Annotated in this window: 35 protein-coding genes (1 of these 35 only partly in view); 7 read left to right on the forward strand and 28 right to left on the reverse strand. The window is 35.2% G+C overall.

Translation table 11 applies throughout. The features are described 5' to 3' along the window. The 9 genes from OLM51_RS17965 to OLM51_RS18005 all read right to left on the reverse strand — a co-directional run. Positions 1-2,303, reverse strand: partial view of a glycosyl hydrolase family 95 catalytic domain-containing protein gene (locus tag OLM51_RS17965; protein WP_264551972.1) — the 5' portion only. 10 nt of this gene lie to the left of the window's left edge; 2,303 of the gene's 2,313 nt are visible here — the first part of the coding sequence; the start codon lies at positions 2,301-2,303; its stop codon lies off the left edge, out of view. 66 nt (positions 2,304-2,369) lie between these two features. Further along, positions 2,370-5,039, reverse strand: coding sequence for a glycoside hydrolase family 3 protein (locus tag OLM51_RS17970; protein ID WP_264551973.1), 2,670 nt, complete (start codon positions 5,037-5,039; stop codon positions 2,370-2,372). A gap of 91 nt (positions 5,040-5,130) precedes the next feature. After that, entirely contained in the window at positions 5,131-6,468 is a 1,338-nt protein-coding gene (locus tag OLM51_RS17975) for an alpha-L-fucosidase (protein WP_264551974.1), read from the reverse strand. A 23-nt stretch (positions 6,469-6,491) separates the two neighbouring features. Continuing rightward, positions 6,492-9,047 carry a beta-galactosidase GalB gene (gene galB, locus OLM51_RS17980; RefSeq protein ID WP_264551975.1) on the reverse strand — a complete coding sequence of 852 codons (2,556 nt, stop codon included), beginning with the start codon at positions 9,045-9,047 and terminating at the stop codon, positions 6,492-6,494. Between the two features lie 57 nt (positions 9,048-9,104). Beyond that, positions 9,105-10,922 (reverse strand): right-handed parallel beta-helix repeat-containing protein, encoded by a 1,818-nt coding sequence (locus OLM51_RS17985; protein WP_264551976.1) that lies wholly within the window; start codon positions 10,920-10,922, stop codon positions 9,105-9,107. 33 nt (positions 10,923-10,955) lie between these two features. Continuing rightward, positions 10,956-11,735: an SDR family oxidoreductase gene (locus tag OLM51_RS17990; RefSeq protein ID WP_264551977.1), complete on the reverse strand. Its 780-nt coding sequence runs from the start codon at positions 11,733-11,735 to the stop codon at positions 10,956-10,958. A gap of 64 nt (positions 11,736-11,799) precedes the next feature. Beyond that, the gene (locus tag OLM51_RS17995) at positions 11,800-12,633 is read right to left on the reverse strand and encodes an amidohydrolase family protein (protein ID WP_264551978.1); all 834 of its coding nucleotides are present in this window, start codon (positions 12,631-12,633) and stop codon (positions 11,800-11,802) included. Beyond that, the gene (locus tag OLM51_RS18000) at positions 12,620-12,967 is read right to left on the reverse strand and encodes an L-rhamnose mutarotase (protein WP_264551979.1); all 348 of its coding nucleotides are present in this window, start codon (positions 12,965-12,967) and stop codon (positions 12,620-12,622) included. The genes OLM51_RS17995 and OLM51_RS18000 overlap by 14 nt, the downstream gene beginning before the upstream one ends. Before the next feature lie 508 nt (positions 12,968-13,475). Then, positions 13,476-14,342, reverse strand: coding sequence for an AraC family transcriptional regulator (locus tag OLM51_RS18005; protein ID WP_264551980.1), 867 nt, complete (start codon positions 14,340-14,342; stop codon positions 13,476-13,478). Between the two features lie 456 nt (positions 14,343-14,798). Here OLM51_RS18005 and OLM51_RS18010 point away from each other — a divergent pair, with 456 nt between their 5' ends. From OLM51_RS18010 to OLM51_RS18025, 4 genes are all read left to right on the forward strand, one after another. Continuing rightward, positions 14,799-17,291, forward strand: a complete 2,493-nt coding sequence (locus tag OLM51_RS18010) for a prolyl oligopeptidase family serine peptidase (RefSeq protein WP_264551981.1) — start codon at positions 14,799-14,801, stop codon at positions 17,289-17,291. A gap of 214 nt (positions 17,292-17,505) precedes the next feature. Then, positions 17,506-18,513 carry an isoaspartyl peptidase/L-asparaginase family protein gene (locus tag OLM51_RS18015; protein WP_264551982.1) on the forward strand — a complete coding sequence of 336 codons (1,008 nt, stop codon included), beginning with the start codon at positions 17,506-17,508 and terminating at the stop codon, positions 18,511-18,513. Positions 18,514-18,547: 34 nt separating this feature from the next. Further along, positions 18,548-19,996, forward strand: a complete 1,449-nt coding sequence (locus OLM51_RS18020; protein WP_264551983.1) for an alpha-L-fucosidase — start codon at positions 18,548-18,550, stop codon at positions 19,994-19,996. Between the two features lie 81 nt (positions 19,997-20,077). After that, the gene (locus OLM51_RS18025) at positions 20,078-22,204 is read left to right on the forward strand and encodes an alpha-L-fucosidase (protein WP_264551984.1); all 2,127 of its coding nucleotides are present in this window, start codon (positions 20,078-20,080) and stop codon (positions 22,202-22,204) included. Positions 22,205-22,292: 88 nt separating this feature from the next. Here OLM51_RS18025 and OLM51_RS18030 read toward each other — a convergent pair whose 3' ends face one another. The 7 genes from OLM51_RS18030 to OLM51_RS18060 form a co-directional block, all read right to left on the reverse strand. Then, the gene (locus tag OLM51_RS18030) at positions 22,293-24,536 is read right to left on the reverse strand and encodes a GH92 family glycosyl hydrolase (RefSeq protein WP_264551985.1); all 2,244 of its coding nucleotides are present in this window, start codon (positions 24,534-24,536) and stop codon (positions 22,293-22,295) included. A 6-nt stretch (positions 24,537-24,542) separates the two neighbouring features. Further along, on the reverse strand, positions 24,543-26,027 hold the full coding sequence (locus OLM51_RS18035) for an alpha-L-fucosidase (protein ID WP_264551986.1): 1,485 nt from the start codon (positions 26,025-26,027) through the stop codon (positions 24,543-24,545). A gap of 15 nt (positions 26,028-26,042) precedes the next feature. Further along, on the reverse strand, positions 26,043-28,364 hold the full coding sequence (locus tag OLM51_RS18040) for a glycoside hydrolase family 20 protein (RefSeq protein WP_264551987.1): 2,322 nt from the start codon (positions 28,362-28,364) through the stop codon (positions 26,043-26,045). Between the two features lie 305 nt (positions 28,365-28,669). Then, positions 28,670-29,749 carry a putative glycoside hydrolase gene (locus OLM51_RS18045; RefSeq protein WP_264551988.1) on the reverse strand — a complete coding sequence of 360 codons (1,080 nt, stop codon included), beginning with the start codon at positions 29,747-29,749 and terminating at the stop codon, positions 28,670-28,672. Positions 29,750-29,756: 7 nt separating this feature from the next. Beyond that, the gene (locus tag OLM51_RS18050; protein WP_264551989.1) at positions 29,757-30,824 is read right to left on the reverse strand and encodes a carbohydrate-binding family 9-like protein; all 1,068 of its coding nucleotides are present in this window, start codon (positions 30,822-30,824) and stop codon (positions 29,757-29,759) included. 7 nt (positions 30,825-30,831) lie between these two features. Next, positions 30,832-31,797, reverse strand: coding sequence for a glycoside hydrolase family 130 protein (locus tag OLM51_RS18055; protein ID WP_264551990.1), 966 nt, complete (start codon positions 31,795-31,797; stop codon positions 30,832-30,834). Positions 31,798-31,980: 183 nt separating this feature from the next. Then, complete coding sequence (locus OLM51_RS18060; RefSeq protein WP_264551991.1) at positions 31,981-33,858, reverse strand: sodium:solute symporter family protein; 1,878 nt, start codon at positions 33,856-33,858, stop codon at positions 31,981-31,983. 442 nt (positions 33,859-34,300) lie between these two features. On the opposite strand from OLM51_RS18060, the gene OLM51_RS18065 reads away from it, so the two are divergent. Then, a complete protein-coding gene (locus OLM51_RS18065) occupies positions 34,301-35,359 on the forward strand; it encodes a sensor histidine kinase (protein ID WP_264551992.1) in 1,059 nt (352 codons plus the stop codon). A gap of 64 nt (positions 35,360-35,423) precedes the next feature. Beyond that, complete coding sequence (locus tag OLM51_RS18070; protein WP_264551993.1) at positions 35,424-36,137, forward strand: LytR/AlgR family response regulator transcription factor; 714 nt, start codon at positions 35,424-35,426, stop codon at positions 36,135-36,137. Positions 36,138-36,180: 43 nt separating this feature from the next. On the opposite strand, the gene OLM51_RS18075 is transcribed toward OLM51_RS18070, so the two are convergent. The 12 genes from OLM51_RS18075 to OLM51_RS18130 form a co-directional block, all read right to left on the reverse strand. Then, the gene (locus OLM51_RS18075; RefSeq protein WP_264551994.1) at positions 36,181-36,534 is read right to left on the reverse strand and encodes a DUF488 domain-containing protein; all 354 of its coding nucleotides are present in this window, start codon (positions 36,532-36,534) and stop codon (positions 36,181-36,183) included. 176 nt (positions 36,535-36,710) lie between these two features. Further along, complete coding sequence (locus OLM51_RS18080; RefSeq protein ID WP_264551995.1) at positions 36,711-37,613, reverse strand: ROK family protein; 903 nt, start codon at positions 37,611-37,613, stop codon at positions 36,711-36,713. A 143-nt stretch (positions 37,614-37,756) separates the two neighbouring features. Continuing rightward, positions 37,757-39,217: a glycoside hydrolase family 125 protein gene (locus tag OLM51_RS18085; protein ID WP_264551996.1), complete on the reverse strand. Its 1,461-nt coding sequence runs from the start codon at positions 39,215-39,217 to the stop codon at positions 37,757-37,759. A gap of 4 nt (positions 39,218-39,221) precedes the next feature. Next, positions 39,222-41,504, reverse strand: a complete 2,283-nt coding sequence (locus OLM51_RS18090) for a GH92 family glycosyl hydrolase (RefSeq protein WP_264551997.1) — start codon at positions 41,502-41,504, stop codon at positions 39,222-39,224. 142 nt (positions 41,505-41,646) lie between these two features. Further along, complete coding sequence (locus OLM51_RS18095; protein ID WP_264551998.1) at positions 41,647-43,977, reverse strand: GH92 family glycosyl hydrolase; 2,331 nt, start codon at positions 43,975-43,977, stop codon at positions 41,647-41,649. Positions 43,978-44,147: 170 nt separating this feature from the next. Then, on the reverse strand, positions 44,148-46,136 hold the full coding sequence (locus OLM51_RS18100) for a beta-mannosidase (protein ID WP_264551999.1): 1,989 nt from the start codon (positions 46,134-46,136) through the stop codon (positions 44,148-44,150). A 449-nt stretch (positions 46,137-46,585) separates the two neighbouring features. Then, positions 46,586-48,100 carry a SusD/RagB family nutrient-binding outer membrane lipoprotein gene (locus tag OLM51_RS18105; protein WP_264552000.1) on the reverse strand — a complete coding sequence of 505 codons (1,515 nt, stop codon included), beginning with the start codon at positions 48,098-48,100 and terminating at the stop codon, positions 46,586-46,588. Between the two features lie 12 nt (positions 48,101-48,112). Next, on the reverse strand, positions 48,113-48,790 hold the full coding sequence (locus OLM51_RS18110; protein ID WP_264552001.1) for a hypothetical protein: 678 nt from the start codon (positions 48,788-48,790) through the stop codon (positions 48,113-48,115). Positions 48,791-48,921: 131 nt separating this feature from the next. Continuing rightward, positions 48,922-51,201 carry a SusC/RagA family TonB-linked outer membrane protein gene (locus tag OLM51_RS18115; RefSeq protein WP_264552002.1) on the reverse strand — a complete coding sequence of 760 codons (2,280 nt, stop codon included), beginning with the start codon at positions 51,199-51,201 and terminating at the stop codon, positions 48,922-48,924. A 315-nt stretch (positions 51,202-51,516) separates the two neighbouring features. Continuing rightward, a complete protein-coding gene (locus tag OLM51_RS18120) occupies positions 51,517-52,527 on the reverse strand; it encodes a LacI family DNA-binding transcriptional regulator (RefSeq protein WP_264552003.1) in 1,011 nt (336 codons plus the stop codon). 212 nt (positions 52,528-52,739) lie between these two features. After that, positions 52,740-53,708 (reverse strand): type I phosphomannose isomerase catalytic subunit, encoded by a 969-nt coding sequence (locus tag OLM51_RS18125; protein ID WP_264552004.1) that lies wholly within the window; start codon positions 53,706-53,708, stop codon positions 52,740-52,742. Positions 53,709-53,812: 104 nt separating this feature from the next. Beyond that, positions 53,813-55,915: a glycoside hydrolase family 97 protein gene (locus OLM51_RS18130; protein ID WP_264552005.1), complete on the reverse strand. Its 2,103-nt coding sequence runs from the start codon at positions 55,913-55,915 to the stop codon at positions 53,813-53,815. A 285-nt stretch (positions 55,916-56,200) separates the two neighbouring features. On the opposite strand from OLM51_RS18130, the gene OLM51_RS18135 reads away from it, so the two are divergent. Beyond that, entirely contained in the window at positions 56,201-57,220 is a 1,020-nt protein-coding gene (locus OLM51_RS18135) for a proline-specific peptidase family protein (RefSeq protein WP_264552006.1), read from the forward strand. Positions 57,221-57,671: the final 451 nt, after the last annotated feature.

The raw sequence follows: 57,671 nt of genomic DNA on the forward strand, positions 1-57,671 counted from the left end.
CCTTCAATTATCTGCCCCTTTTTAACAGCAATTTCATAGATTCCATTTTGAAATTTTACCTCTTTTGAATTCCATTTTGGAACTTGTTCTTCAAAATTATCCTTGATTCTCAGAGTCCCCGCTTTCTTTGTCGTAATACTGAACCATGATATTTTTCCGTTTTTTCGCGTAGCAGAAACTTTATACCCTCCTTCTGCTCTCAAATCTGTAAAGGAAAGATTGCCCCATTCTTTTGGCGCAGCAGGAAAAATTCTAATTAAACCGGAGTTTACTTTCCCAGGCGTAGCACTCCAGCTTTGTAATAACATTTCCTGAATTGCCTGCATGGCTATAAAATTTCCTTCAAGTGTAAAAGGTTTTCCTCCGCCCCAACCGTATTTAGTATCGGGAGTCTGATCCTGATTGACATGAAAACCATTTCTCAGGATATAGGCTTTTTCAAAAACATCCAGATGATGGTACGCGCTTTCCGCATTTCCGGTACGAGCCTGCATGCACGACATCCATGCCCAGGAATAACCACACCATTCATTATGTTTTTCAGCATTCCATTCCGGACGTTTTAGTGTCGTATTAATTCTTCTTTGTTCTTCTGCATTGCCTTCGGTTGTGATCAGATTGAAAGGATAAATTCCGATGATATTAGATAGATGTCGATGGCTTTCTCTCAATAATAATTTGGAATCAAGCATTAATTCTCCATCTGGTGCCACATGAAAATCTCCTAATTTTTGAGCTAATTCGTTCCATGATTTTGCTTCATCCGTTAAATCTAAAGCCTCTGCCATTTCGGCTACGGCCAAAAAGTGCATTTTCATACTCATTAAATCATAATTGGTATTAGGCTCTAACCATTTATTATCGAATATCTCAGGAGAAGAAGATCTTAATAATTTCAAGTTACCGTCTTTGTCCGGTTTCAAAAGTCCTCGTAAACATTCTGCCGCTTCTTTACACCAAGGATAGGCGCGATCTTTTAGAAAAGTATCATCAGCAGTATACAACCAATGCAGATAAAATAAATGTGCATTCCAGGAAGTCATAGTTGGTGACAAACTAAAAGCAGCCCAGCCTCCCAAAGGTTGCCCGTCCAAAGTCATTACTCCCGGTACTGCCAATCCGGGTGTTTCATAAAAATCTTTAGCAAAAGCACGCCATTTGTCACGTTTGTTCCAAAGGAAATTGATATAACTGCTTCCTTCGTCAAAATTTCCAGCTTCCTGATACGCGATATAAGTCATTTGGGTATTCAAATCACTGTGATAATCGCCTTTCCATGGCGGAAGACTTCCTGTTGCTGAGGTCCAGACTCCCTGCAAAGGCATTGGAGGTGTATTGGCCCTGGAACCCGATCCGTACAAATAGCGGGCAAAGGTGTAGTAATCCTGCATTCTTTTTTCAGGCAAATTGATTTGTGATTGTGCCCAAAAATTACTCCACCATAACTTGTGTTCTGATAAACTTTTAGTAATTCCGAGATTCAAAATCTCATTACAGCGGGATTTTGCCAGTTCCAGTAAATCACTGCCTTCACGACTTGTGGTTACCGCTATTGCAGTTACGATTTCGTTGTTTATTTTTCGTGTTTCTGTGTAAACGCAATAAGACAATCCTTCTGAAGCTTCCTGAATGTACCATTTTGCATTTCCTGTCGCTTCATTTTTTGCAGCGGGATAACCTAATGATTTTATTGTATGACTATCGGGTCCGGCAGATGCTCCGCGATATTTATCTGAAACCTGCATCGAACTCATTACCTCTAGCGAACTGTATTGGGAAACCGGAATGCGCATTATTGCAACAGGCTTTACAGCGCTAAAAAAAACAGTAGCCTGCTGTCCGTTTTCAAAATGTACAATTCCTTCTGCCGTACTTTTATTAAGTTCAAATGATTGTATTGCTGTTCCATTTGTTAAAGTAAACTCTACTGCACCAGCCGGTAATTTTGTAGGTGTCGAACCATAATAAGCATCTTCCCACATATTTCCGCCTTTGGCCCAAGTTTGAGTTTTCCACCATTCTTTTGGTCCATTAGTGCGTTCGTCCCACAAATCGCCCCGATCAAGCGAAAGTCTGATGAGGTTTTTTTCTCCCCATAAAAGTCCACCTGTTAAACCATTACCAAGAGGTATAGCTTCGTCCCAGGAATTAACAGGTGCCTGCAACACTAAATTATTTTCAGCTTTTGGAAAACTTTCCGGTTTTTTTTTCTTCTGCGAAAAAGCCATCATACTGCAACAAAACACCAACAGGATGATTTTGAATTTAAAGTTTGCATTTGAAAAATCTTTTTTTGAAATCATTTTATTCTGGTGTTGGTTATTTATTTACTTCGAATCGTTTTCAGTTTTATAAATCTTAACGTACAACTACTCCGTAACGGTAATAATTTCTCGCAGTCTGATATCTCTTGAAGATGCGCCAATCATAATTCTGAAATCGCCTGGCTCTACCACCCATTTCATATCTTCATTTAACATTTGTAAAACTTCTTTATTAATTTCAAATGAAACTTCTTTTGATTCTCCCGCTTTAAGTGAAATTCTTTCAAAACCTTTCATTTGTTTAATTGGTTGTGCAATAGATGACAAAAGATCTCTTACATACAACTGAACAACCTCATCACCATCAACAGCACTTGTATTTTTAATCGTGCAATACACTTTGGTTGTTTCTGATTTTCCGATTTTCTTTTTGTCAAATCGTAAATTGCTATATTCAAAAGTCGAATAACTTAATCCAAAACCAAACGGGAATAAAGGAGCTCCGTTTAAATTGGTATAATCATCAGAACGACCTGTTGGTTTGTGATTGTAGACCAATGGCAATTGTCCTTCAAAAACCGGGAAAGTAATTGGTAAACGTCCTGCCGGATTTTTATCTCCAAATAAAATATTTGCAATAGCATGACCGCCATCTTCTCCCGGATACCAAACATCCAGAATCGAAGGCACATTATTAATCCATTTATCCATTGTAATGGCGCTTCCTCCTACCAGAACCACAACAACTGGTTTTCCTGTTGCTGCAACCGCATTGATTAATTCTTCCTGATGTCCTAATAAACCTAAATAAGCTCTGTCATTAAATTCTCCTTCTTCAATTCCTGCAGCAATTACAGCAACATCTGATTTCTTAGCCGCCGCAACAGCTTCTTCAATTTTCTTCTGCCAATCATTATTAACTCCAACGTTCCAAACTAATTTGAATTTAGCATAACCCTGCGATTCAAAAAACTCGATTTTAATATCATATTCTTTGTCTTTTTCAAAATTGAAATCAACCAATTTGGCCGAGTACGTTTGGCTTTTCCAATTGTCAATAATTAGTTTCCCGTTCAGATACAAACGATAACCATCATTGCCCTCAAAACCAATTTTATAAATTCCTGATACTGGTGATTTGATTTTTCCTGTCCATTTTGCCGAATAAAAATCATAGTTAATTTTTTCCTGATCCGGAGAGTATAATGTCCAGTCAAAACTAATTGCATTATCTAATCTTGTCAAAGCAGGAGTTCCGCTTAATTGTACATTATTGAAATATTCGCCCGATAATCCGTTTACAGTTTTCCCCTTTTCAATGCTGAATAAATTAGCAGACGGAACAACGGTATATTCTTTATTTCTTCTCGCACAGCCTTCAGCCAGATTAATCACAGCCGACGTACCTAACTTTGCTTTTATACCGTCAAGCATATTTACTTTTCCGTTTCCTGGGCCGCTGTAACCGCCTAAACGAGCTTCGGTAATATCGTTTCCTATTAAAGTAATTGATTGTATAGATTTTTTAAGAGGCAGAATATTGTTGTCATTTTTCAATAAAACCATTCCCTTTTCTGCCGCTTCTCTTGCTAATAATTTATGAGCCGGATTTCCGTTCCATTTATTCGTTTCTTTTTCGTCAGCATATGGATTTTCGAACAATCCCAGTTCAAATTTCAATCTCAGAACTCTCGTTACGGCTTTATCAATATTTTTCATATCAATTCTTCCATCTAAGAAAGGAGGCTGAAACAATTTGTAATGATCATAAGCCGTTTGAAAAATAACATCTAACCCATTATTGATCGCATTTGCACTTGATTCTGGATAGTCTTTTGCCGTATAATGCAGTACATTTCCTCCACCAACAGCATTTGCATCTGAAATAATGAATCCCTTAAAATTCATTTCGCCTTTCAGCTTTTTATTCAACAGCCAATTATTTGCTGTACACGGACTTCCGTTTATAGTATTGTATGAAGTCATCACACTTCGGCTTCCGCCTTCATTAAAGCAGGCGCGAAATGGAGGAAACTGATATTCTTCTAAATAACGTTCATTGTAATCAATTGGATAACTGTCACGACCGCCGTCTCCGCTGTTTGCAAGGAAATGTTTTGGAGTTGTGATTACTCCTCTTTCTTCAAAAGACGACACATAAGCGACTCCCATTTTTGAAGAAAGAAAAGGATCTTCACCATACGTTTCCTCTACTCGCCCCCAGCGAACATCTGAAGCAAGATTTACAACAGGTGATAAAATCTGACGGATTCCACGGCTTTTTGATTCTAATGCAATCGCTGTTGAAACTCTTTTCATTAACCCCGGATCAAACGTTGCCGCCAATGAAATAGACTGCGGAAATGCTGTTGCTCCGTCTCTGACTAATCCGTGCAATGCTTCATCAAAAGCAATTATAGGAATTCCTAAACGTGTTTTTTCGACAAAATATTTCTGTATTTTATTAATTAGTTTTACTGTTTCTTTTGCATTACTTGCTGCGCTGTAATCTAAAATTTGATTACTTGCATCAGTACTTCCTTTCGCACTTACCTGAAAACCAAATATTCCGTTTTTATAATTTTCTGCTCCATCAGACAAATCACCGGGAATCATGAACATCTGCCAAAATTTTTCCTCAACCGTCATTCGGGATAATAGATCCTGAACGCGCTCGTCAACGGGAAGTTTTGGATTTTTATACTTTGGAGTGTTTTGTGAAAATATACTTTGCGCTCCAAGAAATAAAACGATTAAAAGTGCTTTTTTGTTCATGATAATACTACTATTGTGCTGAATGGATTGAGTAACTTTTTATAAAAAATGCCATCCTCAAAAGTTGAAGATGACATTTTCTATACTTTTATTAATTCGTCAGGAAACCACCCTGACCTCTGTATAATTTAATTGGCGCATCTAATGTTACTTTAATACAAGTCACATATTTATCTGCTGTATTCTCTGGCAAATCGATATAAACCAATCCCGGAACAGCGCTCCAGGAAATTTTCCCTACTACTTTGTGCGTTAATTTTACATTTGAACCCAAAACCGTAATATCCTGAATTTTATTATCAAGACCTTTTAACATCAATTGTCCTGAAGTTTTTCCGTGTACAAATAAGTAAAGCGTTTTTGAATCTTTAGAAAGTGTGGTTGGTCCATAAAAATGTCCTAACGGAATTCCCGGAACTGTTCCAAAAATACCTTCACCATTTCTTCTGTTCCAATCTCCCAGTTCTTTCAATGTTGAAACCACTGTGTCTGGATATGTTCCGTCAGGTTTTGGCCCTATGTCAAGCAATAAATTTCCTCCGTTTGAAACTGCATCTACAAAAATAGTAATGATCTCGTAAGGCGTTTTCCAATTGTTATCGCTCACACGGTATCCCCAGTTTTCATTCATAGTCATGCATAATTCCCACCATTTGAATGCCGGACGCACCACTGGAAAGTTTTGTTCTGGTGTATCATAATCACCATAACCCTGTAAACGTCCGTTAATGATGGTGTTAGGATTTCTGTCTAACATCATTTTACGCGTTTTCTCAGCCTGCCATTCATCTGCACTATGCTCCCAATCGCCATCAAACCACCATAAATCCGGATTGTACCAATCTGAAATTTCTTTGATTTGTCCTTGGAAAAATTTCTGAAAACGTTCCCAGCGAGCTGGTTCTTTTTTAATATCATAACGCGCTTTATCTTTCAAGAAGCCCGGATAATCGTTATGTGTCCAATCGATTAATGAAAAATAAGCACCGCATTTTACATCTCTTTTGCGCAATTCCTCAAAGAATGGTTTAATCATATCTTTTTTGGCAGGAGTAGTTTTTACTGAACTCAACTTACCTAATTTGGTATCGTACATTGCCACACCATCGTGGTGTTTTGTTGTAATTACTGCATATTTAGCTCCTGAATCTTTGATCATATCTGCCCAGGCAGCAGGATCATATTTACTCAAAGTGTAGCTTTTTTGCTGTTTCATATAATCTTCTACAGAAATTTTTCCATTGTGAAAACTCCAGGATTCAGAAACATCAGCAACGGAATAAATTCCCGCATGAATAAAAATCCCCAGCTTAGCATCTTCAAACCATTTCATTTTTTCGGCAATATCTTTTGCAGCAATTTTGTTCTGCGCACTGCCCGCAATAGATGTTCCTACGAACAAAGCGGTTAAGATTATCTTTTTAATCATTTTTAATTTATTTTGTTTGTTTATTATTTAATTCTAATTGTTGTTGAAGCGCCCTGTAATCCTGCACTTTCTGCTTTTACAGTAAATTGACCTTTCTGCTCTTTTTTAGCTTTAACTATCACTAAAACTTTTCCGTTAAAAGCGGGTCTTTCTGTACTTTGAAAAGGCACAAAACTGGTTGCATCACCATTATCTGTAGCCACAATTTCTCCTGCTCCTTCAATTGAAAATTTCATTAATGGATTTGTACGCGGAACTACTAAACCATTATTATCTGTAATATCAACCGTTACAAAAACCAGATCAACATCGTCTGCAAGAACTTCTGCTCTATCTGCTGTCATTTTCAATTTTGTTTCGGTTCCTGTAGTTTTAACGATATCTGTTGCCCATATTTTACCATTCTTATAGCAAACTACTTTCAGTTCCCCTGGTGTATAAACTACATCATCCCACGTTAAACGAAAGTCTTTTCCAGCTTCCATTTTCTTTCTTCCCAGACTTTTTCCGTTTAAGAACAATTCACCTTCGTTTCCAGAAGTGTAAACATGTACAGGAACTACTTTCCCTATGCGTTCACTCCAGTTCCAATGCGGCAAAATATGTGCTGTAGGAACATCTGGTCTCCAATGTGATTTGTAGCTGTAATAACGGTCTTTTGGAAATCCGGCCAAATCGATAATTCCAAAATAACTGCTTCTTGACGGTGGATTACTTTTTTGCAATTCTGCCAATTTTGCTTCTAATTCTTTTTGTTTAGAAGGATCCGTTCTAAAATTCAACAAATTTGTTTCATCTGAGTTGTATGGTGTTGGTTCACCCAAATAATCAAAACCTGTCCAAACGTATTCCCCTAATAAATGCGGGTATTTTGCATTGGTACGAAATTGTGTGTCTGGCGAACAGCCCCAGTCTGGAAATGCATCATCATAAGACGAAATCTGCCAGGAAGTTTTGTTGTACTTATCATCAAAGAAATATTCTCCGCGTGAACTTACAGTAGAGGATGTTTCACTGCCCAGCGTTGGTTTATTTGCATATCTTGGATCAACATCCCATTTTGGCTGCTGGTCAAAAAAGTAATTTACTCCCATAATATCTAATGCCATAACAGCTCCAGAACCTCTTCCTCCATCAGGATCATTATATCCGTTAGAAACCGGGCGTGTCGGATCTTCTCTGCGCATAATATCAGCCAGTTCTTTGGTCAATTTTACATTTTGCTGATCTGGAACTTCGTTTCCAATTGACCAGATAAATACCGAAGGATTGTTTCTGTCTCTGCGAACCAAAGCCATTAAATCTTTTTCATGCCATTCGTCAAAAATCAAATTATAATCCAGTTTCTTTTTACCAATTTTCCACGCATCAAAAGCTTCATCCCAAACTAAGAATCCCATTTTGTCTGCCAATTCCAACAATTCCGGAGCAGGCGGATTATGAGAAGTTCTTAACGAATTACAGCCCATTTCTTTCAGCATTACCAATTGTCTTTTTAATGCCGATGTATTGATTGCAGCACCCAGCGCCCCTAAATCATGGTGATTACAGGTTCCGAATATTTCTACTCTTTTTCCATTTAAAAGGAATCCGTTTCTTGGCGTAAATTCAATCGTTCTGATTCCGAAAGGAGTATTATAAGTATCCACCACCTTTCCGTCAACGCTTATTTTGGTTTGTGCTACATAACGATTTGGTGTTTTTAAATCCCATAATTTAGGGTTGTTCAAAACCGAATGTGTTTCAGCCTCTTCACTTCCGTTTGCTTTAATGTCAAGTGTTGAAGTAATTAATGAACCTACTTTTGCTTTAAGATTGTCATTTATATCTATTTCATATAAATCCGTTGTAACAACTGCTTTTACTGATTTACTTGAAGCGTTATCTACTTTTACCATTACTTTGATATCAGCTGCTTCTTTGGTAATATTTGGAGTTGTAACGTATGTTCCCCAATGTGCCACATGAACCGGGCTCGTTTTTACCAGCCAAACATGGCGATAGATTCCTGCTCCCGGATACCAGCGAGAATCCCAGTTTTCAGTATCTAAACGAACGGCTAAAATATTTTCCTTACCAAATTTTAAAAACGGAGTCAGATTCATACGGAAGGAATTATAGCCAAACGGCCATGTTCCCACATAGTTTCCATTTAAATAAATTTTAGCATTAGCCATAGCACCGTCAAAATCAACAAAAATTTGTTTTCCTGAATCTGAAGCCGGTACGGTAAAATGTTTGCGATACCATCCAATTCCTTTCCAAGGCAATTTTCCCGTTTCGCCTCGTAGTTCAATTCTAAATGGTCCTTTGATAGCCCAATCGTGTGGCAGATTTAATTTTTCCCAAGCAGTTTCGTTTACTGAAACGGCTTCTAAATTCTTAGGTTCTTCTTTCACTAATCCGTTAGCTTGAGATCCGTATCTTGAAAAAAGCCAATTGTCGTCAAATGACTGTGTATCTACAGAACCCATTCTCTTTATTACGGTATTCTGGGAAAATCCGGACAAACTGATCATCGAACATAGTAGCATTGCAAGGCAACTCTTAAGCGGAAATATATTTTTGGTTATAATCATTCTGGTTGGTTATTTTGGTTTTGTTCATAAAATGAACGCGTTATAGTCCATTCTTATTTATTCAATATTCAAATTTTTTATATCTGTTTTTATTTGCCGCTTCGTCATTTTGAAGGCAGTGATTTTTGGTTTCCAGGTTGTATTAAACGTATTATGCCTAATTACAACATTCTTGCAGGCAGTAAGGGTAAAGAAATTTTCATTTGATCCCGATGCAAGCAAATTGGACTGATTAATTGTATTATTCAAAAAAGACAATCCGTCTGTAGAACGTGCTGACAAAATATGTTTATCAAAAACTTTGAATGTATTATTCTCAATTCTGATGTTGCGATGCACATAATAACCCGAAACCAACTCGTGATTTTCTGGCGCAATGTTGATTATCGTTTCAGAATTATACGCACATTCTTCAAAAGTGTTGTTTCGGATTGTTACATCTGAAACTGCACCCGACTCAAACCAGCTCGATGCATCGTTTGCAATCAAAATAGCATGCATTCCTGTACGGTAAAATGTATTATTTTCTATTATTATTTTTCTGCGTGTCGTCAATAACAACCCTCTTGTATTTGTACGCTCAAATCTTGAATTTCGAATAGTAACTTCGGGTGTCCAGGTTATATTTTCGATCACGTCTCCTACTTTAACTTTATCTGATATTTCGTCATCTAAAAACAGCTCCATTTCTTTTTGTCCAATCAATTTTGCTGATTTTAATTTGCTGTAATTAATTGGTTGCAACGTTTGCGGATTTACAAAACTGATACTGTCTCCTGCAAAAAAAGCTTCAAATCCGTAGGTTTGATGGTGCATGAATTGTACTTTTATTTTATTGCGTTCTGAAATTTCAGTTACTTTTAAATGAGTTCCATGTACATTTACAGGATCGTCATGAGAACCTGATGTTTTACACTGATCAACCAAAATTTTTCCTTTACAACCAGAAAAATGAAAACAATCTGCAAACGAAGCAATCGCACGTCCTGAATCTTCACGAGGTGCGACTACCACCTTTGTAAATGTTATATTTTCGGCAAATTGAGAAACGATTCCCAATCCGTGCATGTAATGCATTTTTACATTAGACAGAACAATATCTTTACTTAAGGTGATAAAACCTCCGCAATTGTCTCTGTATGTGTCACGAATAGAAAGCACATCTCCTGCTTTATAATTTTCTTTTGTAAAATTGCCTTCAAACAAAACGGTTCTATTCTCTTCCTGAGTCGCTTTTGAATTCAAAAATGGCTCAAATGAGGAATAGCGCATTAGATTTTTCTCTTTATCCAATAAAATTGTGTGATGAGAATTACTTCTCCAGCCTTCCCCGTAAAATCCAATTTTTCCGTTTTCGATACCATATCCGGAATCTGGATGAACTTTAATTTTGACCGCCGACGGTGAAACTGACATAATTGTTACTTCAGACATTGTTGGGCGTTCATAATCAAACTGAACGTTTTTAATCTCAACATTTTGACAGTTAAACAAAGCAAACGAAATCATTTTTCCATGCAAAACGACCAAAGTGTTTTTGCCATCCAAAGTGACATTTTTCAAATGATCGAAGAAAAATCCAATATTTTTTGTTTTCGATAAAGTATCGCTTTCTGTCGCATTCGAAATATAAATTTCCTTTTTGACTGCCTCTTCCGGCCATAAATCAATTCTTCCACCAGGTAACTGAATCACAACATTCTGTCTTCCCTGGCACTTTCTTAATGCTGTTGCAATTCCTTTACTTGCATTCAGATAACTATTCGATTTTACCCCAAACTGAGTGACTTTTATAGTATCAGCAACCTGACCCAAAACACCGAATGTCGTCAGGAAAACTAAAAAAAGTAATACTGTTTTTTTGAATAAAATCATTTTAAGTTTAGCAATTAAAACTTTAATTATAAATTATAAAGAACGATCCAGGTGCGTATATCCTCCATCTACATAAATCAATTGACCTGTTGTATGACTTGATTTGTCAGATAATAAGAATACAGCCATATTAGCAATTTCTTCAGCAGTCGTCATTCTATTTCCGAATGGAATTTTAGCCGTGATTTCTTTTAATTTTTGCTCTGGATTTTCCAATGTATTAATCCACGTTTCATACAATGGTGTGTAACATTCTGCAACAATCACTGCATTTACCCGTATTCCGTATTTTAATAATTCAACAGCCCATTCGCGGGTCAGAGCATTACGTCCACCGTTTGAAGCAGCATAAGCAGAAGTATTTCCCTGTCCAGTATCGGCCGTTTTTGAACCTATGTTTACAATTGATCCTTTTGTTTTTTTCAACTCAGGTAAAGCATATTGTGCCATCAAGTAATAGTGTACCAGATTTTTATGAATCGATGCCATAAATTTTTCATAATCTCCATTTTCGAGACCTACTCCGTCATTTACGCCGGCATTATTAACCAATCCATCAATACAGCCACACAATTCAATCACCTTATCTACTGCATTTTTACACGCTTCCGGATCCGTCAGTTCGGCTACCACAGCAAGTGCTTTTCCTCCTTCAGCTTCAATTTCTTTAATCGCAATTTGATTGTCGGTATCATGTCTTCCTATTATTACAGGAATTGCACCTTCGGCAGCCAGGACTTTACAAATCCCAAGCCCGATACCTTTTGCTCCGCCGGTTACAATGATTATTTTGTTATTAAGATTAAGATTCATTTTTGGTTGGTTTAAGTTAGATAGTTGTATTGCTTTTGAATTTTACATTCAAATTGAGAGGCGTTTATTCCTCCAATTGATAAAAATCGATTGTATTCCTGCTCCAGAATTTATCCTGATCTGCTTTAGAAAATTTAGAAAAATAATCCTCTACAATTTCGCAGGATTCTGCATAAGATGCTGCCAGTAAACTTACCGGCCAGTCACTGCCAAACATTAGACGATCAATTCCGAATACTTCGGTAACAATGTCCAGACAGTACGTAAAATCTTCAGCAGTCCAATTATTCCAGTCAGCTTCGGTTACTAAACCAGAAACTTTGCACATCACGTTCGGAAACTGTGCTATCGTTCTGATTCCCGTTTCCCATTCCTCAAATTTCTTATTTTTAAAATCCGGTTTTGCCAAATGATCAATTACAAATTTTTGCTTTGGAAATTTTGCTACCAATTTTGCAGCATTTTCCAGATGCTTTGGAAAAATCAAAATATCATACGTATAATTATATTCTTCTAATTTTGAAATTCCGTTTTGAAATTTTTCCTGTAACATAAAATCAATATCAGCTTCTGCCTGAATAATATGTCTGAACCCTTTTAGTTTTTCATATTTGGTATAATACTGCAAATGCTCCCCGATCGTTTCTGCACTTAAATCTATCCAGCCTACTACTCCTTTTATAAAAGGATTATTTTTTGCCAGATCCAGTAAAAAAAGAGTTTCATCTTCACTTTGATCTGCCTGTACGGCCACACAGCCTCCAAACTGATTTTCTACTAATAAAGGTTCCAGATCAGCTGGTAAAAAATCCCTTCTGATCACTTTCATCTGATCATCGATCCAGGCATCTTTTACAGGATTGTACTTCCAAAAATGTTGGTGGCTATCTATTTTCATGCAAATCAAATATTTTATCCATCATCATCCATTTTTCGCCTTCTTTTGCCCAGGGTAATGCTTTTTGATATTTCCACATAAGTTCTTCCCATTTCTGAACCACAGGATTATTAGCATCCATTGCTCCTTTTCTTTCAAAAGTAAAAGTTTCATTGGCCTCAATTATCATAAACATTCTGTTCCCTACACAATAAATATCTAAATTTTCAATTCCTGAATCTGTTATACTTTGGGTAATCTCTGGCCAGATTTTCTCATGATACTTTTTATATTCGGTCATTAATGCCGGATCTTCGACTAAATCTAATGCGAGACAATATTTCTGAGTTACCATATTTATTATGTTTTAAAATTTAAGTTTAAAACCTAAATTATTGATTATCATTTAAAAATTCGATTTGCGTTTTGGCTCTTCATTAGTATGCAATTCTGCATCTGTTATCGTTCTAAACGATACTCTATTTTAGCCCTTAAAATACTAAATCGTTTTAATATTTTTGAAATGTATAATAACGCAATCTCAAAAAAATAAAATTATTGCATTATAATCTTTTAAATTACCTCAAAATTATCATTAATTAAGCATTTATTATCTTTACAATTAATTTCACAAAAAGCAACCAAATAAGTAGCCTTTTTAGTGATAAATTACAGATTGATAAATTTTATACTATTTCGAAAAATAAAAAAGAAAAAGAAGCGTGAGGTTTTTCAGTAAAATAAAACAGCTATTACTTACAATCTGTTGGGTGTAATTATTTTTAACACATGAAAACATAGGTTTAACACTCTCAAAAAAGGCGTTTCACGTATTTATAACAACCTTATTAGTTTATACAGTACTAAACCAAAGTATTTTTTCGGTATTCTTTTGGAGTTGTTCCAATTAATTTCTTAAACAGTTTATTGAAGTTTGAGGCTGTTTTATAACCGCATTCATAGGCAATTTCAGAAATACCCAAATCGGTTTCAATTAAATATTTACAAGCATTTGAAACTCTGATCTCATTTAAATATTCTACAAAAGGTTTTTTGGTTTTGGCTTTAAACATTCTGCAAAAAGATGTTGGCGTAAGATTGGCAATTTTAGCGATTTCATCCAGCGAAATCTCTTCTTTGTAATTGGACTTCACATATTTAAAAACCTCTGCAAGCCTGTCGCTTTTATTATCTTCATTGACGGATACATAAGAGTTATCGTTAATATATCGAAGGTCTTTACTTTTAGACAAAAGAAATATAATTTCAAGTAGTCCCATTACCACTTCAAAACCTTTCTTATGAAGCAATTTGCCCATTTTTTTAGCAATCAGAGTATTGGTTTCTCCCGAAATAGAAACTCCTTTCATAGCCTGAGAAAAAAACTTTTTTACCTCCTGGGCTTCCGGTAACTCATAAAAAGAATTACCAAAAAGATCTTTGCTAAAATAAATTACAATGGCTTTTGCTTTCAGACTATTTATTCCTTTATAAAAAATTTCATCATTAAGCCATACATGCGGGATATCATCTCCAAGAAAAACCATATCACCGGGTTCAAAAGATTCTACAGAATTGCCTATAATTCTCTTGCCATGACTTTCTAAAATATACACCAGTTCAAATTCAGGATGCGAATGAAAAGGCGACTGAAAAAACGACTCCTCACGAGAAAATACAGACAGTGATGTATTGGTATAGGAAGCTATGGTAGTCTTAACAATTTTCATTTTCAGAATAGCAATGATAATTAATAATTAAATAATGATAAAATTGAATTAATTACTAAATTAATTTAGATATAATTTTATTTTTTCACAAAAAACAAAAATAACAAAAAATACATATCATATTACTAAATCGATTTACTTAGCAAAAAATAGATGCGCTAAATCTAAAAAATGGCGGTAATTTTGGTTTCTAAATTGTTAACAGTACGTTTAAAAATTCCTGTTTAAGCCTTATAAATAGGCCAAACACAAAATTTAATGAGCTTAAAAGCAACGTGTTTTTATAAAACAGTAAGGTTAAATGAATTAGCAAGTGATTTCTTTAAAAAAAAATTCACCTCTGTTATAAACAAGAAAAAAGCTCCAAATAGGCAATCGCTTCATGTACAGAAAAAAGATATAAATCAGATTTTTTTTAATCTGAAAACATAAAACAAAACATCTAAAATTAAAAAAATGAACAAAGGACTCTTAATTTTCCTGCTCGCTTTAGGTACAAATTGTATCTCACAGACAAAAGCTACAGGAAATGTAGTTGAATATTTCGGAAAGGAAAAAATTGTAACCACGGCCGAGGGAAGTGTTTTATATCATTTCAGCGAAGGCTACACACTTCCTGCCGATAAAAAAAGCGGAACCCTTTTTAATGGGCAAGATCCTGTTGCCTGGCAATATGCCGTGGGAAAATTTACAAACCCAAGTAAACAAAAAGGAGACTGGCTTCCTCTAAAAGTAGATACTGCGGGAGTATTTAGCGGGAAAGAAATGAAATCGGCTTTTCTTTTTACGGAATACAATTCGCCAAAAGAACAAATCGTAATTCTGGAAACTACCGGCGGAACCCGCACTTATATAAACGGTTTTCCTCATGAAGGTGATCATTATGATTTTGGCTATACTTTAATCCCGTTCAGACTCAAAAAAGGTTCGAATGAATTTGTTTATACCAAAGGACGTTTTGGTCGTGTAAAATCAAAAATTATTGTGCCTTCAAAAAGCATTCAGTTTACCAAACGTGATTTGACACTTCCCGATGTTATCAATGGCGAAAAGGACGAGAAATGGGCTTCTGTTCGCATCATAAATGCTACTGAAAAAGAACTAAAAAACCTTGTGATCACGGCAAAATTATCAAGCGGAGAAACGGCTATTTATGCAACAGATAATATTATACCATTGTTTGTTCGCAAAGTAAAATTTAAAGTTCCGGCTGCAAAAGACAATTTTACAGGTGAATTAAAAATAGAACTAACCCTTACAGATAAAAACGGGAAAGTACTGGATAAAACCGAATTTCCTATTCAGCAACGCTCAGCAACAGTACACCATGAACGCACTTTTTTAAGTAAGGTCGATAATAGTGTACAATATTACAGTATTGCTCCTGCATTGGGAGAGGGACAAAAAGCATTGATTTTATCGGTTCATGGTGCTTCGGTCGAAGCGCGAAATCAGGCAAGAGCTTACAAACAAAAAGACTGGGCACATATTGTAGCCGCCACCAATCGTCGTCCGTTTGGTTTTAACTGGGAAGACTGGGGAAGAATCGATGCGCTGGAAGTTCTGGAAGAAGCTAAAAAGGTTTTTAAAACGATTCCGGCTCAAACCTATCTGACAGGACATTCTATGGGCGGACACGGAACCTGGTTTCTTGGAACTACTTATCCGGGTAAATTTGCAGCAATTGCTCCGTGTGCCTCTTATCCTGACATTTCGATGTACGGATTTGATAAAGGTGATGAAATGCACGATCAATACAAAGCTTATGAATCCATTAAACGTTCTGCTAATTCCGGTCGTGTAAAAAGCCTTGTACAAAACCTAAAACAAGCAGGTGTTTATATTCTTCATGGCGATGCCGATTCTACTGTTCCGATTTCACAAGTACGGGAAATGCGCCAGATTTTAGGAACTTTCCATCCTAATTTCTGTTATTATGAGTATCCGGGCGGCGAACACTGGTATGGTGATCATTCAGTAGATTGGTTTCCTATTTTTGAATTCTTTAAGCGCCAAACGATTCCGGCAAACAAAGAGGTTAAAGAAATTGATTTTAATACCGCTACTCCACAAGTTTCATCTACAGATTATTGGGTAAAATTGCAACAGCAAATTCGTCCGTTTGATTTTTCAAATATTACCGCTAAAATTGACAAACAGCAAATTAACATTAAAACTAAAAATGTTTCGATAATGGAAGTTGATCTGGCTTCATTGGATTTAAAAGATGAAATCACTATCAATATTGATGATCAGATCCTAAAAGCACCATCTGATAAAAAAGTAATTCTGGCTCTGCAAAGTGAAAAATGGGCATTCGTAAACGAAATCGATACGTCTAAAAAATATGCAGAACGTCAAGGCGGATTCAAGTTTGCATTCAATAACAATGTTGTTTTTGTTTATGCAACCGACGGTTCTGCCACCGATCGCGAATGGTATTTAAACAGAGCACGTTTTGATGCTGAGACTTTCTATTACAGAGGAAACGGAAGCATTGATGTGATTGCTGATAAAGAATTTTCTTTGGAAAAATATAAAGATCGAAATGTAATTATCTACGGAAATGCATCGAATAATAGTGCCTGGAAATTGGTTTTGAAGAATTCACCAATACAGATTGACAATCAACAAGTAAAAATTGGCAGCAAACTATTAAAAGAAGATGATTTGGCCGCCTATTTTGTTGTTCCAAGAAACGACAGCAAAACTGCAATGGTTGGTGTTGTTGCCGGAACTTCTGAAAAAGGAATGAAAGCCACGTGGGCAAACAATTATATTTCGGGAATTACTGGTTTTCCTGATGTAATGATTTTTAAAGCTGATTTACTTTTAAACGGTTTACCTGATATGAAAGTAAGTGGTTTCTTTGATAACGACTGGACAACTAAAACTTTAGAATTCTTCGACACTACAGATCAAAATATAACGGCAAAAGCAGCAAATTAAAAATTTAAGATTCGAAATCGAGGTCCAAAAAATATTTTACTAATACGATTTAGTAATTCAAATAAAACGCTTATTTTTAGCAAAAAAAGACATCGAATCAAATGAATATCATTGATTTAACAAAAGCATAAACAATCATTTTAAAAAAACAGTGTTTGCTTACAAAAAGAATCCATTTTCTATTTTTTTAAGTATTCAGATTAAATAAAAAAACATGACAAATCGCAGAAATTTTCTAAAAACAACTGCAATAGCATCAGCTGCTGTAGTATTAAACCCTTTTGCGGGAAATGCGAAAGAGACTAAAGAGGAATGTAATGATTTTGCTGATGGAAAAGTGAGAAAACCAATTGTACTTTCTACCTGGCGTTTTGGTTTACAGGCTAATGAAGCAGCATGGGAAGTATTAAAAAAAGGTGGACGTGCCTTAGACGCGGTAGAAGCCGGAGTTAAAGTTCCTGAAGCTGACCCAAAAGAAAGAAGTGTGGGATACGGAGGAAGACCTGATCGTGACGGACGTGTAACACTTGATGCCTGTATTATGGATGAGCTATCTAATATTGGTTCTGTAGGATGTCTGGAACATATTAAACACCCTATTTCTGTTGCTCGTGCCGTAATGGAAAAAACACCTCACGTTATGCTGGTTGGCGATGGGGCACTTCAGTTTGCCTTATCACAAGGGTTTCAAAAAGAAAACTTATTAGTTCCGGATTCCGAAAAAGAATGGAAAGAGTGGTTAAAAACTTCCGAATACAAACCAATTGCCAATATCGAAAATCATGATACGATCGGAATGATTGCTCTTGATGCTGCCGGAAATCTTTCAGGCGCCTGTACCACAAGCGGAATGGCTTTCAAAATGCACGGTCGCTTGGGCGATTCCCCTATTATCGGGGCAGGATTGTATGTAGATAACGAAATTGGAGCTGCAACTGCAACAGGACATGGCGAGGAAGTAATTAGAATTGCGGGCTGTCATCTTGTAGTTGAATTAATGCGTCAGGGAAGATCTCCGCAAAAAGCCTGTGAAGAAGCAGTTCTAAGAGTTGTTAAACTGATGAAAAACAGAAATAAGGATTTAAAAGATATTCAGGTTGGATTTATTGCTTTGAATAAAAAAGGAGATTATGGCTCTTATTGCGTTCAAAGCGGTTTTAACTATGCTGTTTATGATCAAACCGGAAATAGATTAATTGATCCGGAATTTTATTTAAAATAGCGAATAACCAAAAAACCGAAATAAGAAAACCAAAATGAAAAACAAATTCAAGTTACTATTTACAGCCTTAATCTGTGCCAGTGGATTTTCGCTTCAGGCTCAGGGTGATTTCAGTATGAAAGCAGACCAATCTGAAGAGGCCGGCTATATCTGGACAAAAGATTCACAGGTAAAAGCCAATCTTGACAAATGGCAGGGTTATAAATTTGGAGTATTAATCCATATGGGACTTTATTCTCAATTGGGTACTGTAGAATCCTGGGGACTGGCTCCGGAAGACTGGGTAACCAGAGATGGTTATGATGATTACTATAAATATGCCACCGATTACAGAAATACAAAATACAAACTAAACCCTACGAATTTGAATTCTGAAAAGTGGGCGAAAATGTTCAAAGGTGCGGGAGCTAAATATATGATTTTTACCTCCAAACACCATGATGGTTTCTGTATGTATGATTCAAAATTTACCGATTTTAAAATCACCAATCCGGAATTGCCTTATGCTAAAAATCCAAAAGCCGATGTATTAAAAGATGTATTGGATGCTTCAAGAAAAGAAGGTTTAGCTGTTGGAGTTTATTACTCCAAACCAGACTGGACAACTGAAAATTTCTGGTGGTCGTATTATCCCCCAAAAGACAGAAATCCTACTTATGATATTAAAAAATTTCCGGATCGCTGGAAAAGTTATGTGCAATACACACAAAATCAGCTGAACGAACTGACTACAAATTACGGAAAAGTAGATATTCTCTGGCTGGACGGATGCTGGGTTCGACCGCTATCCACTATCAACAAAAAAGTAGAAGAGTTTTGCAAGTATCCTTATGATATGGATATTGACATGAAATTGATTTCTGAAACTGCCCGTAAAAAACAACCAGGAATGTTGGTTGTAGATCGTTGGGTTCCGAGTGAATACGAAAATTATTTAACTCCAGAACAAAAAACACCCGAAAAACCTTTGACTGTACCATGGGAAAGCTGTATTACCTTAGGCGGAGCATGGGGATGGGTGCCAAATGATCATTACAAATCATCTAAAGAAGTGATACAATTAATGACCAATATTGTAGTAAAAGGCGGAAACTTATTACTGGGTGTTGGTCCGGATGCTAAAGGAGAATTTGATCCTAAGATTGAAAATACATTGGCTAACGTTGGAAAATGGCTGGCAGTAAACGGTGAAGCTATCTACGATACCAAACCTGTTGCACCCTATCTGGACGGAAAAGTGGGTTATACTCAAAAAGGAAATGCAATTTACGGAATTTACATGCCTGCAAAAGACGAGAAAGAATTGCCCGCAGAAATCACAATTAAGACGGGAATGAAAGGTAGTTTAAAAGCTGCTTTATTGTTTTCTAAGCAAAAATTGAAAAGTAAAAAAACTGAAGACGGAATTACTGTTACTATTCCAAATGAGTTGAGAACATCTTTAGCAACTCAGGAAGCGGTGGTTATTAAAGTCACTCCATAATTCAAAATTATTTAGAAATAATCAGTCAGCAGTTTTCAATCTCCTGACTGATTTTTTCTTAAAACTATTCACAAATAAAAGATGAAAAAACTATTATTAACAATCTTGGGATGTTTTGCCTTTTTGTCCATGACGGCTCAAAAATTAAACGCTCCAGCACCATATGGAGCTTTGCCAACCGAATCTCAATTGCGCTGGCAGGAACTGGAACAATATGTTTTAGTACACTTTACTCCTACCACTTTTCAGAATAAAGAATGGGGATATGGAGATGCTGATCCTAAAATTTTCAATCCGGTAAAATTTGATGCAAATCAAATTGTGAATGCTGCCAAAGACGGGGGTTTTAAAGGCGTTATTTTTGTTGCCAAACATCACGACGGGTTTTGTTTGTGGCCAACCAAAACAACAACATACAATATTAGCGCAAGTCCTTTTCGCAACGGAAAAGGTGATATGGTAAAAGAATTTGAACTGGCGGCACATAAAGCAGGAATGAAATTCGGACTTTATTGCTCTCCATGGGACAGAAATAATGAAGAATACGGAAGACCGGAATATGTAGAAACATACCGAAATCAATTAAGAGAATTATATTCAAATTATGGTGATTTATTTATTACCTGGTTTGATGGTGCCAATGGTGGAGATGGTTATTATGGTGGTAAAAAAGAAAAACGAAATATTGATCGCTCTACCTATTATGGTTGGGACACGACTTGGGGAATTTCTAAAAAGCTGCAGCCGGGAGCTGTTATTTTTGCAGATAATGGCGATGTACGCTGGGTAGGAAATGAACAGGGTTTTGCAGCAGAAACTTCCTGGGCTACTTTTACACCAGAACCAACTGCCGGAAAATTAGTTGCTGCTCCGGGTGAAACCAATTCGGAGAAAGCACCGGAAGGAACACGCAACGGGAAATTCTGGAAACCTGCCGAATGTGATGTACCACTTAGAAATGGCTGGTTTTATCATTCTAACGAAGATAATCACGTAAAATCAGTTTCTGAATTATTTGAAATTTACTGTAAATCTGTTGGAAGGGGCGCCGGAATGGATATCGGGCTAGCACCAAATACAGATGGTTTATTACATCCAAATGATGTTAAGGCTTTAAAAGATTTTGGTGATTTTCTAAAGCAATTATTTGCAGATAATCTTGCTCAATCAGCTGTGATTACCGCATCGGAAATCAGAGGTGATAATCAAATCTTTTTTGGAACCAAAAATCTGACTGATAATGACCGTTACTCGTATTGGGCAACCAATGATGAGGTAAAAAAAGCCTGGCTGCTTTTAGAATGGAAAAAAGAACAAACGTTTAATATCATTCGTTTAAGAGAAAATATCAAACTTGGTCAGCGTATTGAAAAAATCGAAATTGATGCTTTTATCAATGGAATCTGGAAAAAAGTAGGCGAAGCTACAAGCATTGGTGCCAACCGCTTGGTACGTTTACCCAATTATGTTACTACAACAAAAATGAGAGTTCTTATTAAAGAATCTCCCGTTTGTATTGCTTTAAGCGATATTGGCGTTTTTAGAGAGCCGGAACAATTACCTCTTCCAAAAATTAAAAGAGACAAAGACGGAAACGTTTCGATTACTACTGAAACAACCGTAAATCAAATTCGCTATACAATTGACGGAACAGAACCTACAATTCAATCTCCAGTTTATCAGGGTATATTTTCATTTTTATCATCAGGTGATATTAAAGCCAAATCTTTTGGAACAGACATGAAAGCTGGCGAAACCGTAATTCAATCTTTTAATATTTGCAAAAAAGACTGGAAAGTAGTTACTGCGACTTTTGAAAATGAGGAAAAGGAAAAAGCATCAAACACTATCGATGAAAATCCGGAAACTTTTTGGAGTACCGCCGAAAATACCTCATTAACGCCTTTACCACAATATGTTGTTATTGATATGGGACAAGAAATAGAAATCGCTGCTTTATCCTATTTGCCGCGCCAGAATGGAGCAGGCGGAATGGTGAAAAATTACCAATGGGAAGTAAGTACAGATGGTACAACATGGAAAACTGCTGCCGAAGGTGAGTTTGCCAATATAAAAAGTAATCCGACAGAGCAAAATATCATTTTAAGAACACCGACAAAAGCCCGATATATTAAATTTATAGGAAAAACTACTATCGAGGGAAATTATCTTTCTGTGGCTGAACTGGGAGTAAAAACAACGAAATAAAGTCGTTTCGTAAATCAGAATTATAATAAAAAAACAGGCCGTTCAAAATGAACGGCCTGTTTTTTTTATTGTACTCTTTTTGATGCTTTTATTCCTGAATCACTTTTAATGTTGTTCCGTTTACAAACTCATCATGTGAAATAAAATAACTGTTAAGGCTTTTTCCGTTTAACTGAATTTCTTTGATTTTTCCCTGATTATTGATTTCTCTTTCAATTACAATATTTTCTTTCTTGTAATATTTTGGATCCAATTTAATCGTTATTTTATCAAACATTGGCGTTGTAATAGTATACAATGGATCTCCTGGTGATATTGGATAAAATCCCATCATTGAATACACCAGCCAGGCAGACATGGTTCCTGTATCATCATTTCCTGGTAATCCTTTTGGTTCATTTTTGAAATATTCTGTCACTAATTTCTTTACCATTTCCTGACTCTTCCATTCCTCTCCTTTTACGTAATTAAATAAATAAGGATAGGCAATATCGGGCTCATTTGCCATATCAAATTGTTTGATATCAAAAACTTTTTGCAATTGATCAGAGAAAGGTTTGTCACCTCCCATTAATTTTATCAATCCTTTGATATCATGTGGTACCATAAAAGCATATTGCCATGCATTTCCTTCTATAAAACCTACATTTGCCTGAAAATTGGCTCCCGCTACGGGATCAAAAGGTTCATACCAATTGTCTGTCGCTGTTCTTGGCCTTAGTAATTTTAAATCTTTATCGTATAATTTTCGGTACGATAAAGAACGTTTAGTAAAACGTTTATAGTCTTCTTTCTCGCCTAAGGCTTTCGCCAAAAGTGAAATCGCATAATCTGAAGTATTATATTCCAGCGTTGTAGAAACAGGTCCGGCATAATTAGTGGACAAATATCCTTTATCAAGATATTCTTTAAGTCCGGGACGCAAAGGATTTTCTTCAATTTGATCAGCACCTTTTAGCATTGCATGGTAAGCCTTGTAAATATCAAAATCCTGAATTCCTTTTAAACAGGCATCTACAATAACGATACTTGCCGGATCTCCCACCATAGTAAATGTTTCTGTCGAATTTAATTCCCATTTTGGCAGCCAGCCGTTTTCATCATACATTTCCAACATGCTTTTTATCATATCCGATTGTTGTTTCGGGTAGACTAAAGACATTAGCGGATGCATGTTTCGGTACGTATCCCAAAGCGAAAATACGGTGTAACGTGTGCCCATGGTTTTACCAATTGAGCTTCTTTTTATTTCGGGATATTCTCCATTTACATCATTTAAAACATTTGGGTGTATTAAAGTATGATACAAAGCTGTGTAAAAAATAGTCTTATCTTCTTTTGTACCACCTTCTACCAAAATTTTAGAAAGTTCTTCGTTCCAGTCTTTATAGGTTTCTTTATAAATTGCATCAAATGATTTGCTTCCGGCTTCTTTTTCGAGGTTTTCACGGGCATTTTGTATGCTTACGTAGGAAACCCCAATTTTAACCTCAACGACTTCTTCTTTATCAAACTGATACGAAAAATAAGTTCCAATACTATCTCCAACAACAGTTTTTACGGTATTGTCCATCATTCTGGTTTTTCCGTTATATCCCATCCATTGTGCCTCTACACCCTCATATTTAGGTGTTTTTTTCCAGACTCCAAATTTAGTTGCGGGTTTGGAAAACTTTGCCACAAAATATACCGGATATGCGTCTTCGGGACTATTGTAACAAAAAGAACCAACGCTTCTCATTCCTTCAATTTCAGTCGAAGAAACTACTTTTACCATCGCGCCTTCTTCGTTGGTTAATCCTAAACCAAGATTCAGCAAAATATTCGATTTCCCTTTCGGAAAAGTAAATTTGCTTACTCCTACTCTTTTTGTAGCAGTAAATTCTCCCTTTACTTTGTATTTATCAATACCTACGCTGTAGTAGCCTGCTTTGGCAACTTCTTTAGAATAAGTAGAACCGTACTTCAAATGATTGGTTTCAACATTTCCGGTCGTGGGCATTAACAAAATAACCCCTAATTCCGGACAGCCTACGCCACTTAAATTTACCTGACTAAATCCGGTCAGAAATTTATTTTCATTTACGTATGGGTTCGACAGCCACTGACTGTCTTTTTCTAATGGTTTATTTTGAGGCCCGGCAACGTTAAACGGACTAATACTCGCCATTCCTCTTGGTGCAATTGGTCCCGGAAAAGTCGCTCCAAAATTTGAAGTTCCGATAAATGGGTTTACAAAATCTGCCGGTTCCTGCCCAAAAACGGTTATACTAAAAAACAGCAGGCAAAAAGCACATGCTGTTTCTATCGTTAGTTTTGCATTACAAATCATAAAATTTTATCTGTTAATCGCTTCAATCTTAAGAGTCCAGGCTTCTTTACATGGCAAGTTATTCCTTATACTCTCGGGAATTGTCACTTTAAATCCTTCTGCAAATTTAATCCATTGTAATTGTTTTTTGCTACCCAAAAGCGTGATTTTTGTTCCTTTTGCGGGATTAATAGATTTTACGATAATCTCTGAAGGAATCTTATTTTCTCCGTCTTTTGCCAAATAAAACAAGAATACATTTCCGGCTTTATTTTGTGTCATACAAATATTGTCTTCTTTATACGGTGCAATTGGTTTTGTATCATAAATTGCGGTACTGTTTACTTGCATCCAGTCTCCGTAAGCGGTCAATAAATCATATGCGCCCTGCTGCCATTCGCCTTCCGGACTTGGTGCAATATTCAATAATAAATTTCCGCCCTTTGCGACTACATCGATCAGCATATGAATTCCTTGTCTTCCGGTCAGGTATTTTGCATCGGGAGTATACGACCATCCACCACCAGAAGTAATACATGATTCCCATGGATAAGGCAATGTTTTTTCGGGAACTCTGTTTTCCGGAGTCAGGTAATTTTGATTTTTACCATGAACTGCGCGGTCTACAACTATCAAGCCCGGTTGCTTCTGACGTGCTTTTATCACCAGTTCATCCATTTTAGGATCCTGATCGACAACTCTGTGCTTTATAAATCCGTTTTTAGATTCGTTTTCTGCAAATTTATCAGCATAGTTTTCTTTAATATTCTGTAAATCTCTCTTTTTAACCCAACCTCCATCTAACCATAAAATATCTACTTTGCCATAATTGGTCAAAATTTCTAAAATCTGATTGTGGGTGAAATCAACATATTTCTGCCATTTTTCAGGATATAAAGACGGATCATAATTTACATTCCTGTCAAAAGGAGGAAAATAAGGATCCCAATAATTTTCGTTGTGCCAGTCCGGTTTAGAAAAGTAAGCTCCCGTTGACATATTCTCGTTTCTAAAAGCGGTAAAAACTTCTTTTAAAATATCGGCTTTTGGATTGGTATGGAAAGGACAATCTTTATCAGTTACTTTATAATCTGTATATTTTGAATCAAACATGGTAAATCCGTCATGGTGTTTTGTGGTAAAAACCATGTATTTCATTCCGGCTGCTTTTGCTGCCTTTGCCCATTTTGAAGGATCAAATTTTGTTGGATTAAATGTTTTCTTCAATCCTTCATACTCTTTTACATATTGGGTATAATTACCGGGATTACTTCCTTTTTTTCGTTCACACCAGCCATAATCTTCCGGACATATAGACCAGGATTCTACAATTCCCCATTGGCTGTAAGTTCCCCAATGCATTAGCAATCCAAACTTCTTGCCTTGCCATTGCTCCAGATTTTTTAATACTAAAGGATCCGTTTCCGGCACGTAGCGTTCATCTTCGTAAATAGCCTGCGAAAACAGTTGAACAGAAAACAATAATGCGATTATCAATATTCCTTTTTTCATATTGTACGTCGTTTTTTAATTGACTAAAATTTCATCCACAAATAGCCATGAACTTTCACCTCTTGGACTCTTTCTTAGATTTGCTCCAATTACTTTTACATATCGGACATTTTGTTTCTGAAAACTAATTTTGAAATCTTTCAATTCTGAAATTGGATTTGCAGCATATGGGCGTGATACTTTACCCACTTCTTTATAATTAATTCCGTCACTGGAAATCAGTACTTTTATTTGTATCGGAAAAAAAACTCCTGCGCCCTGACTTTCCAATGTTCCTACTATAACCTGTTGTATGCTTTCCGGTTTTTCAAAATCAATCACCAGTTCCATATCATTTACCAGCCATGCCTGCCATTGTCCGTCATGGAAATTTTTAGATCCCCGAATGGTATTTACCATCGTAAAAGGTCCATCACCTTTGTAGTTGTTATTAAAAGGTGTCAAATAATTTACTTTATGTGCCATCGCTTTATGAAACAAAATGGTATCTGTAAAAGTCTTTCCTACGGGTTTGTTGTCCTGAAACAAAGACGCTTTTAGAACTGTAGTTTCTTTAAACTGAATTGGATTTGTATATTTTTCTGCGTTATGATCGATATTTTTGTCTCCCAAAACATAACGAATATCCGGATTCGGAAATTCATTTTTCAACGTCACATTGATTTGTTTTTTAGCCAAATCTGCTGTAGAAGAAGCCGTAACCAGATAAGCGCTTTTTGCATAATTGATTCCCAGATAATCGTAACGTTTAAATTGTTTAGCAAGTCTTGTACTGAAATCATTCCAATTACGATTTTCTTTAGAACTCCATAAAACCTCTGATAAAGCGGCTAATCTTGGAAAAATCATGTACTCAGAATCTTTTGGTCCTGCCAGATGTTCTGCCCATAAATTGGCCTGTCCGCCTAAAACATGATTGGCTTCGGCAACCGTCATTGTTGGTACAACAGGATCAAATTCGTAAACTTTATTTAATGGATTATAAGCATCAAAAGCTAAAGGCTCTTCGTTTTGTGGTCCCTGATAAAAATTAAAATAGCAAGGTGACTCTGGTGTCATAATCACATCATGTCCTTGTGCAGCTGCCTCAGTCCCTCCTTTGGTTCCTCTCCAGCTCATTACTGTTGCTTCAGGAGCTAAACCTCCTTCTAATATTTCGTCCCAGCCAATTAATCTTTTGCCTTTAGAATTGATGTATTTTTCCATTCTTTTTACAAAATAACTTTGCAGTTCATGCACATTTTTAAGGCCTTCATCTTTCATTCTTTTTTGACAATGCGGGCATTTTTCCCAATTGGTTTTGGTTGCTTCATCCCCTCCGATATGAATATATTTTGAAGGAAAAACGGTCATTACCTCATCTAATACATTTTGCAAAAACTCAAAGGTTGTTTCTTTTCCTGCACAATAAATATCGGTAATAGGCCATAATCCGCCTGACGGTACTCCAATACGCTGATCAAAACAAGCCAGTTCAGGATAAGCTGCAATGGCACTGCTTACGTGTGCCGGCATTTCTATTTCGGGAATAACTTCAATATTTTTCGATGCTGCATATTTGACAATTTCTTTTAATTCTTCTTGTGTTAAGAAACCACCGTATGTTCCTTTTTGATCCGGATTTGTAACCAGTCTCGCGTTCCAGGATAAATTTTCCTGATCGACTCTCCATGCCCCAACTTCTGTTAATTTTGGGTATTTCTTAATTTCAATTCTCCAGCCTTGATCATCTACTAAATGTAAATGCAAAACATTCATTTTGTGCATTGCCAGACGATCAATTGTAGAAAGAATATAATTTTTATCAAAGAAATGGCGTGATAAATCAAGCATCAAACCTCGCCATTGAAAACGTGGTTCATCAATAATCGTCACATTAGGAATTTGCCATTTTGCAGATGTAATTGCATATTTACTTTCTATAGCAGTAGGAAGCAATTGTCTGATAGTTTCTAAACCGTAGATAAATCCGGCATTTCCGTTGGCGGTAATAGTAATACCATTTGTATTTACGTCTAATTTATAGGCTTCTTTATGAAATAAAGGGTCGGCTTCAAACTTGATATAATTGCTCTTTGGGGCTTTTGCAGCAAGTACGGGACGCCAGCCAGCTGCAACTCCAAATTTGTCTATTAAAGCATTTGAAATGTCTTTCTGAAAATCGGTGCCGGCAACAAAAGTGGTATTTTTAGAAAACTCAAAAGACCCCGGATTTAAAATCATCTGATTTGGTTTCGGAATGATTTGGATATCATTATCTAAGTTTTTTTTCTGACTATAACCCGAACTTAAAACAGCTAAGAAGATTAAGACGAATAAGGGTTTTAATACTCTCATAATTATTGATTCAAAGAGGGTGTTTAAATTGGTATTGATTTTTTTTGTCTTTTAATAGATATTTTCTATTGTCTATGCATGCCAACTGTCTCTATCTTATAATTTGCTCTGAATGATATTTCTGACACAGAGAGAAATACAATTTTAAAGTTAAAACAAAAGCGGTTATTTCTGTTTTTTTTATGCCAAAACGGAATAACCTGCTTAGTACTTAATTAAAGAAAAACCGCAACAAAAACCCAATAACTAACCAATATTATTAATTTTCCTTATTATGCGGTTTGTTCTTTAATATAACTAAAATCTTATTTTAAACTGGCTTTTGTTTCTTTGATGGTTTTAAAATTACTGGCAGACAAAGCGTTTCCATCGAAAAAAGAAACTCCGATTGCTCCGTTTTCTTTAGCTAATAAAATAGCTTCTTTTAGTTCTGCGTCATTCTTTAATCCGGGAACATAAATTCCGGTGTTGATTTTTGTTTGTTTATCTTTTAAATCGGCAACACCTTGCTTGGTAGCATATCCAACCCAGTCAATTTCTTCATCGTAAAAGCTGTGGTAAATCATTGGATATACCTGATCGATATTCCATTTATCCCAACGCTGGCGCACCATATGATCTGCCATTTCAGGGTAAGGAAATACCGCCGCTGTTAATTTTTTATTGTGTTTGTGTGCGATATCATAAGCATCGTTCACTACTGTCTGAATGGCATTTAACCTGAAGTTTTTCCACTCCATATCAATTGAAGTGTTATGGCTTTCTTTTGGATTTTTGTGGTGTATTTTTTCAAATGCTTTAACGCATTCATCACAATAACAGAAATCAAATTGTGGTAATTCTACATCCTGAACCAAATTGTATTTTGGAAGTAAACTAATTGGCAGGAAAATATCCGGGAAACGAATGTAATCTAGGTGCACGCTTTCGATTCCTTCTACTTTTGCCAGTCCTTCAACCAAAGCTAAAACGTGTTCTCTGGATTCTTTTCGGGTTGGGCATAACCATTGGTAGTAATCTACATAAGGGCGGTTGTCAAAACATGATTTTCCTTCTTTACTTACCTGATACCAATCCGGATGCTGAAGTGCAATAGAATCTCCCGGTCTGTTCATTGCCATAATCCAGGCGTGTACTTTTAAGCCTTCTTTTTTTGCCAAAGGCACTAATCTTGCCAAAAGTTTAGGGTCTGTAGAAGTATTAATTAGAACCTCATCGATTCCACCGTCTTTGTATTTTTTAAATTCTTTTGTGTAATCTGCATCTGATTTTTTAGCATCTGCAGTTGTCCAGACACCAAATTTAAAGGTGGTTTGTTCTTCTTTTTTGGCACATGAAAAGATACTGAAAGCCAATAAAAAAAGTAATAGTTTTGGTAGTTTCATAGTTGGTTTATTTTGAGATTATTTTACCGTCCTGCCTTATAATAAAGGTTTGGTTTGAAAAAGGACTTTTTACTGTGATATTATATCCCGAAGCATGGTTTTCTACTACTGGTTTTAGAATTTTGTTGTCGACTACGATTGGTTCTTTCGTAAGATCTGCAATTGATTTTGCCCAGACTTTATGCTTTTGATTGTATTCTTTTTGAGCTCTGTATAAATTATAAAGCTCCCATTTGACTTTTTCGTCCTGTGGAATTGTAAAGTTGTCTTTTCCTTCTTTTGAAGAGAAGTAAACATAGCCCCATTTTTCGGGTTCATGCATATTGATCACACCCATTGGCGACCAGACCCAGTTGTACTCTGGCAGAAACTTTCCTTGGGCATCTTTTTTGCGTTCGTACTGGCCATCAACAATAGAGTGCTGCCAGTTGACTCTTGAAAAATTGACTCTCCAGAATTTATCTACAGGAACATTTTTGTCAAAATAAGATGTTTTGTAAGAGGCCCACGGAATTGCCATTTCCAGCACCCAACCCTGATCTGTATCGTTTGGATTGTTTAAGGTTCCGTTTATTTTTACAGCCGATTTTAACCCCGGAATGTTCCAGTCGTTTAAAACAACAATATCATCTTCGCGATAAGGTTTGGTTAAAAATAGATCCCAAGCTGTGTTTAAGGCGTTTATTTCCAGTTCGTAATAATTAAAAGTGTCACTGTCAGGATCTATAAAAACCTCAAAATCATTGTTGTAAAAAATGATAGTATCGCGTTGTTTTAAATTGGCCCAAACATGCGGTTCTTCCATTTTTGCCAAAATGTAAAAATTAGTTTCATCCCAAAGCATTTTTACTTTGGTGGCATATTTGGGTTTTATACCATTTTCGATATCTTCAAAAAGGTCTGTCCACTCTGTTTTATTCCAGGAAATATCGGCTTCATCTCCGTCAATTGTAATTGGAGTGGCTGTTTTGGTCGCCACATAGGTTTTGGGCACAATCGTTTTTTTGGATTGTGCATATCCAGTTATTGAAAAGAATCCTAAAGCGACTGCTAAACATTTAAATTTCAGACTCATCTTTTTGCTATAAACTGTTATCTTTTGTAAACTGAACTACTTCACTTAATTTACCAAAAGCAATTGCCACAACGGTATCTGCCGCGCCATAATAAACCGCTAATTTATCTTCTTCTGTATCGTGCAAAGCAGCACATGGAAATACTACATTTGGCACATCGCCAACCTGCTCATAAAGTTCTGCAGGCCCCAATAAATAAGGTTGTGTTCTGTATTTTACTTTGTCTGGTGAATCAACGTCTAAAAGTGCTGCTCCCATTGCATATCTAAAGCCGTTGCAGGTATTGATAACGCCATGATAGATCATCAGCCAGCCTTCGTTGGTAAGAATAGGAATCGGTCCTGCTCCAATTTTCGTACACTGCCAGGCACTGTCTTCAAAAGGTGTTGGTTTCATTACCAAACGGTGTTCTCCCCAATACTTCATATCGGGACTATAACTAATCCAGATATCTCCAAAAGGCGTATGCCCATTATCACTTGGACGGCTTAACATGGCATATTTTCCATTTATTTTCTGCGGAAACAAAACTCCGTTTCTGTTGAATGGTAAATAGGCATTTTCGCATTGAAAAAATTCTTTAAAATCAAAAGTATATCCAATACCAATTGTTGGTCCGTTGTAACCATTACACCAGGTAATCCAGTAGCGGTCTTCGATGAAAACAACACGCGGATCATATTTGTAAGCAGACTCGATCATATCTGTATTACCGGCTTTCATTTTGATTGGTTCATGATTGATATCCCAATCAATTCCATTTTTACTAAAACCGGCAAAAATATTCATTTGAACGGCTTTATTATCACATCTGAAAACTCCTGCAAATCCATCTCCAAAAGGAACTACAGCACTATTAAAAACACTGTTTGAGGATGGAATGGCATATCTTTCTATAATGGGATTTTGAGAATATCTCCACATTACATCATTACTGTTTTCGGGTCTGTCTTGCCAAGGAATACTGCTCATTTTTTTATTTTTTAATTTATTGTTTTTCTTTTCTTTTAGTGAAACACATAGAAAACATAGTTTTTACAATTTTAAAAAAGGGGCATTAGTTTCTACAAAATAATTCGTTATGTGTGGAGTACTTTTCTTTTGTATCACTACTTCTTTAAACATAAAAACGTATGTTTCTAAGTGTTTAATTATTTAATCCTCTATTTTTCTAACTCTGTCCAGCCATGTAAATTTCAGGATTGTGGTTGTTGCCAAAAAGACGATTAATGCTGTTATTGCTTTTGGATAGTCTTTGATAATAAAGAATATCGGAAGCAAAATCATACTCGATTGCCATATAATCCCGATCAGACAATTCAACATATCTCTGCCAAAATCTTTATTTTTTTCGAAAGTGTGATCTTCTGCTTTTAGTACTTTGTAAACCGGATTCCAGAATCCCCAAGGTCTTACATTAGAATAAAAAGATTTTAAAACTTCCATATCTGTTGGCTTACTCAGGAAGGTTCCTAAAACACAGCCCAAAATTGAAAAACCAAAGATTAAAGGGAATAAATAGATGGCCTGAACATGTGACAGGTTGTATAAAAATGAGCCTTCTGTTAAATTCCCCTGATTCTGACCCAGAATAAATTGTAATGAAGCGATTATTAATCCGGCAAACATTCCCCAGAAATAGCCCCAGCCATTAAAACGCCACCAAATCCATTTCAGGAAATTTGCGGCAACGTAACCGCCATATAAGGCACTGGTTATCCATAAGGTTAATGAATTGATGGAGTCTGCAAAGAATCCCATGAAAACTCCTAAGCCTACAACTAAGAAAGACGAAATCTGACTTACTTTGATATAGTGCGCATTGGTTGCTACAGGTTTGAAATACTTTTTGTAAATATCATTTACGATATAAGCTGGTCCTGCATTTACAAAAGCAGAGAATCCGGACATAAAAGCAGCTAATAAACCAGCTAATAAAAGTCCTTTTATTCCAACAGGAATATATAAATTAACCACTTTTGGCATTAGCAATTCTAAATCGGCTCCGGTTAGACCTGTATTTGCATTAAGCTCCGGTGCCAGATTTACCAGTGCAATTACCACAATTCCGGTGATTAATAAATATCTTGGAATGAATAAAATCAAGTTGGTAAAGCCGCTCATGTAAGCTGCTTCTTTTACAGATTTGGTCGAAAGAATTCTTTGTAAATCATAACTTGGCGTTGGTCCTGCAACACTTGCAAAAAACCCTTTGAATAAAGTCATCCCGATAAAGGCACCAAACATTTTGTAACCTTCAGAATCGATTAAATTATTGAAGGTTTGAAATTTATCGCTCCACTGGGTTTCAAACTGCCAGCCGAAAAATACATTTTTCCATTCTTCGGTAATTACCGAGTTGATCTGGATATCTGTATAATTTACAAACGCATATCCTGCAATTAATGTTCCCGCAGTAATCATGATTAAATACTGCACTACTTCTGTAGCAACAACAGAAAACATTCCGCCTTTTACAGTATAAATTGTCGTTAAAAATATAATAAGTAAAGCATAAGAACGCTCTGAGGTTAATACAACTAAGTCTCCATATTGAAGCGTTAAATCCCATGGAAGAATAATAGTGACAAATTTCCCTATTCCTTCAAAAAAATAGGCAATAAACCCAATTGTAGAAATGATTGCAAAAATGGCCACAATAATGTGGGATGCTTTTCCGGCTCTGTCGCTTCCAAAACGGGTCAAAATCCATTCTGAACCTGTCATTACTTTTGATTTTCTAATCCAGACGGCGAGAAACATCATTACAAAAATCTGGTTCCATATCGGCCAAAGCCACATAAACATGAAACTTTTTACTCCGTATAAAAAAAGTACTCCAATCATCCAGGAAGTCCCGGAAACATCAAACATTCCAGATCCGTTACTTAATCCTAAAAAATACCATTTGATTGTTTTTCCGCCGAGAAAATAATCATCTAAACCTTTTGATGCTTTTCTTGAAATCCAGATTCCTATTCCTACTGATAGCACAATGTAGGCTATGATGATTGCTATGTCAATGATATTCATTAATCTTTATTATTATTTATTGGTTGGGTTAATTGTATTTCGTGCAGATATTATCAGAGTCGATGGTTAGTCGCTCCTAACGGAAAGTTTGCGTTTGTGAAGAAATTAATCTTATATTGATTTTAATATTCTAAGGAAAAATCTGTTGATAACGCGGTATTGATTTTTAGTAAGCATAATATTTAATATTTAAAAAAAGACATTTACTACTATTTGTGATAAATGAGTTGTTTGACAAAAAAAACTTGTTGACTATTATTTTTGTCTATCTTTATTTTACATCTTGCGGTCATAATTGCAATCAACCAGGTAAAACTCTGTATAAAACAATAATAATTTAACTTTAAATTTATATAAAATTGATTTTTACCTAAAGTAATTTAGACAAACGACATCTAAACTAAGACAAACACCAAAAAAAGCTTCAAAACGTACTATTATTATGCATTTCAGCTCAAGCAGATTATATTCAATACCCTTGCGTTACCATATTTTTTTCTGGCTTACGTACTTTTTATTCAACACTTTCCGCTGGGGAATCTACTTCAATGATTATGGTTATTCCTTCAAAACTAATTTGCTTGGTTTTCCTATTCACATGACACTTTGTTATCTGAATATTTTGCTGTTTATGCCTTATCTGGTTTATCGAAAAAAATACCTTTTGTACGTAATTGCTGTTTTGGTTTCGATTTTTATAATGGTGATGGTAAAATTTAATCTCACTTATTTACTGATAAATCATAATGTCTGGCCAGAAGGCCCACAAACAACTGATAAACTGACTCTTAATTATGCTATCGATATGATGATCGGTGAGCTCTATGTGATCACTTTTGTGACTGCAATTAAGCTTACACTGGACTTTATGAAAGAGCAAAGAAGAGTAACTGATCTGGAGAAATCCCAATTGGAAACGGAGTTATTATTCCTTAAGTCCCAAATTTCGCCTCATTTTCTTTTTAATACGCTGAACAATATTTATTCATTATCGGTAGAGAAATCAAACAAAACACCTAAGATTGTTCTCAAACTTTCCGAATTAATGCGCTATATGCTGTATGATACTAAAAACAAAAGACAAAGTCTGGAGAATGAAATACTTTGTATTCAAAATTATCTTGATTTGGAGCGTATTAGAAATGATGACCGACTGGAAATAAACATGTCTATTTCGGGAGATATTCATGATAAAGAAATAGCCCCCATAATATTATTGACTTTTATTGAGAATGCCTTTAAACATGGGGTGAATAAAAACACCGGAAAAGTGGCAATTAATATTGGCTTTAATGTAAAAGGAGATTTTTTGCATTTTACTATTTCAAATCCGCAGCCTGAATTTACAACTCTGGAAGATAATTTTAATGTCTCCAGCGGAATAGGCATCGAGAATGTAAAGAAAAGATTAGAATTAGGTTACAATAAAAATGACTATACTCTTTCTTTTAAAAAGAAAAAGAATATTTTTGTCGTGAAGCTTGTAATCAAGGTTGCCTAAAAGGATTTTTATTGATTAAAACTTTGCAAATCAGATTATTTTGCTCAAAAAATAATAAAAAGAAATGAAGATAAATTGTTTAATAATAGATGATGAGCCATTAGCAATTAATGTTATCAAAAATTATTTAGACCCTGTTGAGGACTTTGAGGTTTTAAATACTTTTAGTAACCCAATTGAGGGCCTGAATTTTTTAAAAAACAATAAAGTCGATGTCATTTTCTTAGACATTAATATGCCTGTTCTTGATGGTATAAATTTTATAAAAAGTCTTGAAAATCCGCCATTGGTCATTATTACAAGTGCTTACAGCCAATTTGCAATTGAAACTTATGAATTGGATGTTTTGGACTTTTTGGTAAAACCTATTGAATTCCCGAGATTAATGAAAGCGCTCAATAAAGTGAGTAAAAGGCTTGAAACATCAAACAATAGTACACCTGAAAACACAGGAGATAATCCTTTTATTTTTATCAAAATCGATAAAAAGAGGATGAAGAAAATCTTTTTAAATGAAATTTTGGTGATCGAAAGTTTAAAAGATTATCTAAAAATCAGCACGCTAACAAACAAATATATTATCTACGGTACTTTATCTGACTTTACGGATCAGTTACCAGAAAGAAATTTTTTAAGAATTCACCGATCTTACACTATTGCAATTGATAAGATTGATGCTGTAGAAGGCAATACGATTGAAATTGAGGGTCTGAGATATGTGATAGGAAGATCGTATATGGATCACGTTAAACAAAGAATTCTAAATTCTTCGACGTAATTAAATCTATAAAATTCGATTTGGTATCCTTCTAAATCTGATGCTATTTCTCTTTTAATAAAAATTCTTGCAAAATTACAGCATGATTGATCTTTGGATTTTTTGCGGCATATAACAAAGTTAAAGGTTTCTCTTTTGCTATGTTTTGCAAACGTTCCACTTCTTCTGTTTTTGTTTTTAATTCCTCCAGATACAATTTTGTAAATTCTGCAAATCGTTCTTCTTTATGGGCAAACCATTTACGCAATTCGGGAGAAGGTGTGATTTCCTTATCCCATTCATCAAATTTTAAATCTTCTTTTTTGAGTCCGCGAGGCCATAAACGGTCGACTAATATGCGGTATGTTTCGTCATCTGTTTTACTGTCGTAAACTCTTTTTACAATTATATCTTTCATTACGTTAGATTCATTTGCAAACTGAAATAAACTTTAAAAATCCAGTCCTGATTCATAAAGATACAAATAGATTTTTTGCAAAAGAAGTCAAGCTTCTTTAAACAAAAAACAGCGATTAAAAAATCGCTGTTTAAAATGTCAAAGTTTATGTAGAAAATTTATCTAATCCTGCAAAACTATATGGTATAAAGCATACTTGCTGCGCCCAATAAGGCTGCAACTTCATTATCTGTTGAAATAGAAACGGTAACATCAACACCCGCTTCTTTCATTTTTTTGTTAAAACCAGGAAGTATAAACTCACTGGCATTGGCAATTTTTCCGCCGATTACAAAGCTGTCTGCATTAAATTTTTCTAGCCATGGGGTTACTACCAGTGCCAAATCCTCTCCTAATTGCTCAAATGCTTTTATCGCAATTACATCTCCGGTTATCGCAAGATTATAGACTTCTAATCCGTTACTAAGACTTTTTCCCGTTAACGTTTTATAACTACCTAAAAGCCCTCTTGCCGAAATATAATCTTCTGCCATGCCGTCTTTATAAGGCAAATTATAAATTTCTCCGTCTTCCGGTACACTTTCTCCTGTCGCTATTGAAACTCCTTTGTCAATAAAACAGGCTCCAAGTCCGGTACCTAGTGTTATGGCCATTACTTTTTTAGAAAGGTTTTCGGCATTTTTGAATACTTCTCCTTTTCCGAAACAAACAGCATCGTTTTCAAAAAGAACCGGAAAATCACTTGAAAGATCAAGTATTCCATGGAACAAATTACGCACATTCAGTCCGTAAAAATGTTCGTATTTTGACTGGTCTTTTATCCAGCAAAGTCCGTTAGTGTAATCAAACGGGCCAGGCATACATACCGCAAGTCCTTTTACTGCTTCAACTTTTGAATTTTCAATCGAAGTGCGAATCACTTTTCCCCAGATAGACATGACCTCATCTACAGGCAAGTTAGAATCAAAAGATTCTTTTTGCAAGGACTGGTCAATCACTTTCATGCTTGCAATATCAATAATTGCAGCGGTAATATGTGTTCCTCCGATATCAATTCCAACGGCGTATTTTTTGTTCATCTCTTCTGGTTTATCTATTTTTTTTTAAAATCGTGTTGCAGTCTTTCAATTTTCATTACCAACATTAAAATTTCTTCATTTAACTTTGAAACTATAACTACAACCGATCGGTTAACTCATTCTATTTCTAACGTCAGCGAACTTTAAAGATTCTTATCTTTTAAAATCTGTGGATACTTGATACTGGTGTGAACAATCATTTCTCCAAAAAGTGTATTGGCCCAGGCAAACCATTTTCTGGTAAATTTTGTCACATCGTCTTTATGAAAAGATTCATGCATAAAACCTGTATCTGCGTTTGTTTTAATCAAATTGCTAATACAATGTCTGATCTCTTTTTCATCTACACTGGTTATGGCTCTTAAAACAATACTCATTGGCCAGATCGTATCTGTTCCTGTATGTGGTCCTCCCACGCCTTCTCCTGCTTTTCCTTTGTAGAAAAACGGGTTGTTTTCTGAAAGCACTACTTTTCTTGTATTTAAATAAAGTGGACTATCCGGTTCAATAGCTCCTAAATAAGGTAATGACAATAATGAAGGTACATTGGCATCATCCATCATATGAAAACTTCCGTATCCGTTTACCTCAAAAGCAATGATTTTTCCAAATTTAGGGTGCTCAATAATCGCATTCTCTTCTAATCCTTTCTGAACTTGTCCTTGCATTTCTTTTGCTTTGGCAACTAAATCTTTATCTAATAGAGCCGGCAAAGAGAAAATTTCCTGAAGATATCCTAATACTTCAATGGCAAACATGTTACTTGGAATTAAATATCCAAATAAAGTGCTGTCGTCACTTGGTCTAAAAGTCGAAACAATTAATCCGCAAGGTTTTACAGGATAACCATAACCGCCCAAAGGCACACCATCTGTAGCCCAGGCCGTAACTCTTTGAAAATTGTATGGTCCTTTATCAGTCCAGCGTTGCTGTTCTTTAAACGTTTGCAAAACCAATAACATAGCTTCTTTCCATTTGCTGTCAAACAAACTTATATCTCCTGTTTCTTTCCAATAACCATGTGCCAGTCTAATCGGGTAACATAAACTGTCAATTTCCCATTTACGCTCATGGATTCCAGGCTGCATTTTGGTCATGTCATTCTTCCATTCACTTACCTGATTAAAATCTTTATAAAAAGCATTTGCATAAGGATCCAGTAAAATACATTTTGTCTGACGATTGATAACTCCTTTTACCAATTCGGCCAGTTTTTTATCCTCTTTTACAAACGGAATATAAGGCCAGATTTGAGCTGTACTATCACGAAGCCACATTGCATCGATATCTCCAGTAATTACATACGTATCTGGTTTTCCGTCGATAATTTCAAAATCGACAGTAGTGTCTAAAGTGTTTGGAAAACAGTTTTCAAACAACCAAGCCAACTCCGGATTTGCAATTTGTTTTTTGATTCTTACAATAGCTGCCTCAATCGCTTTACTTGTAAATTTTCTTTCAGCGACAGGAGGTCTTTTGGTAATAAAATCTTTTAATGCAAAATTGAAAGTATCAGATTGCATTCCAAAAGCATCCGTTTGAATCGCCAATAATCCTGCGGAAAAAATTCCGGCATTTTTTATAAATTTTCTACGTGATTGCATAGTATTATTTTGAAGTTGAATAAGAATATGGAAAAGAAGCTGAAGTGGTACCTCGTTGTAAATTAGGTTCGGCTGTCATATCAAAATTTAATTCGCCACCTTTTAAAACATCTGAATGATTGATATAATTTTTGGTATAACCTGTATTATCCCATTTTAAATCCTGAACATATTTATTTGTTTCTGAATTTTTAGGTGCGTTTATAATCAAACTTTTACCGTTCTCTAATTGTAAAGTTAATTTTTTAAATAATGGTGCTCCCAAAACATATTCGTCTGTTGCCGGACAAACCGGATAAAATCCCATTGCAGAGAAAATATACCAGGCAGAAGTCTGTCCATTATCCTCATCTCCGCAATATCCGTCTGCAGTTGGCTTATATAAACGATTCATTACCTCTCTTGACCAGTATTGTGTTTTCCATGGTTCACCTGCATAATTATACAGATAAATCATGTGCTGAATTGGCTGATTTCCGTGCGCATATTGCCCCATATTCATGATCTGCATTTCGCGAATTTCATGAATAACAGATCCGTAATAACTGTCGTCAAAAACTGGTGGAGTTGTAAAAACAGCATCCAATTTGGCAGTGAATTTCTTTTGTCCGCCCATTAAATCAATTAATCCCTGAACATCGTGAAAAACACTCCAACTGTAATGCATGCTGTTTCCTTCTGTAAAAGCATCTCCCCATTTAAGCGGATTAAAGTTTGCAGGAAAACTTCCGTCTTTGTTTCTTCCGCTCATCCATCCCACCGCCGGATTGTACAAGTTTTTATAATTCATCATTCGTTTTTCAAACAGACTGATTTCTTTTTTAGGACGATTTAACGCTTTTGCCAGTTTCCAGATGGCAAAATCATCATAAGCATATTCCAACGTTCTGGCTGCATTTTCATTGATTTTCACATCATATGGAACATAGCCTAATGTATTATAATACGAAACTCCTTTGCGTCCAACAGCATCCATAGGACCTTCATTATTAGCTCCATGAACTAATGCTTCATACAAAGTATTAATATCATATCCTCGAAGTCCTTTCATATAAGCATCAGAAACTACAGAGGCAGAATTATTACCAACCATTACATTTCTAAAACCCGGACTTGACCATTCCGGTAAAAATCCGCCTTCCTTATAATCATTGATTAAGCCTTCCTGCATTTCTTTATTAATCGAAGGATAAACCAAATTTAATAAAGGATATAAAGCGCGGAAAGTATCCCAAAAACCAGTTCCTGCGTACATATAACCTGGTAAAATATTTCCGTTGTATGGACTGTAGTGTACCGTTTCGCCTTTAGCATTTATTTCATATTGTTTTTGCGGAAAGCATGTTGCACGATATAAACATGAATAGAATGTTTTTAATTGATCTGCGTCGTTGCTTTCGGCAGTTATTTTTCCTAAAACTTTGTTCCATTCGTTTTTAGAAGCTGCAACTGTTTCATTAAAAGATGCCGTACCTAATTCAGTTTTTAAATTTAATTCGGCTTGTTCCGGACTGATAAATGAAGAAGCTGTTTTTACATTTACAATTTCTCCTTTTTTAGTTTTAAAACTCACCACTGCACCAGCATGATCGTCCTGTAATTCTAATTTGTTTTTTTCTAAACCTTTGTCATTCCATGTACTGCTTGTTGTGAATGGTTTATCAAAAACCAGTACAAAATAATTTTTGAAATTACTTGGAACTCCACCACTATTGCGGGTTGTATATCCTATAATTTTATTTTCTGAAGGTATAATTTTGATGTAAGAACCTTTATCAAATGCATCAACTACAATTGAAGATTGCTCATTTTCAGGAAAAGTAATCTGAAAATGTGCGGCTCTTTCTGTTGCTGTAATTTCTGTTGTAACATCATAATCCGCCAGATAAACGCTGTAATAATATGGTTTTGAAACCTCTGCTTTATGACTGAACCAGCTTCCTCTTTCTCCTTCGGCAACAACTATTTTACCTGTTACAGGCATGATTGAAAACTGTCCGTAATCGTTCATCCAAGGCGATGGCTGATGCGTTTGCTTAAATCCTCTAATCTTGTCAGCTGTATATGTATACGCCCATCCGTCACCCATTTTACCGGTTTGCGGGGTCCAGAAATTCATTCCCCAGGGTCTGCAAATTGCCGGATAGGTATTACCATTTGAAAGACTATGAGACGACTGCGTTCCCATTAGCGGATTTACATACTCTGCCGGATCTAAGGTTTTAACTTGTGCTGTGATTGCACAACACTGTATTAATCCTAAAAAAATTAAGCTCTTTAATTTCATATGTTTATTTTTTTGCTTTACGCTTTAAGCTATAGGCTTTAAGCTAAAAAACTGTGACTGAATACTGAAACTGTAAACTGCAACCAAACTCTTCTTTAATCTAAAATCTATATTCTGAAATCTATATTCTAAAATCTTAAATCTAAAGAGGTCTGTCTTCTTTTTTCACTCCCCAGGTTGCAGATGGTTTACTTCCCATATACAATTTCAGCTCCCCTCCTTTTACAATCATATCGTGCGTGATATAAGATTTTGTATAGGGTTTTCCGTTGTATTCTGCTTTTTGGATATACATATTTACAGCGCTGTTATTAATAGCATTCACTGTAAACGAAATTCCTTTTTTGTGATGAATTGTTGCTGTATTTACTAGCGGACTTCCTAAAACATATACTCCGTTTGCAGGATTAACTGAATAGAATCCCATTGAGGATAAAATATACCAGGCCGACATTTGTCCTAAGTCTTCATTACCACACAATCCGTCTGGTTTTGTTGAGTAGAATTTATCGTCGATTTCTCTAATTAATTTGGCTGTTTTCCAAGGTTCTCCGGCAAAAGCGTATAAATACGGAATATGGTGATTTGGCTCATTTCCTTGTGCATATTGCCCAATTAATCCACTGATATCTGGAGAAATCTCTTCACCTTCTACTTTATCAGTGATTTGAAAAAGTGAATCTAACTTTGCCAAAAATTTACTTTCGCTGCCAAATAAGTCAATTAATCCGTAAGGATCCTGAGGTACCAGCCAGGTATATTGCCACGCATTTCCTTCTACATAATCGTCTTTACGATGTGCTGATGAAAGCGGATTAAATGGCGTTCTCCAGTTTCCATCTGCTAATTTTCCACGCATAAATGTAGTTTCTTTATCAAAATAAAGTTTGTACAAATTGGCTCTTTTTGAAAAATACTCGTAATCCTCTGTTTTGTTTAAAGCCTTTGCCATTTGAGCAATAGCATAATCATCTATAGCATATTCTAATGCATTACCAACAGATTCCAGCATTTTATCAGCTGGTATGTATTGTAGTTTTTGTACGTAATCCATTCCGTCACGTGTTTGCATTGCTGTTTTTTTCATTGCTTCATAAGCTAAAGCGACATCATAATCGCGATATCCTTTTAGGTATGCGTCTGCAATTACAGCTATGGAATGATTTCCATTCATTGTATTGGTTTCATTACCCATTAAATGCCAAACCGGTAATCTGCCTTGTTGCTCATAAATTGCCAAAAATGATTTTACAATGTCATTGATTTTATCCGGCTGTGTAATAGTGTACAAAGGATGAAGTCCACGGTAGGTATCCCAAAGCGAAAAAGTAGTGTAGTTGGTAAAATTTGCCTTCTCGTATACTTTTTTATCAGTTCCTCTGTAATCGCCATTTACATCATTGAATATAGATGGAGCAAACATGGTGTGATACAATGAAGTATAAAAAACTTTCATTGTTTTATCGTTTCCTGTAATCTGAATTTTATTTAATTCGGCGTTCCATTTTGAAGTTGCTGTTTTAACTGTCTGATCAAAATCCCAATTTGGAATTTCAGCTTTTATATTAGCAGCAGCATTTTCAGAACTTACCGGAGAAATTCCAACTTTTACCAAAACTTGTTTGTTTTTTAAAGTAGCGAAATCCAAAACTGCTTTCATTTTTAAACCTTCACCTTCATTTCCTGAAACTGCTGTTTTATCATCATACAAAGCTAATTTTGAAATTGGCTCAGAGAATTCCATTGTAAAATAAATGCGCTGATCTGTCGCCCAACCAGCTGAAAAACGATATCCCGCCAGTGTGGTTTCATTTATCTTTTTGATATATGTTTTTACCGGTTTATCCCAGCCAATTCCGTCTGCAAGGTCTAATAAAACGTGTGCATCACTGGTAGAATTAAAAGTATATTTATGAAAACCAACTCTTTCGCTGGCTGTTAATTCGGCTTTGATTTTATATTTATCAAGCAAAACACTATAGTAACCTGGCTTGCTTACTTCATTTTCATGTGAAAAATAAGACCCGTAACCGTTTACCATATCTTCTTTTGTTCCTTTAAAAAGAGGCACTTTTCCCGAAACCGGAAGCAGTAAAATATCATTTAAATCTCCAATTCCGGTACCGCTTAAATGTGTGTGCGTAAAACCTAAAATGGTATTACTTGCATAATTGTAACCACTGCACCAGTCCCAGCCTTCAAAAATATTAACAGGTCCTAACTGAACGGCTCCGAAAGGAACATTTGCACCCACAAATACGTGACCATGACCCGCTGAGCCAATAAACGGATTTACATATTGTGTGTAATCTAAATTATTCTGTTTTACATTTTTTTTCTGTGCACCAACTGGATTTACAAAAAAAAGATTTAAAGCGAGAATACCGCTAAAAATTAATTTGGTGTGTCTTGTAAACATATATTCTTTTTTTATTTGACTTTCTGATGCACCTAGAATTAAACTGGCTGCCATCTATATTTTAATCTTTAATAAAGATGCACTATCGTATATCTTTATGTATAATCTAGAACACAAAAAATAACCACAAAGAGTGCAATGACTCTCGCTAGGTTCGCAAGATAAACAGACGCACTACAGTGCGTCTCTACAGAAAAACCTTTGACCCTTTGCAACTTAGTACCTTAGTACCTCTTCAAAACATCATATAGAGAAAAAACCTTTAATTCCGGTTTTGCCACTTTGCCTTCAAACGTAATTGTTTTTTCTTCTCCTGCATTTAAATCAATATAATTATCGCTCCATTTTCCTGTGTAACCCTTTATTGAGACATAAATATACTTGGCTGCTTTTGAAGCTTTTAAAGTAACTTTGTTTCCAGATACTTTCCATGTTATTTTTGGATCCTCTAATTTTAAATCGATTGGACGGGTCAAATCAATTTCGGGGGTTTTATCATCTCTATAGGCTTCTTTCATGGCGTACCACGCAGCTTTCGGCTGACGATCATAATAATCAGTAACACTCCAGCTTGCTACCGGCCAGCAATCGTTAAGCTGCCAGACTAAAGTCCCCATATTATAAGGTGCTTTTGAGCGATGAATTCCGATAATATTTTTTAGCGAATAGTATTGCAGACACTGTGTAAGGTAGGTATAATCCTCGACACTCATTTTCTTTATTTTGGATGCCTCGATGAAATAACGGCTCAAATAAGAATCTAATTTCATGAAACCTTTTCCGGCTTTTTGATGTGCTTCTAAAATATCTGAATATAAATAACGGTCTTCCGGTTTTGTAAATGCTTCTATCGAAGAATAATTAGGCATAGCCTGCATTCCGTACTCGCTTACAAAACGACCCGTTTTTTTCTGTACTGCTTCAATATCTTCCAGCCCCCACCAGGTTCCCCAATAATGACTGTCACCTTGGGTAATACTCGCTTTTTTAGACCAGTGAAATAAAGGTGATGAACTAATATACGGGCGTTTGGTATCGACTTCTTTTACCCATTTTGGAATACTGTCCTGAAATAAACGAACATAATCCTTCCATAAACGAGTGGAATCCTGCTTTGACATTTTCATGCTTTTTTGCCATCCCCAATCTTTAAAAGCTTCGTCTATTTCATTATTTCCACACCATAAAACAATACTTTTATGATGACGAAGGCGTTTCACCTGATATTGAACTTCTGCTTTTACATTGTCAAAAAAGGCTTTATCTCCGGGTATCATGGTTCCGGCAAACATAAAATCCTGCCATACATAAATCCCATTTTTATCGCATAAGTCATAAAAATAATCATCTTCATAAATTCCGCCTCCCCAAACGCGAAGCATATTCATGTTGGCATCTTTTGCCATAGAAATTACTTTTTCATATTCTTTTTTAGTCACTCTCGAAAGAAAAGCATCCGAAGGAATATAATTGGCTCCTTTCATATAAACCGGCTTTCCATCAATCTTGAAATAAAATGATTTACCAAGACTGTCTGGCTGTTGTACCAATTCTATTTTACGATTCATTATGTACGGTTTCTCCGGGCTTTTTTCGTCGTAAGCTTCCAGACGTGGTGTTTTCCAGATACCGCAGGTAGTAAATTTTGGTCCCCAATCCCATCCGAAATGGTATTGTGCTTTTCGGGCATACGCGCGTGGATTATCCGGAATAACAAATGGCAAATCTTTTTTGGCAAGTGAATCCACAACATTTTGTGCCGATTTAAAAACGATAACCAAATCATTGTTTCCAGGTTTCAGTAACTTTTTTACCTCTACCTTCCATTGACGAAACATATTATCTGCTTTTAAAACCTGTTTATTGTTCAAATAAACGGTAGCATAAGTATCTAATCCATCAAAAACTAATTCAGCATTTTTTCTTTTTAAAATTGCAGATGAAACCTGAAAAGTGGTTTTATACTCCCAGTCTTTCTTTTCGATCCATTGCAGTTTTTTTTCATTATCTCTATAAAATGGATCTTCAATTGTTTTATTGTTAAGCAAGTCTGTATGGATCTCGCCGGGAACTGTTGCCGGGAACCATGCTGTTGTTTGTGTTTCGCGGTATTGCCAGCCTGTTTTTATGTCAATATTTTGAGCTTTGGCTACAAATGAAAAGCATGCGAGACAAATACCTACGCACCAATAAAAGCTTTTTGTATGTTTCATTTTACCGAGTAATATATTATTTTATAATTTTTAATGTTATTGTTGGCAGTTGGAGAAGGTCATAATTGATTTTCGCAATTATTTCCTTCTCTTTTAGGTTTTTGTATCAGAATAAGAGCAACTAACAAAATATCCAGAAATCATTTCCTTTTTTTATGACTGCCAAGTTTTAGTTTATTATTTGATTTTTTAAAATGAAAAACTTCTATTTCTCTTTTCAAAAATCAACAACTACTTTTTATTTTTTTGAATCCATATTAAATGTAATCCCATCTTTTTCAGCATAAGCAAATTTTCTTTTGCGAAAAAAAAGGTACTAAAAATCAATGAAATACTAAATAAAGCAGCGTATCATTTTCTATTAAAGCGGAAAAGAAATTAAAAATTAGCCGGGAGGTACAGGTATTCCTACCCGGCTTAATTCAAACTAACTAACCAAAATTTTTAAACTATTTGTCCCACCAGATTCTGGTTGTCATTAAATCCAACCCTTGGCGTGATATTGCTTCTTTATAATTAGCCGCATTGGTTATCAATTCTGACTGATCATAAATTAATCTTCTAGGAATTGTTCCTTTTGTTTCTCCCGTAGGATCATTAACAGGAACTAAAACCGGATATCCTGTTCTTCTGTATTCTGAAAAAGCTTCAAAGCCGTTGAACAATAATACGATCCATTTTTGAGTAATAATCTGCTCGATTTTTTCAGCTTCTGTTCCTGCAGATTTAAAAGGATGAGCTGTCATGTAATCATTATATTCAGCAAGAGAAACAGCCTGTACTTTGTCTCCAAAAATTGTCAGTACCTGCATTGCTGCTTTTACTCCGTCTTCATAATGCTTTTGTGCAGATCCACCAACATTCCAGCCTTTTACAGCTGCTTCAGCCAGGATAAATTCTACTTCGGCATAAGACATAATTAATGTAGGAGCATCTAAACGTAATACTGTTGATGTATTAGGATCTGAGAAAAGTTTTTTATCTCCTCCCGGAAATTCTTTAGCATCATTTGCAAGTCCTTGTTGGCTAGCCGGAGAATTGTTGCCAGTAGCTTCAAGTTTTGCATAAATTCTTAAACGAGGATCGTTATTGTTTTTTAAATTATCGATAAACGTTTTACTGAATTTTGTATTAGCATCTCCACCATTCAGGTCATTTCTTACCCAAGATGAAGTAATAGGATTCGTTTTAACTCCTTGTGGTCCTGCATCATGTTTTAGTACAAGACTATCATCATTTGAAGTAAAAACACCTTTTGCAACTGCTTTTTCAACATATTCTTTTGCCTTTGCAGGGTTTACTTTAGACAAACGCATTGCAACTCTCAACATCATTGAGTTTGCCAGTTTTTTCCATTTAGCCACATTACTTTGGTAGAATAAATCTGCATTGCCTACAAATGCTTTATTAGCATCCAGAGCATTTCCTGCTTCGTCTAATTCTTTTAAAAGATCATTATAGATTGCTTCCTGTGTATCATATTTTGGAGCAAAAACACCTCCATTATATCCTTTACCAGCTTCAAAATAAGGTACCTCTCCGTAAGTATCTGTTAACTTTTGAAACAAGAAAACTTTCATGATTCTTAAAGCCTGGATCGCATTAGTATTTTCTGGTGTATTTTCTATAACAGATAATAACTGAAAAATTTGATTTAATCCTTTACCATACGTTTCTCCAAAAAGGGCACCAGAGTATTCCGATGAATAGGTATATTTTGAACCTGAACCTCCTAGGGATGAAAATTGCTGTACAATTTGCGCAGCGTAAATATTATTTCCTCTTGTATTAGAAAAATCTTGTCCGTCAACATAAATCTCAGCAAGTGTAAACATTGATTTTACAGCAGGATCTGTCAAAGCATTTGGATTCGTATTCATTTCTTCGAATCCTTTATCGCATGAAGCTAGTGTCATTGCACTAACAATTGCGATACAAAATATTTTTATATATCTGTTTTTCATCTTTTTATAGTATTAGAATTTGACATTCAGCGTTAAGCCGTAGTTTCTTGTCAAAGGCATAGAAGCTCTTTCAAGACCTTGTGCGTTACTATTAGAATAGTTTGATTCCGGATCAATGTTTGGCACTTTATCATAAATTGTCCATAAATTATGAGCAGAAAATGCTAAACTAACGGATTGAAATGGTGTTTTTGCAAGATTTGCTTTTGGAAAATTATAGCTTAATGAAACTGCTCTTAGTTTTACGAAATCGGCATCATAAACAAAATTTGATGTTACATCGCTATAACTTCTCCAGTAATCATATGCAGAAACTGTTGTGTTTACCGGGTTACCGTTAACATCTGTACCGCTTACAGCAATTCCTCCCTCACGACCTGGAAGTGTTTGTTCTGATAATCCGTAACGTGTTCCTAACTGGTTGGTTGCTGAATAGATTTCTCCTCCGAATTTAGCATCAACAAAAACAGAAAGTGTGAAATTTTTATAAGAGAAATCATTTGAGAATCCCATAGACAATGGCGCTACACCTTGTCCTGCAATGATTAAATCACCTCTCATGAATTTTCCGTTAGTATCCAGTACAATATTCCCTTTTGCATCTCTTAAATAATCATAAGCTTTGATTACTCCAAATGGTTGTCCTTTTTCTAAAACTACAGACGCTCTTGAGTCTCTGTTTCCTTCCAATGTTTTTGTTGTAATTTTATCAGAAAGATTAAGTACTTCACTATCATTGTAAGCAAAATTATATCCTACATTCCAAGAAAAAGTTGGTGTTTTAATTGCTTTTACATTGATTGCAAACTCAACCCCTTTGTTCAGAATTTCACCAACGTTGATTTTTGTTGTTTTGTACCCGAAGACTGAGAAATATCAGCATCAGTAATGTCATTAGTCGTTTTTTTGCTGTAAAAAGTCAAATCTGTACTTACTCTGTTATTGAAGAATGTATTTTCGAAACCAAATTCGATTGTACTTACATTATAAGGTTTTAAATTTCTGTTTGGAACTGTATCACCATTAACACCTAAAATTGGTTGTCCTTGAGAATCTGTTTGTCCGTCTGGTGCAGAATAAGTTAATGCTAAAGCATAAGCATCTGGTAAAGCTCCTCCTACATTACCCCAACCTGCTCTAAACTTACCATATGACATCCACTCTGGTAAGTCGATGATTTCAGAATAAATAAAACTTGAACTTACAGATGGATAAAATGTACTGTTACTAGAAGGATCTAAAGTTGAAAACCAATCTTCACGTCCTGTTAAACTAAGGTATAAGAAATCTTTATACCCAATATCTGCTGAGTAGAAAAGAGAGTTTACTTCACTTTCAGAAAATAATTTCTCTGTTTTATCCGGTTGTGTATTTCCGTAAAAATATTTGAATGGAACAATAAAGTTGTTTCCTCTCATTTTAATTCCGCTGTATCTGTTGTGTTGACGGTTAGCTCCAATGAAAGCATCTAATGAAAGATTTTCTACGATATTACCTTTGTATCCTAAATAAGCAGAAGCATTGTATTCTGAACGATTTTCAACTCTGTTCTCAAAAGACCCTCCAGGATTGTAGTTGATTCCTGTAGGCTCGATTTCAGTATATTCATAATTAATATCATCAATACCAAGAACACCTTTAGCATAAATTTTATCTGTAATGTTATAATTTACTTTTGCAGAACCAATAAAACGCTTTCTAAGGTCATTATTTAATGGCTCTTGTGTAGCAAAATATGGGTTTGTGTGGTAAGTGTTTGCTCCAAAATAATCTGCTTCACCTCCATTTTCATCATAAGCATTGTTTAACCATCTGATATCTGTTCCAGGTGTAAGGAAAGTAGTTGGAAAAGATGGGTTTCTTGGAGAGTCATTCAAGTAAGGTCTGTTATTACTTTTCTCAATAATATATTGTGCATTACTCTCTATACTTATTTTTTTGTTTGGTGCAGAATTTAAACTTAAAGCAACGTTATTTCTTCCGAAGTTAGTTCCCGGTAAAATAGATTCATCTTTAGTGTTTCCAAAAGACAATCTGAAATTGGTTGTTTCATTTCCGCCAGAAACTGCTAGTGTATTACTAAAAGAATATCCAGTTCTGTAAAAATTCTCTACATTGTCTTTTCCGTAAGCCTGATATGGTCTGGTTTTACCGTCAAGGCCAAGAGAAGGAGTTCCGTCGTATTTATCTCCCCATGCAAAATAATAAGAATCTCTAAGTTCCTGTAAATTGTTAAATCTTGTAGCAACTCCATTTACAGGCGCTCCTGCTCCGTATTGATCTTGCCAGTTTAGAAGACTTGCTGGTGTATTGAAAGTTGAGTTTGTACTAAAATCTACTCCAAGTCCTGTTCCGCTTTTACCTTTTTTAGTTGTGATTAAGATAACACCATTTGATCCTCTGTACCCATAAAGAGCAGAAGCGGCACTACCTTTTAATACTGACATAGATGCAATATCGTCTGGATTGAAAGACGACATACCATCTCCTTTATCAGCTCCACCCCACATACCGGCATTTCCTTGCTGGCTGTTATCAATAGGAATACCATCAACAACATATAAAGGCTGGTTAAGTCCTGAAGCTGAAGTTGCTCCACGAATTACCACACGGCTTGAACCAGATGGCCCTGTAACCGGCGCAGAAACGTTAACCCCGGCAATTTTCCCCTGAAGGGCATTTCCTAAGTTAATTTCTTTATTTTTTGTCAGTTCGTCACCTTTTAGTTCTCCAACTGCGTAACCTAAACTTTTCTTTTGTTTTTTAACTCCAAATGAAGTTACTACGACATCTTTTAATTCCTGAGTATTTTCTGCTAATACAACTGAAATTTTGTTTTGGTTTTGCTGCAATACTACTGCTTGTGGTGCAAAACCTATAGATGATACATTTAATGTAACCGGCCCTTCCGGAACATTCATTTTAAATCTACCTTCAGCATCAGTAACTGCGCTAAACGGTTTTCCCTGAACTTCGATGGATGCGGCAATAACTCCCTTGTTTTGTGCATCAGTCACTATACCTGTTATTAATCGATTTTGCGCTACAGCCCCTAAACTGCACAACAATATCATTCCTAACACTGCAAATATACGTCTCATAAGCATTTTTGGTTATTTGTTTTGATTTTTGTTTGTCTTAACGTGTGATTGTTTTAACGTGATTGTTTTTAAATAATTAATAATAAATTCGAACTCAATTCTAAAATGGCATTTAAAGATTTCCACCTTTAAACACTATGCTTTTATAAAAAACTTGACTTCTCTAAATTCAAGAAATCGATATCGTAATCCTTTTAAATAGTGAACTATTATTTTTACTTTATTCATCTAAAACTTACTAAAACGATTTAGTAAAATGATTAAAAAAAAACGAAACGTTTTTTCTTTTTTTTTATTTATATCAGGCAACAAAAATTAAACTGATTCTCTAACTATCAAGTTTCCTTTTTTGAGGCTTTTTTCTATTTTAAATGTTTCCATACTTGTCATTTGACTCATTAACAACTGTATAGACTTAATCGCAATATCTTCAATAGGCTGTGCGATAACAGTAATTGTTGGTGTGTGCAATTTAAAACTGTCGTGATCATCAAAACTAATAACCGAAATATCATCCGGAATACTAATTCCTATTTTCCTAAAAACCTGAAGTCCTGCAAGCCCCATGTAATTGGCCAGGAATAAGACCGCATCAATTTTAGGATTTTTTTGAAAAAAACTTAATAATGATGCAATTCTGGTTTCTTCATTACTGTGATAATCCACATGTAACACCAGTTCTTCATTATAAACTCCTTCCTCTTTTAAAGCATCTCTATAACCGTCTTCCCTTAACTTCATCTGAATCATTTCAGAAGTATTATTAACAACAGCTATATTTTTGCATCCTTTATTCATCAGGAACTTAGTTGCTGAGTTGGCAGCTTCATAATTATCCATTACTACGTGACTCACTCGTTGTCCCGGAAAATATCTGTCTATCAATACCACAGGTTTTTTCAATTTTAAAAGAAGTTCAATTTTATCTTCTAATTTTTGAGTTGGGGTGATAATAAAACCATCAACATTTGCCTGCAAAAGACTACTTATTAATTCTTCCGAGCGCTCATCGTCATCACCTGTACTACAATAAAAAACTCTGTAATCTATATTTTTTGCTTCATCTTCGATAACACGTGCCAAATCAGAAAAGAACTGATTTGAAATATCTTCCACTATAAGCCCAATCGATCTCGTTTTTCCAGTTCTTAAACTGGTAGCAATCATACTTGGCCTGTAATTAAGATTTTCGGCTACATCCTGCACCTTTTTAATAACAGCTGCACTGATGCCCATCTTCTCCCCTTTTCCATTAATCACAAAGGATACCGTAGATATAGAAACTTTAGCTTCCGTAGCAATATCTTTAATTGTGATTTTTTTCATTGAGTGAGTTAATTTTTTATTAAAGTGTTATTAATAATATTACAAATATATGCATAATAATTACTAAAACGTTTTTGTAATTGATTTTTTATATAAATCATTTTTTTTAAGGCGTTTTAAGAATTAATTATCAATAAATTGGTGCATTTTACGATTTATTATCAATTCTAAACCTCACCATCTTGCAAATATTGCACTAAAATAAGCTATTTTTACGAAATATAGACTTCTAAAATTGAAGCATTTCCATTTAATATAAACTTATTAACTGAAGCCGGCATTAACACAGTATCTCCTTTTTTATAACTATATTTTTCACCTTCTGTTTCAATTTCAAAATCACCTTCGGTACACATATAAACAGTAAAAGTTTTTCCATTTTTATTCACCTGAACTTCTCCTTGCAGCGGAATAAAATTCGTAGTAAAATAAGAACAGTCTACAATAGTATTAGACTCATTGTCAACTTTATTATACTTTTTATACGTATCTGTTTTTTTGTAATTGATCGCATCGAGAGCCAAATCAACATGCAATTCTCTTTTATTACCTTGTGCATCTGTGCGGTCAAAATCATACAAACGATAAGTTATATCTGATGTCTGTTGAATTTCAGCCACAACAAGTCCCGCTCCGATAGCATGAACCGTTCCTGTTTCCAGAAAAAAAACATCTCCTTGCTTCGCTTTTACATCATCTAAAATTGAAACAAGTGTTTTATTATTTAAGTTTTCTACATATTCTTCTTTACTTGAATCCTCTTTAAAACCAACGATAATTCTCGCATCCGTATCTGCCTGCATTACATACCACATTTCTGTTTTACCAAAAGAATTGTGTCGCTCTTTTGCCAATTTATCATTAGGATGTACCTGTATTGAAAGATCTTCTCGCGCATCCAGATATTTAAACAATAAAGGAAACTGCTTATCAAATCTTTCATAAACGGCAGTACCTAAAACTTCATTAGGTGATTCGTTAATTATTTCAGAAAGTGATTTTCCTTTTAACTCTCCATTTGCAATTACACTTACATCTCCTTCAACAGTTGACAATTCCCAGCTTTCACCTGTAATTTTTGAAGTTATAGGTTTATGCAATAAAGTATGTAGTTTTTCACCTCCCCAAATTCTTTCTTTAAGAATTGGTTCAAACTGCATTGGATACATTTTTGTGTTCATCTTTATATTTTTTTAAATTTTTATATTTTTCTTGATATGAATTACACGAATCTATTTTAATTATCTTTCAAATCCGTTTAGTTTATGCTCTCTCAATACAATAGTTATTTTACAGAAATTGCTGTTCCTCCGCTAGATGCTAAGTTTTGCTTTAATTTTGTTTTACTGTTTACTATTACTTTTCGAATGTTATATGACTGTGGATTTGTTTTATAATCAGCTGTTTTTCCATCTTCATAAATAATAGCTGTATACGATTTTCCCGCAGGGAGAAAACTAAAATCAATTAAAGCAGTACGTGGATTTTCATCTGTTATGGCTCCCACAAACCATTCTTCTTTTCCTTTTGTTTTTCGGGCAATTGTAATATAATCTCCAGGCTCAGCTTCAAGAATAAAAGTTTCGTCCCAATCTAAAGCAACATCTTTTATAAACTGGAATGCATCATTAAAACGGATATAATTTTCAGGTAAATCAGCTGCCATCTGCAATGGGCTATACATTGTTACATACAAGGCCAACTGTTTAGCAAGCGTTGTACTTAGTTTATTTTTCTTTGAACCATAAACGGATAAGTCTCCCTGAAAAATTCCAGGTGTATAATCCATTGGGCCACCCATCAAACGTGTAAATGGCAAAATAGTAGTATGATCCGGATGAATTCCTTCCATAGATTCAAACTCTGTACCTCTTGCCGATTCTTGTGCGAACCAGTTTGGATATGTTCTGTGCAAACCGGTTGGACGAACTGCCTCGTGTGAATCTACCATAATTTTATGCTTTGCTGCTTCAGTTACCACATAAGTATAATGATTTACCATTTGCTGGCCATCATGATGTTCTCCTCTGGGAATAATAGGACCAACGTATCCCGTTTTTACTGCATTGTAATTATTAGCATTCATAAAATTTAAAGCATCACTTAATTGTCGTTCATATTCTGAAACAGACGATGTCGTTTCATGATGCATAATTATTTTTACATTTTTCTGCTGAGCATATTCATTTAATTCTTTTACATTAAAATCCGGATATGCCTTGGTAAAACTGTAAATACGTTCTTTTTTAAAAGCAGTATTATCTTCCCAGCCTTCATTCCATCCTTCAACTAAAACAGCATCAAAACCGTTTGATGATGCAAAATCGATATATTCTTTTACATGTTTTGTATTTGCTCCATGTGTATTATTTGGTTTTAACTTTGAAAAATCTGTTTTACCAATCACAACATCCTGATTATCTGAATATGCCCACGTTGATCCTCCACCAGTAAAATACTCCCACCATACCCCAATATATTTTACAGGTTTAATCCATGAAACATCTTCATAACTACAAGGCTCATTAAGATTTAATATCATTTTCGAAGCCAATATATTTCTGGCATCATCACTAACAACTACTGTTCTCCAGGGTGTAAAACTTCCTGTTTGAATATATCCTTTATTTCCAACTGCATCAGGTACAAGATGTGAACTCAATGAAAAATTTTTATCATTTACATTAAGACACATTGCCGGATAATTTTTTAAAGCAGCTTCATGAATATTTATATAAAGTCCAGTGCTGGTTTTCATCATCAATGGTGTTTGTGTGGCCAGATTCTTAATTGTACTCTGCGCTGCTAATGGTACATGCACAGCATCATAAACCAAAGCCTGCATTTCTGATATTTTTGAAGTCGTGTAACTGTATTCATTTGTATCATAGTCTCCCGGAATCCAAAAAAACTTATGATCTCCTATCAAATTAAACTCACTAATTTCTTCCTGAATTATAAAATGACGTAAATTTTCCTGCACAGGAAATTCATATCTAAAAGCTAACCCATCATTAAACAAACGAAAATAAATAATCAGCTTACGTTTGCTTTTATCCTGCTGCAAACTAACTTTCATTTCGTTATAATTATTCCTAATCTCTTTTTGTTCACCCAAAATAGGACTCCAAACACTATTCTCCGAATCAAATTGTTTATCAATGATTTGAAAATCCTTATTAAGCATAATATCCGATTTCAAAATGAAACCCATTTTACTTTCCTGAAATACTTGTTTATTTTTAAAATTTAAAGAATATATTGGAGTCCCAATTTTATCTAAATGAAATGTCAATTTAAAATTCCCATCTGGAGATTTTATTTCCTGCGCATTTATAGACAGGTTTAGAGCTAAAATAAACAAGCAGCTTAATAATAAATTTTTCATAAGTAAATAAAATAAATATTCCTAAATCGATTTAGTAAAAATAATAAAAATTACAAAACACCGAAATTATATTTTTAAAAATATCGTTTTTCAACAAAAAAGAGCTGATCTGTTTTTAAAAATCAAAAACATTCGAATTACAATAAACTAGGAATCTTATCTGAAAAAATCAAAATAACTCACAATTACAACCTTTGCAAATCTAATAATCAGCTAGTTTACAATAAAAATCGTAATTTAGTTTTATGCAAATAATTACCTAATCCAACTTCAAAACCAAAAAATATGCGCTCACTTTTATTCCTATTGACAATATTCTTAATGGTTTCCTGCAAAAATGAAACTCAAAACAACGTGCTCTCTGATTACTTCACCTATAAAAGTGATGATAAAATAGAAGCAGCCGGAGTAAAAATGATTCCAATCAAAACCCCTGTCGGAAACTTCAAAGTCTGGACAAAAAGATTTGGAAACAATCCAAAAATTAAAATATTACTACTACATGGAGGCCCTGCTATGACACATGAATACATGGAGTGTTTTGAAACTTTTTTTCAACGTGAAGGCTTTGAATTTTATGAATACGACCAATTAGGATCTTATTACAGTGATCAGCCAAAAGACAGTACCTTATGGACTATAGATCGATTTGTTGATGAAGTAGAACAAGTTCGAAAAGCAATTAATGCCAATAAAGAAAATTTTTATGTTCTGGGAAATTCCTGGGGAGGCATTCTTGCAATGGAGTATGCTCTGAAATATCAACAAAACATGAAAGGATTACTTGTATCTAATATGATGGCCAGCGCTCCTGAATACGGAAAATATGCTGATGAAGTTCTGGCAAAACAAATGAAACCAGAAATTCTTGCCAAAATAAGAGCTTTAGAAGCCAAAAAAGATTTCGGGAATCCAAGATATATGGAATTACTGCTTCCAAACTTTTACAAAGAACATTTATGCCGGTTAAAAGAATGGCCGGACGGTTTAAATCGTGCCAGCAAACATGTAAATGGAGAAATTTATACCTTAATGCAAGGCCCTAGTGAATTTGGCATCAGCGGAAGATTATCCAAATGGGACATTAAAAACCGATTACATGAAATTACCATTCCAACACTAATGATTGGCGCTAAATACGACACAATGGATCCAAAAACCATGGAAGAACAAAGCAAATTAGTCAAAAATGGTCACTATTTATATTGTCCAAACGGAAGCCATTTAGCCATGTGGGATGATCAAAAAGTCTTTATGAATGGCGTAATTCAGTTTATTAATGACGTCGACAGTAAAAAAATCTAATTCACACAAATCACAACCAACTAGCAAATAGCATTATAGCTAAAAAAAAAAAAAAAAGTATTTTCCTCCACGATGAGGTCGGATTACCCGTTTAATCTTTTGTTTGTTTTTTTTATAGAAAATAAACAAAGTAATGCGACCCATAACCAGCGGTTTCAACCACTGAGACTTAGTACGCACACATTTAAAGATTAATCACTAAAAAACAATTGCAAATCAAAAAAACTACCCATTTTGGATAAGGAGTTTCAAAAGAAAGGCGACGACCCCCGATAGCTATCGGGGCTCCCACATAATTGCAGTACCTTTAAAATATGTTGTAAAACAAAAAATCCTCACCAAGTAAATGATGAGAATTCTTAAAAAAAGGCGACAACCCCCGATAGCTATCGGGGCTCCCACATAATTGCAGTACAATTAAAATATGGTATAAAACAAGAAATCCTCATCA

It is taken from the genome of Flavobacterium sp. N2038 (assembly GCF_025947185.1).
GTDB lineage: Bacteria > Bacteroidota > Bacteroidia > Flavobacteriales > Flavobacteriaceae > Flavobacterium.

What these genes read in the sequence shown, in the direction of transcription:
- OLM51_RS18000 (WP_264551979.1), bottom strand. Translation starts at nt 12,967, where the DNA reads ATGGTAACTCAGAAATATTGTCTCGCATTAGATTTAGTCGAAGATCCG.
- OLM51_RS18100 (WP_264551999.1), bottom strand. Translation starts at nt 46,136, where the DNA reads ATGAAACATACAAAAAGCTTTTATTGGTGCGTAGGTATTTGTCTCGCA.
- OLM51_RS17975 (WP_264551974.1), bottom strand. Translation starts at nt 6,468, where the DNA reads ATGATTAAAAAGATAATCTTAACCGCTTTGTTCGTAGGAACATCTATT.
- OLM51_RS18015 (WP_264551982.1), top strand. Translation starts at nt 17,506, where the DNA reads ATGACAAATCGCAGAAATTTTCTAAAAACAACTGCAATAGCATCAGCT.
- OLM51_RS17995 (WP_264551978.1), bottom strand. Translation starts at nt 12,633, where the DNA reads ATGAAAATAGATAGCCACCAACATTTTTGGAAGTACAATCCTGTAAAA.
- OLM51_RS18065 (WP_264551992.1), top strand. Translation starts at nt 34,301, where the DNA reads ATGCATTTCAGCTCAAGCAGATTATATTCAATACCCTTGCGTTACCAT.
- OLM51_RS18075 (WP_264551994.1), bottom strand. Translation starts at nt 36,534, where the DNA reads ATGAAAGATATAATTGTAAAAAGAGTTTACGACAGTAAAACAGATGAC.
- OLM51_RS18115 (WP_264552002.1), bottom strand. Translation starts at nt 51,201, where the DNA reads ATGAGACGTATATTTGCAGTGTTAGGAATGATATTGTTGTGCAGTTTA.
- OLM51_RS18045 (WP_264551988.1), bottom strand. Translation starts at nt 29,749, where the DNA reads ATGAAACTACCAAAACTATTACTTTTTTTATTGGCTTTCAGTATCTTT.
- OLM51_RS18090 (WP_264551997.1), bottom strand. Translation starts at nt 41,504, where the DNA reads ATGAAATTAAAGAGCTTAATTTTTTTAGGATTAATACAGTGTTGTGCA.
- OLM51_RS18055 (WP_264551990.1), bottom strand. Translation starts at nt 31,797, where the DNA reads ATGAGCAGTATTCCTTGGCAAGACAGACCCGAAAACAGTAATGATGTA.
- OLM51_RS18125 (WP_264552004.1), bottom strand. Translation starts at nt 53,708, where the DNA reads ATGAACACAAAAATGTATCCAATGCAGTTTGAACCAATTCTTAAAGAA.
- OLM51_RS18020 (WP_264551983.1), top strand. Translation starts at nt 18,548, where the DNA reads ATGAAAAACAAATTCAAGTTACTATTTACAGCCTTAATCTGTGCCAGT.
- OLM51_RS17985 (WP_264551976.1), bottom strand. Translation starts at nt 10,922, where the DNA reads ATGATTTTATTCAAAAAAACAGTATTACTTTTTTTAGTTTTCCTGACG.
- OLM51_RS18035 (WP_264551986.1), bottom strand. Translation starts at nt 26,027, where the DNA reads ATGAAAAAAGGAATATTGATAATCGCATTATTGTTTTCTGTTCAACTG.
- OLM51_RS18050 (WP_264551989.1), bottom strand. Translation starts at nt 30,824, where the DNA reads ATGAGTCTGAAATTTAAATGTTTAGCAGTCGCTTTAGGATTCTTTTCA.
- OLM51_RS18095 (WP_264551998.1), bottom strand. Translation starts at nt 43,977, where the DNA reads ATGGCAGCCAGTTTAATTCTAGGTGCATCAGAAAGTCAAATAAAAAAA.
- OLM51_RS17970 (WP_264551973.1), bottom strand. Translation starts at nt 5,039, where the DNA reads ATGAACAAAAAAGCACTTTTAATCGTTTTATTTCTTGGAGCGCAAAGT.
- OLM51_RS18040 (WP_264551987.1), bottom strand. Translation starts at nt 28,364, where the DNA reads ATGAGAGTATTAAAACCCTTATTCGTCTTAATCTTCTTAGCTGTTTTA.
- OLM51_RS18025 (WP_264551984.1), top strand. Translation starts at nt 20,078, where the DNA reads ATGAAAAAACTATTATTAACAATCTTGGGATGTTTTGCCTTTTTGTCC.
- OLM51_RS18080 (WP_264551995.1), bottom strand. Translation starts at nt 37,613, where the DNA reads ATGAACAAAAAATACGCCGTTGGAATTGATATCGGAGGAACACATATT.
- OLM51_RS18030 (WP_264551985.1), bottom strand. Translation starts at nt 24,536, where the DNA reads ATGATTTGTAATGCAAAACTAACGATAGAAACAGCATGTGCTTTTTGC.
- OLM51_RS18005 (WP_264551980.1), bottom strand. Translation starts at nt 14,342, where the DNA reads ATGAAAATTGTTAAGACTACCATAGCTTCCTATACCAATACATCACTG.
- OLM51_RS18105 (WP_264552000.1), bottom strand. Translation starts at nt 48,100, where the DNA reads ATGAAAAACAGATATATAAAAATATTTTGTATCGCAATTGTTAGTGCA.
- OLM51_RS18130 (WP_264552005.1), bottom strand. Translation starts at nt 55,915, where the DNA reads ATGAAAAATTTATTATTAAGCTGCTTGTTTATTTTAGCTCTAAACCTG.
- OLM51_RS18010 (WP_264551981.1), top strand. Translation starts at nt 14,799, where the DNA reads ATGAACAAAGGACTCTTAATTTTCCTGCTCGCTTTAGGTACAAATTGT.
- galB (WP_264551975.1), bottom strand. Translation starts at nt 9,047, where the DNA reads ATGATTATAACCAAAAATATATTTCCGCTTAAGAGTTGCCTTGCAATG.
- OLM51_RS18120 (WP_264552003.1), bottom strand. Translation starts at nt 52,527, where the DNA reads ATGAAAAAAATCACAATTAAAGATATTGCTACGGAAGCTAAAGTTTCT.
- OLM51_RS18135 (WP_264552006.1), top strand. Translation starts at nt 56,201, where the DNA reads ATGCGCTCACTTTTATTCCTATTGACAATATTCTTAATGGTTTCCTGC.
- OLM51_RS17990 (WP_264551977.1), bottom strand. Translation starts at nt 11,735, where the DNA reads ATGAATCTTAATCTTAATAACAAAATAATCATTGTAACCGGCGGAGCA.
- OLM51_RS18070 (WP_264551993.1), top strand. Translation starts at nt 35,424, where the DNA reads ATGAAGATAAATTGTTTAATAATAGATGATGAGCCATTAGCAATTAAT.
- OLM51_RS18085 (WP_264551996.1), bottom strand. Translation starts at nt 39,217, where the DNA reads ATGCAATCACGTAGAAAATTTATAAAAAATGCCGGAATTTTTTCCGCA.
- OLM51_RS18060 (WP_264551991.1), bottom strand. Translation starts at nt 33,858, where the DNA reads ATGAATATCATTGACATAGCAATCATCATAGCCTACATTGTGCTATCA.